This is a genomic window from Bradyrhizobium sp. USDA 4473, assembly GCF_054063335.1.
This window is the reverse complement of record NZ_JBSSGE010000001.1, coordinates 7493990-7550366: the sequence shown is the minus strand read 5'-3', so window position 1 is coordinate 7550366 and position 56377 is coordinate 7493990. Positions and strand designations below refer to the sequence as shown.

At 63.7% G+C, this 56377-nt stretch carries 50 protein-coding genes and 5 pseudogenes (1 of these 55 only partly in view); 23 read left to right on the top strand and 32 right to left on the bottom strand.

The genetic code is table 11. The annotated features are described in order from the left end of the window. Positions 1–148: 148 nt before the first annotated feature. A complete protein-coding gene (locus tag ACVW17_RS35365) occupies positions 149–373 on the top strand; it encodes a DUF3606 domain-containing protein (RefSeq protein WP_456798600.1) in 225 nt (74 codons plus the stop codon). 318 nt (positions 374–691) lie between these two features. Here ACVW17_RS35365 and ACVW17_RS35360 read toward each other — a convergent pair whose 3' ends face one another. Continuing rightward, positions 692–874, bottom strand: coding sequence for a hypothetical protein (locus ACVW17_RS35360; protein ID WP_456798599.1), 183 nt, complete (start codon positions 872–874; stop codon positions 692–694). 404 nt (positions 875–1278) lie between these two features. Between ACVW17_RS35360 and ACVW17_RS35355 the strand changes: the two genes are divergently transcribed. Both ACVW17_RS35355 and ACVW17_RS35350 read left to right on the top strand, forming a co-directional pair. Next, positions 1279–1479, top strand: a complete 201-nt coding sequence (locus ACVW17_RS35355; protein WP_456798598.1) for a hypothetical protein — start codon at positions 1279–1281, stop codon at positions 1477–1479. 315 nt (positions 1480–1794) lie between these two features. Further along, complete coding sequence (locus tag ACVW17_RS35350; RefSeq protein WP_137479178.1) at positions 1795–2364, top strand: peptidase S14; 570 nt, start codon at positions 1795–1797, stop codon at positions 2362–2364. Between the two features lie 1172 nt (positions 2365–3536). Here ACVW17_RS35350 and ACVW17_RS35345 read toward each other — a convergent pair. Beyond that, a complete protein-coding gene (locus ACVW17_RS35345) occupies positions 3537–4052 on the bottom strand; it encodes an inorganic diphosphatase (RefSeq protein WP_456798597.1) in 516 nt (171 codons plus the stop codon). A 105-nt stretch (positions 4053–4157) separates the two neighbouring features. Then, positions 4158–4925, bottom strand: a complete 768-nt coding sequence (locus ACVW17_RS35340) for an SDR family NAD(P)-dependent oxidoreductase (protein ID WP_456798596.1) — start codon at positions 4923–4925, stop codon at positions 4158–4160. A gap of 283 nt (positions 4926–5208) precedes the next feature. On the opposite strand from ACVW17_RS35340, the gene ACVW17_RS35335 reads away from it, so the two are divergent. After that, positions 5209–5358 carry a hypothetical protein gene (locus ACVW17_RS35335; protein ID WP_456798595.1) on the top strand — a complete coding sequence of 50 codons (150 nt, stop codon included), beginning with the start codon at positions 5209–5211 and terminating at the stop codon, positions 5356–5358. A 286-nt stretch (positions 5359–5644) separates the two neighbouring features. Here ACVW17_RS35335 and ACVW17_RS35330 read toward each other — a convergent pair. Next, positions 5645–6197: pseudogene (locus ACVW17_RS35330) on the bottom strand (YciE/YciF ferroxidase family protein). Positions 6198–6479: 282 nt separating this feature from the next. Between ACVW17_RS35330 and ACVW17_RS35325 the strand changes: the two are divergent. Beyond that, the gene (locus ACVW17_RS35325) at positions 6480–7115 is read left to right on the top strand and encodes a hypothetical protein (protein ID WP_456798594.1); all 636 of its coding nucleotides are present in this window, start codon (positions 6480–6482) and stop codon (positions 7113–7115) included. Positions 7116–7702: 587 nt separating this feature from the next. On the opposite strand, the gene ACVW17_RS35320 is transcribed toward ACVW17_RS35325, so the two are convergent. From ACVW17_RS35320 to ACVW17_RS35310, 3 genes and pseudogenes are all read right to left on the bottom strand, one after another. Next, the gene (locus tag ACVW17_RS35320; RefSeq protein WP_456798593.1) at positions 7703–8803 is read right to left on the bottom strand and encodes a DUF1236 domain-containing protein; all 1101 of its coding nucleotides are present in this window, start codon (positions 8801–8803) and stop codon (positions 7703–7705) included. Between the two features lie 300 nt (positions 8804–9103). Continuing rightward, a pseudogene (locus ACVW17_RS35315) lies at positions 9104–10133 on the bottom strand (glycosyltransferase family 4 protein). Positions 10134–10267: 134 nt separating this feature from the next. Then, positions 10268–10474, bottom strand: coding sequence for a hypothetical protein (locus tag ACVW17_RS35310; protein ID WP_456798592.1), 207 nt, complete (start codon positions 10472–10474; stop codon positions 10268–10270). Positions 10475–11433: 959 nt separating this feature from the next. Between ACVW17_RS35310 and ACVW17_RS35305 the strand changes: the two genes are divergently transcribed. Beyond that, positions 11434–11853, top strand: coding sequence for a hypothetical protein (locus ACVW17_RS35305; RefSeq protein WP_456798591.1), 420 nt, complete (start codon positions 11434–11436; stop codon positions 11851–11853). A gap of 376 nt (positions 11854–12229) precedes the next feature. Here ACVW17_RS35305 and ACVW17_RS35300 read toward each other — a convergent pair whose 3' ends face one another. Further along, positions 12230–12574 (bottom strand): DUF1236 domain-containing protein, encoded by a 345-nt coding sequence (locus ACVW17_RS35300; RefSeq protein WP_456798590.1) that lies wholly within the window; start codon positions 12572–12574, stop codon positions 12230–12232. A 152-nt stretch (positions 12575–12726) separates the two neighbouring features. On the opposite strand from ACVW17_RS35300, the gene ACVW17_RS35295 reads away from it, so the two are divergent. From ACVW17_RS35295 to ACVW17_RS35285, 3 genes and pseudogenes are all read left to right on the top strand, one after another. Further along, positions 12727–14130, top strand: coding sequence for a TAXI family TRAP transporter solute-binding subunit (locus ACVW17_RS35295; RefSeq protein ID WP_456798589.1), 1404 nt, complete (start codon positions 12727–12729; stop codon positions 14128–14130). A gap of 1107 nt (positions 14131–15237) precedes the next feature. Beyond that, positions 15238–15466: pseudogene (locus ACVW17_RS35290) on the top strand (DUF3606 domain-containing protein). Positions 15467–16170: 704 nt separating this feature from the next. After that, the gene (locus tag ACVW17_RS35285) at positions 16171–16479 is read left to right on the top strand and encodes a hypothetical protein (protein WP_456798588.1); all 309 of its coding nucleotides are present in this window, start codon (positions 16171–16173) and stop codon (positions 16477–16479) included. A gap of 429 nt (positions 16480–16908) precedes the next feature. Here ACVW17_RS35285 and ACVW17_RS35280 read toward each other — a convergent pair whose 3' ends face one another. The 5 genes and pseudogenes from ACVW17_RS35280 to ACVW17_RS35260 all read right to left on the bottom strand — a co-directional run bounded on the left by ACVW17_RS35280 (position 16909) and on the right by ACVW17_RS35260 (position 20006). After that, a complete protein-coding gene (locus ACVW17_RS35280) occupies positions 16909–17088 on the bottom strand; it encodes a hypothetical protein (RefSeq protein ID WP_456798587.1) in 180 nt (59 codons plus the stop codon). Positions 17089–17548: 460 nt separating this feature from the next. Further along, positions 17549–17779 (bottom strand): hypothetical protein, encoded by a 231-nt coding sequence (locus tag ACVW17_RS35275; RefSeq protein WP_456798586.1) that lies wholly within the window; start codon positions 17777–17779, stop codon positions 17549–17551. Positions 17780–17960: 181 nt separating this feature from the next. Then, a pseudogene (locus ACVW17_RS35270) lies at positions 17961–18718 on the bottom strand (IS5 family transposase). Positions 18719–18845: 127 nt separating this feature from the next. Beyond that, positions 18846–19484 carry a flavin reductase family protein gene (locus ACVW17_RS35265; RefSeq protein WP_456798585.1) on the bottom strand — a complete coding sequence of 213 codons (639 nt, stop codon included), beginning with the start codon at positions 19482–19484 and terminating at the stop codon, positions 18846–18848. Between the two features lie 297 nt (positions 19485–19781). Beyond that, positions 19782–20006 carry a hypothetical protein gene (locus ACVW17_RS35260; RefSeq protein WP_456798584.1) on the bottom strand — a complete coding sequence of 75 codons (225 nt, stop codon included), beginning with the start codon at positions 20004–20006 and terminating at the stop codon, positions 19782–19784. Here ACVW17_RS35260 and ACVW17_RS35255 point away from each other — a divergent pair, their 5' ends adjacent. The 4 genes from ACVW17_RS35255 to ACVW17_RS35240 all read left to right on the top strand — a co-directional run bounded on the left by ACVW17_RS35255 (position 20007) and on the right by ACVW17_RS35240 (position 27415). Continuing rightward, positions 20007–20384 (top strand): hypothetical protein, encoded by a 378-nt coding sequence (locus ACVW17_RS35255; protein ID WP_456798583.1) that lies wholly within the window; start codon positions 20007–20009, stop codon positions 20382–20384. Positions 20385–20639: 255 nt separating this feature from the next. Beyond that, positions 20640–20804, top strand: coding sequence for a hypothetical protein (locus tag ACVW17_RS35250; RefSeq protein ID WP_456798582.1), 165 nt, complete (start codon positions 20640–20642; stop codon positions 20802–20804). A 1237-nt stretch (positions 20805–22041) separates the two neighbouring features. Beyond that, the gene (locus tag ACVW17_RS35245) at positions 22042–25194 is read left to right on the top strand and encodes a DEAD/DEAH box helicase (RefSeq protein ID WP_456799009.1); all 3153 of its coding nucleotides are present in this window, start codon (positions 22042–22044) and stop codon (positions 25192–25194) included. Between the two features lie 667 nt (positions 25195–25861). Further along, positions 25862–27415, top strand: coding sequence for a porin (locus ACVW17_RS35240; protein ID WP_456798581.1), 1554 nt, complete (start codon positions 25862–25864; stop codon positions 27413–27415). Positions 27416–27619: 204 nt separating this feature from the next. On the opposite strand, the gene ACVW17_RS35235 is transcribed toward ACVW17_RS35240, so the two are convergent. The 4 genes from ACVW17_RS35235 to ACVW17_RS35220 form a co-directional block, all read right to left on the bottom strand. Then, entirely contained in the window at positions 27620–28669 is a 1050-nt protein-coding gene (locus ACVW17_RS35235; RefSeq protein ID WP_456798580.1) for an LLM class flavin-dependent oxidoreductase, read from the bottom strand. Between the two features lie 227 nt (positions 28670–28896). Then, on the bottom strand, positions 28897–29820 hold the full coding sequence (locus ACVW17_RS35230) for a glutathione S-transferase family protein (RefSeq protein ID WP_456798579.1): 924 nt from the start codon (positions 29818–29820) through the stop codon (positions 28897–28899). A gap of 111 nt (positions 29821–29931) precedes the next feature. After that, positions 29932–30690 carry an SDR family NAD(P)-dependent oxidoreductase gene (locus tag ACVW17_RS35225; RefSeq protein ID WP_456756174.1) on the bottom strand — a complete coding sequence of 253 codons (759 nt, stop codon included), beginning with the start codon at positions 30688–30690 and terminating at the stop codon, positions 29932–29934. 91 nt (positions 30691–30781) lie between these two features. Next, a complete protein-coding gene (locus ACVW17_RS35220) occupies positions 30782–31351 on the bottom strand; it encodes a TetR/AcrR family transcriptional regulator (protein WP_456798578.1) in 570 nt (189 codons plus the stop codon). Between the two features lie 104 nt (positions 31352–31455). Here ACVW17_RS35220 and ACVW17_RS35215 point away from each other — a divergent pair, with 104 nt between their 5' ends. Then, on the top strand, positions 31456–32244 hold the full coding sequence (locus ACVW17_RS35215; RefSeq protein ID WP_456798577.1) for a crotonase/enoyl-CoA hydratase family protein: 789 nt from the start codon (positions 31456–31458) through the stop codon (positions 32242–32244). Positions 32245–32361: 117 nt separating this feature from the next. Here the strand turns inward: ACVW17_RS35215 and ACVW17_RS35210 are convergent, their stop codons facing one another. Continuing rightward, on the bottom strand, positions 32362–32670 hold the full coding sequence (locus tag ACVW17_RS35210; protein ID WP_456798576.1) for a hypothetical protein: 309 nt from the start codon (positions 32668–32670) through the stop codon (positions 32362–32364). Here ACVW17_RS35210 and ACVW17_RS35205 point away from each other — a divergent pair. Beyond that, the gene (locus ACVW17_RS35205) at positions 32669–33454 is read left to right on the top strand and encodes a division plane positioning ATPase MipZ (protein ID WP_456798575.1); all 786 of its coding nucleotides are present in this window, start codon (positions 32669–32671) and stop codon (positions 33452–33454) included. The genes ACVW17_RS35210 and ACVW17_RS35205 overlap by 2 nt on opposite strands. A gap of 15 nt (positions 33455–33469) precedes the next feature. On the opposite strand, the gene ACVW17_RS35200 is transcribed toward ACVW17_RS35205, so the two are convergent. From ACVW17_RS35200 to ACVW17_RS35185, 4 genes are all read right to left on the bottom strand, one after another. Next, a complete protein-coding gene (locus ACVW17_RS35200) occupies positions 33470–34981 on the bottom strand; it encodes a hypothetical protein (RefSeq protein WP_456798574.1) in 1512 nt (503 codons plus the stop codon). 79 nt (positions 34982–35060) lie between these two features. Beyond that, positions 35061–35915, bottom strand: a complete 855-nt coding sequence (locus ACVW17_RS35195; protein WP_456798573.1) for a sugar phosphate isomerase/epimerase family protein — start codon at positions 35913–35915, stop codon at positions 35061–35063. Positions 35916–35918: 3 nt separating this feature from the next. Continuing rightward, positions 35919–37262, bottom strand: coding sequence for an MFS transporter (locus ACVW17_RS35190; RefSeq protein WP_456798572.1), 1344 nt, complete (start codon positions 37260–37262; stop codon positions 35919–35921). A 76-nt stretch (positions 37263–37338) separates the two neighbouring features. Beyond that, the gene (locus ACVW17_RS35185) at positions 37339–38211 is read right to left on the bottom strand and encodes a phytanoyl-CoA dioxygenase family protein (RefSeq protein ID WP_456798571.1); all 873 of its coding nucleotides are present in this window, start codon (positions 38209–38211) and stop codon (positions 37339–37341) included. A gap of 97 nt (positions 38212–38308) precedes the next feature. Here ACVW17_RS35185 and ACVW17_RS35180 point away from each other — a divergent pair, with 97 nt between their 5' ends. Continuing rightward, positions 38309–39331, top strand: a complete 1023-nt coding sequence (locus tag ACVW17_RS35180) for a LacI family DNA-binding transcriptional regulator (RefSeq protein ID WP_456798570.1) — start codon at positions 38309–38311, stop codon at positions 39329–39331. 35 nt (positions 39332–39366) lie between these two features. On the opposite strand, the pseudogene ACVW17_RS35175 reads toward ACVW17_RS35180, so the two are convergent. After that, positions 39367–40608 (bottom strand): annotated as a pseudogene (locus ACVW17_RS35175) (SulP family inorganic anion transporter); the annotation flags it as partial. Positions 40609–40707: 99 nt separating this feature from the next. Next, complete coding sequence (locus ACVW17_RS35170) at positions 40708–41535, bottom strand: CHAD domain-containing protein (protein WP_456798569.1); 828 nt, start codon at positions 41533–41535, stop codon at positions 40708–40710. A gap of 338 nt (positions 41536–41873) precedes the next feature. Between ACVW17_RS35170 and ACVW17_RS35165 the strand changes: the two genes are divergently transcribed. The 3 genes from ACVW17_RS35165 (at position 41874) to ACVW17_RS35155 (ending at position 44098) form a co-directional block, all read left to right on the top strand. Then, positions 41874–42302, top strand: a complete 429-nt coding sequence (locus tag ACVW17_RS35165) for a MarR family winged helix-turn-helix transcriptional regulator (protein ID WP_456756164.1) — start codon at positions 41874–41876, stop codon at positions 42300–42302. Positions 42303–42319: 17 nt separating this feature from the next. Then, positions 42320–43087: an enoyl-CoA hydratase-related protein gene (locus tag ACVW17_RS35160; protein WP_456798568.1), complete on the top strand. Its 768-nt coding sequence runs from the start codon at positions 42320–42322 to the stop codon at positions 43085–43087. 120 nt (positions 43088–43207) lie between these two features. After that, positions 43208–44098: an aldose 1-epimerase family protein gene (locus tag ACVW17_RS35155; protein WP_456798567.1), complete on the top strand. Its 891-nt coding sequence runs from the start codon at positions 43208–43210 to the stop codon at positions 44096–44098. A 23-nt stretch (positions 44099–44121) separates the two neighbouring features. On the opposite strand, the gene ACVW17_RS35150 is transcribed toward ACVW17_RS35155, so the two are convergent. Beyond that, positions 44122–44364: a hypothetical protein gene (locus tag ACVW17_RS35150; protein ID WP_456799008.1), complete on the bottom strand. Its 243-nt coding sequence runs from the start codon at positions 44362–44364 to the stop codon at positions 44122–44124. A 76-nt stretch (positions 44365–44440) separates the two neighbouring features. Continuing rightward, complete coding sequence (locus ACVW17_RS35145) at positions 44441–45175, bottom strand: SDR family NAD(P)-dependent oxidoreductase (protein WP_456756161.1); 735 nt, start codon at positions 45173–45175, stop codon at positions 44441–44443. Positions 45176–45375: 200 nt separating this feature from the next. On the opposite strand from ACVW17_RS35145, the gene ACVW17_RS35140 reads away from it, so the two are divergent. From ACVW17_RS35140 to ACVW17_RS35130, 3 genes are all read left to right on the top strand, one after another. Further along, positions 45376–45789 (top strand): DUF3830 family protein, encoded by a 414-nt coding sequence (locus ACVW17_RS35140; protein WP_021077459.1) that lies wholly within the window; start codon positions 45376–45378, stop codon positions 45787–45789. Position 45790: 1 nt separating this feature from the next. Continuing rightward, complete coding sequence (puuE, locus tag ACVW17_RS35135; protein WP_456798566.1) at positions 45791–46729, top strand: allantoinase PuuE; 939 nt, start codon at positions 45791–45793, stop codon at positions 46727–46729. A gap of 152 nt (positions 46730–46881) precedes the next feature. Beyond that, the gene (locus tag ACVW17_RS35130; protein WP_456798565.1) at positions 46882–48024 is read left to right on the top strand and encodes a mechanosensitive ion channel family protein; all 1143 of its coding nucleotides are present in this window, start codon (positions 46882–46884) and stop codon (positions 48022–48024) included. Between the two features lie 13 nt (positions 48025–48037). Here the strand turns inward: ACVW17_RS35130 and ACVW17_RS35125 are convergent, their stop codons facing one another. The 5 genes from ACVW17_RS35125 to ACVW17_RS35105 are packed head-to-tail and all read right to left on the bottom strand — an operon-like array spanning position 48038 to position 53419. Beyond that, complete coding sequence (locus tag ACVW17_RS35125) at positions 48038–49579, bottom strand: ABC transporter ATP-binding protein (RefSeq protein ID WP_456798564.1); 1542 nt, start codon at positions 49577–49579, stop codon at positions 48038–48040. Next, positions 49576–50259, bottom strand: coding sequence for a biuret amidohydrolase (biuH, locus tag ACVW17_RS35120; protein WP_456798563.1), 684 nt, complete (start codon positions 50257–50259; stop codon positions 49576–49578). Before biuH ends, ACVW17_RS35125 begins: the two co-directional genes overlap by 4 nt. 16 nt (positions 50260–50275) lie before the next feature. Further along, the gene (locus ACVW17_RS35115) at positions 50276–51202 is read right to left on the bottom strand and encodes an ABC transporter permease (RefSeq protein ID WP_050631205.1); all 927 of its coding nucleotides are present in this window, start codon (positions 51200–51202) and stop codon (positions 50276–50278) included. A gap of 1 nt (position 51203) precedes the next feature. Continuing rightward, on the bottom strand, positions 51204–52313 hold the full coding sequence (locus ACVW17_RS35110) for an ABC transporter permease (protein ID WP_456798562.1): 1110 nt from the start codon (positions 52311–52313) through the stop codon (positions 51204–51206). After that, on the bottom strand, positions 52310–53419 hold the full coding sequence (locus ACVW17_RS35105) for a BMP family ABC transporter substrate-binding protein (protein WP_456756155.1): 1110 nt from the start codon (positions 53417–53419) through the stop codon (positions 52310–52312). Before ACVW17_RS35105 ends, ACVW17_RS35110 begins: the two co-directional genes overlap by 4 nt. Positions 53420–53790: 371 nt before the next feature. Between ACVW17_RS35105 and ACVW17_RS35100 the strand changes: the two genes are divergently transcribed. After that, on the top strand, positions 53791–55062 hold the full coding sequence (locus ACVW17_RS35100; protein ID WP_456798561.1) for an allantoate amidohydrolase: 1272 nt from the start codon (positions 53791–53793) through the stop codon (positions 55060–55062). 163 nt (positions 55063–55225) lie between these two features. On the opposite strand, the gene ACVW17_RS35095 is transcribed toward ACVW17_RS35100, so the two are convergent. Continuing rightward, positions 55226–56377, bottom strand: the 3' portion of a protein-coding gene (locus tag ACVW17_RS35095) for an IS1182 family transposase (protein WP_456756347.1). 180 nt of this gene lie beyond the right edge of the window; the window shows 1152 of its 1332 coding nt (coding positions 181–1332); the start codon falls outside the window, past its right edge; the stop codon is at positions 55226–55228.

The window sequence follows — 56377 nt, the reverse complement described above, 5'->3', positions numbered from 1 at the left end:
CCGGCTCGCCCCACCAAGGCCTTGCTAGCAAGGGACGATCCGAACGTTGCCGAGCCAGGGTTATGCCCCTATGCAGGTTAGGAACTGAGTCCGGTGAGTCGCTGTTCTCGGATTTGCGCAAGAAATGCGGCGGATGAGGGATGCCAGAATGGCGAAGAAAGCGAAGAAGCAGACGGCGCGTGGCCGCAAGCAGGACAGGGCACGCGTCGCCAGTGGCCAGGACTATGAGGTCCGCTACGAGGCGCGGAAGGCCGGCAAGTCTGCGGGGTCCGTGAAGAAGGCGGTCAAGAAGGTCGGCAACAGCCGCAAGCGGGTTGAGCAGCGGCTGGGATCAACAATGAAGAAGTTGTTAGGAATGCGGCCATCGCGGTGAACGTTGGCAGCCAGCTCTCTGATCTTGGTGCGGAGCAGCCCTTCTGTTGATCAGTCGATTGAACGAAAATGGTTGAGAGGTCAGACCATATGTAGCCTTCGCGGTTGATGCGCAGGGCGTTGCTCGGGCCACCTGCGAGTTTACGAGCCATGGTGACGACGAGGCCACGAAGAGGGCCAAGGGCTATCTGGACGCCCAGGGCATCGTCGAACTCTGGATCGATCATCGGCTAGTCATTCGCCAAAGCGCATGCCCAATTGAATGTAACCTGGCTCCGAATCTTGTCTTGCCGCGTGACGTTCTGAGACGGATGCCGTTTCATGCTTCCCGTTTTTGCTCCGCTGCGCGTTCGGCGGAGAGTAATTCCAGCGCTCGCATCATTTCCGGTGTCCAGCAGTCGCCCAGGAGCAACAGGCCTTGCGTGAGCTCCTCACGCGTGCGCTCGCGCATCGCACGCAGCAACTCCTCGACGCGTTGATTGTTCGAAACCGATTTGGTCATGGGATTGCCTACGGGTCCTCAGCCGCAGGGGTAAAAACGACGATAGATGCCGGGCAGGCGGTATGGTTCCACGAAGGGAACAAAAAAGACTCCTCCACGAACTTGTTGAGAAAATCTGGAAGCAGATTCACACAGGTTATTTTTGCAGCGGCCGGGCTACGCGATGGTAGCCTTGGAGGGCAGGTGATTTTCATTTCGTATTTTTTCAGCCCTAAACGACGGCTGCTGCTACTACGTGACAGCGGTCAGCGATCCAGATTGACCCCAGCATGATCCGGATGCTGGGGTCGTTTTCTTTAGGGACCTGAACTGGCATCGACCGATCGCGCATAGGACAGAGACGGTTAGCGGGCGGTCCGCTAGGGCGGCGTCCCTCCCGGCGCTGTGGAACGCTCCGGACGCTGATGGATTTTCCGGTCATGAGCGCGGGCGATTACCTGGTGAGGGCGGAACACTACCGGCGGGCCAAAGAGATGGCCGACGACACGTTCACTCGCTATTTTCTCGAGCGGATGGAGCACAGTTATCGTGTCCTGGCTGCGAGCGAAGCAGCCCTCGCGGCTTCGCTAGAAGTGGAGGAGAAACTGAACAATCGGCACGACTAGCCGAACCCATCAGCGTCATAGGTCGCGTTACTCCGCCTTCGGATGATAGTCAGCCGGGCGCTGACCGCCGCCTCGGTAAGGCCGAGCTTCTGCGCGATCTCGCGCCGTGTCATCCCGGTCTCCCGGATCAATTGCAATAGCTCCGTTCTCTTCTTCAGCGGACCACGATCCTGCTGGCATGAACCTCTCCAATGATGAAATGCCAGTAGGAATTGCAGATTCTTGGAGCCGCGTCCGCCCGGTCCGTGGGCCGATCGGGAACCAGTTACGGCATCTGCGTGTAGTCCAGGACGAAAGCCGCCAAGGGATTGTTAGATGCAACTCGCAACGCTACCGGCCACAGCCTTCAAGTCGCCGGCCATTAGCCTCTCGGGCATTGTCGACTACAACATGTACACCGCCTTTCGAACGCAGTTCGACAACGCGGCCGATAAAGATCTTGTCGTGATCGAACTGTCGACCTTGGGCGGCGACCCCGAGGTCGCTCGAATGATGGGGGAGGACGTGCGGTTCGCGAGCGAGACGGAGCCGCAACGTCGCTTCGTGTTCCTCGGTAAGGCTGTGATCTATTCGGCGGGCGTTACGTTCATGAGCTTCTTTGCGCGGCCGAACAGGTACCTCGCGCGCGGCACGCGACTGATGATCCATGAACGCAAGCTTTCGAAGAGCTTGGTGATCGATGGCCCTTTAACAACATGCATTGCGGTTGTGAGAGCGACGCTCAACGAAATCGAATGCTCGATCGCCATACAGAACGAGGGCTTTCAAAATCTAATACTGGGCTCGAACGTAACGATCGATGAGGTCATGCAGAAGGCGCCGTCAAACTGGTATTTGGAGGCGCAGGAGGCGAAGACGTTGGGTCTGATCGAGACGGTTCTGTAACGCCGGAAAGGATGCAACAAGGCTTACTCAGCCTCAGACGAAGGGCTCGGTGGGGGAGCCCGTAGCGCTTGGCCCGATCGGCGGCCAACTTCCGATAGTCCTTTGCCTGCTGAATGAACTGCGCTTTCAGCCTGGGATCACTCTCCGCGGCGGCGAGGCGCTCAAATTGCAAATCGTGCTCAATATACTCTGTTAGTAGCTTCATGGTTGCCGAGCGCCAACGCCTTGCTTCGCCGCGCGCTCCGCTCGAAGAACCGGCTCGGGGTGTGGATGCGAGGCTCGGCGGTGAGCAGTCTGGACCGACCGGGAAATCCCCGCGATTACACAGAGCAAGTCGTCTTGCTGCCATGCATAAGTAAATGCGGGCGCACCATCCAACCTCAGACTGACCTGCATGTTCAAATTCGATCACATCGACGGTGTGGAGTACAGCCTCATTGGACTGGCGGCTGGTGCGTCGGCCGCGCTTGTCGTCAGCGTGATCTGTCTCTTCATCTGGTGACGCTGGCCACCCCTCAGGCGTTACACGGCCGCAGCTAGTGCCCCTCAAGTGGCAATTTGCGGCGTTGCAACGTCGGTCGCGCTGAGGAGTGGGACGACCATCGGCCTCAGTGCTCTCCCCGGGGCGATGGGCCGATCTTCGACTCCGACTCCTTCGCATATGTGAATGCGGGTACCGCAACCAGGGCGCAAAGTGGGGCTATGTACAGTGGATACGATCATCACACCAATGGCGTCGAGTACAGCTTCATAGCGCTGGCGGCGATCTCGTTCGTAGCGCTCATCGTAGGCGTGGGCGCTCTGTTGATCGGCTGAACATTCTTTCGACGTGGTGACGACGCGGCCTCAGCGATGCCTCTCGCTGCGGCCGTTTCTTGTCAGGCCAAGAGATCTGCCTGGCTGGAGCATGCTCACGAAGGTTCCGCTCTCGTGGTACTCGAACCAGCCGTCGCTCGGCGGGAGACGCTGGAAAAGAAATCGTGTCGCTCACAAATCGAATCGGACCGAGTACCGCTGCTTCAGCCGCAGTTCGGTGGCCTTTGCCGATACGCGCACCTGCTCAGAGTCAGCGCCGTCACGCACCACGGCCACTAGGGTCCAATCAGTAGCGGAGAGTTGATTTCGACGTGGCAGACATGCTCTCCGCCTGGGAGATTGCGGAGCTCGCGCCGCTACCTTGACAGCCGCTTGATGGTCTTGATGGTACGTCTCGGCCCCCGCCAGCCTAGGAATTTCAGCTGCTTGTTCTCCAGAGCGTTCGTGGCCTGAAAAAACTGTTCGAGTTCATCGCATGCGCGAGAGGGGAGATGGCGGATATCCATGAGCTCTGTTTCGGCCGGAGAGCGGTCCGGCACGGCGAAGATGCGGTCGTTACGCTCCTTCTTACCGTGGGCCTTCTGCTCGACCTCGAGGATGCCGACTGGCCTGCATTTGAGGACTACGCCGGGGTAAGTCTGTGCGTCATGGATGATCAGAACATCGAGCGGATCGCCGTCTGAAGCTCTCGTAGACGGGATAAAGACCCAATCGTAGGGATAGCTGAGCCCGGACATCAAAGGCTTGGAAAGGGTGAAGAAGCCGAGCTCTGGGTCGAAATCGATTTTGCAGGTACTCCCGCGCGGAGTCTCGACGATGGCATGGACACGTTCGTCGTCGGCCCACGCGGGCAGTGAAGGGAGTTTGTTCATTCCCAGAAAACGGGGGCGACACGAGGATTGTTCCTAGAAGCACGTCGGGCCCGGCCGTTTGGCTTCGAGGAGCCGGCAGGGGGCGGCTTGTGGTCCCAAGACCGGCTACTGCTGCGGTGGCTGACCGTTCGAGGCAGAAACGCCGCCATCGACGGCCACGTTGGCGCCGGTCATGAAGCTCGCATCGTCGCTTGCGAGGAAAGCGATCACGGAGGCGATCTCGTCTGGTTCGCATACGCGGCCGAGCGGAATCCGCTCGGCGAACTTGGTCAGCAGTTCCTGGTCATCCATCATGTCGGCGGTCATTCCCGTTCGCGTCAGGGATGGACAAACCGCATTGACGCGCACGCCTCTCTTACCCAGATCCATCGCGAGAGCGCGCGTTAGATTGACCACCGCGCCCTTTGCCGCGTTGTACGGACTCATACCCCAGTCACCCCCGGTCCCTGACACCGAGGCGGTGTTCACTACCGAGCCCTTGGTCTTCTCCAAATGGGGCAGCGCTGCGCGGCAGCCGAAAAACACACCGTCTACGTCGGTGGCCATGACCTTGCGCCACTGATTGTTCGTAATGGTGCCAGGGTCTCCGCCTTCGTGAACGCCCGCGTTATTGACCAGGACGTCGAGCCGGCCGAAGTGCTTGATCGTCGTCGCCACCATCTCCTCCACGGCGTCCGGGTCAGAGACGTCTGCCGTGTGAGCCAGGACGCGGCCGAACCCAAGTTCTTTCGCGACGTCCGCGAGTTTCATCTCCTCGCGGTCAACAAGCACGCCGCTCGCGCCTTCGGATACAAAGCGGCGCGCGGCCGCTGCCCCGATGCCGGACGCCGCGCCCGTCACGATCACGACCTTTCCTTCGAAACGGCCGGTCATTCGATCGTCCTTCCCGTCATCGGCTAGTCGTCATGGTTGAGATCCTTGCCTTCCAAGCCCAACCGTCCCGCCCTCGGCATGGACAAGATCGTGGTCCTGCCTTCCGGTCTTCCCAGTGTGCTCGATGATAACGCGTCGCTCGCTGCGTTTCTTCTTCAAAGGCTTCGGCGATGTCAGCGTCGGTTTTTCGGGTTTGATTGACATCTGTGTCTCATCGTCGGCGTGTTGCGGCCTACGCTAGTCGCGTCGGCTGGGGCGGGTGCGCCGTCCTCGGATGCCGATCATGCAGAAACGAGACAAGAGCATTTGCCATTTCTTCGTCGGCTGCCGCTGCTGCGAACAGGCGTTCCTGCGCGTCCCGCGGAAGGTCCGCCCAAACAGCCAGCGCGGCGTGGCCGAGCAAAGCGGTCAACCGGCTTTGATCCGGATGTAGCACCTCCGGTGGACCAGGCCGCTCATCGGGTTGCAGCATCGGCGTTTCCTCTGCCACATCGTCGGCAGCGTCGACTGTTTCCGGGCGCTACCCGGCCGCTTGACGCGAGCCCTCATTGGCAAGCCGTCCGTCACCTACGATCTCGGCGGTGAATCGCTTGGCAGCTCCTGCGAAGGTGTCCTTAACGCTCATTCCCGCTCAGCTCCGAATGATTGCGCACGACGCGCAGGCCGCATTGCTGGCCGGCCACCCATGATGGGTGTCCGATATGTGTGGCTGGGATGAATTAGGCGGCGCGTTGATTGACGCCGCTCACGGCCATATCGTTCAGCTTCTTGTCCGTTGCTTTTTCCTCGTCGAGGGCTTCCTGGAGAACAGAAGCGCAATCGCTGCGGCCCAGCTTCTTGGCCCACGCAATCAGCGATCCGTAGCGGGTGATCTCGTAGTGCTCGACCGCCTGGGCCGCAGCGATAGGTCCCGCATCCAGCACCGTCTTGTCGTCGACATCGCCGGTTACGTCACTGGCTTCTTCCAGAATGCCATCGATCGCAGGGCAGTTCACACTTTGGCCTCGACGCCTTGCATCTTGAAGACTCGTTCCAGGCGCATGATCTGGTTCTTCGTCTCGGCGAGATGAGTTTCAAATCCCTTCTTCAGAGATCGAGAGATCGGTCGCTTGCCTTCTCGATCATGTCTGGGAGGTTTTTGATGATCTGCTGCTCCGCACAAAAGATATCACGCAGGGTATGCACAAAAAGGTCGTTCAGCGTTTTGATGTCCTTTGAAGAATCCCATGCCGGGTGTGCCTGCGAATATTCGGAGTAGTAGAATAATGCCACTAATTGTCTGCGCCGGAGATACAGTGCGCTGCGCACCGGAAGCGCTGATCGTCACGGCTGCGAGACCACGGCGACATCCGATCGGCCCGCATGGACTTCCGAGGGGCCCCAAGGGGCTGATAAGGAGGGTTGCCAAAAGACCACAAGCGGACCGAAGTGCGCTCGTTTCCGCCGGTGACACCCCATTTCCGTCAATTTTGACCGCCATCTCAGGCATGGATATTTTTGCCGAAGCGTGGCCAAGTCACATTCTTTTCAGTCAAAGCGATTTGCGGAACGCCAATGAAAAACGCTGCGCTGTTTGCCCTTGGCTTGTTGGCCGCTGGTGTTTTGTTCCACGACAGCGCGAGATGTCAGACGTCGCTGGCCCCGCCGCTTTTGCTTGCTCCGCCGCCGTTGAGTGAACAGGGGACGGCACTTCCAGCCGCCCCCACCAACAGCGTTTGGCCGCCAATAGCCGCACCGAGCGTGTCGCCACCGAGAGCGGCGGGCAAACATGCGACGTCGTCGGCAAAGAGCAATGTTGGGTCGTCACCGGCGATGGATGACGTTCCGCCGGCCGAGACCGCCAAGGGCTCGGTTCCAGCCCGAGCCGCTAAAGATGTGCCGCCACTGGCATCCGCCCCATCTGCCACTGTCAAGGGCACGCCATCGGCGCCCGACGATGTTTCGCCAGCACCGGTGATCGACAGCCTGCAGCCGTTGGTCAAGCAGGCCACCGATTACGATGGCTTTAGCGTCGGCATCGTCGACGACAATGACGCGTCAAGCCGGACGACACGACCCGTTAGGTCGCGCGCGGCAAAGCAGTCCAAGCGCGGTCAAGAAGCGGATCGTGTCTCTGGGCAGCAGTCGGTCGATCCCAGGGAAGATCGCGAACTAAAGGGCAAGCTCACGATTTGCCGGGGCTGCAAGTAGCAGGTCGCCGCTCCGGTTGCGTTCGTCAATTGGCCCACTGGGCAGGCGATCCAAGCGCCGCTCCGAATACAGGCGCCGAAGCTTCCTGTAGTTTGCTGGAATGGCCGTTGTTTGTCTGTAGCTGTCAAACTTGCCCATGATGGATCGGACCGAGAGTTAAGTTTTAGAGCGCTCAGAGAGTGGCGTACCCACGGCGTGTGCACCGGGAGGTCAAGAAAATCCCAACACATCCAACAACCGAGGGCTTATGGCGCGTGTGCTGGATCTGAACGTCCGAGGGCAGGCGAGGCGAGTGCTCCGCGAAAGCAGCATAGAATCGAGGGGGCCGCTCGGAGAGCGGCCCCTCCTCAAGTTCACCAGCTTCGGGTGCCGAAGCTGAAAACGATGCTCGGGGGACCACCGCAACCGGGGCCGCCATAGTGGCAGTGGCCGTAACTTCGGCGGGGGCCGCGGGTTGCTTGGCGCCACCAACCTCGGTCGTCGCGATGGCCGGGTGCGAGTGGGCGGATCTCGCAGAGGCCGACAGGTGGCCCCGAGCGCTCCTAGACGAGAAGGACGGTCTTCATCATGTTTCTCCTTTGCGCGAGTCAGTCGATCTCTTCGATAATGCGACGTTCGTGGGGCTCCACGATGTACGTACGGCTGTCCCGGTTGATGTACCGGTACTCGCGAAGGCTCGGAGCATCCCGATAGACCTCGTCCGGGAAGGTCTCAATCTCAACGTCCTCCGGCACGCGCTCGCCGGTCCGCATCTCGGTTCGGACGGTACTGCCGGTCGTGCGGCTCTCGCGTTCGACCGGGCGCGCCTTGGCGTGCTTGCGGACGACCTCGCGATCGCGGTCGGTGAACGTTACCCTGCGCTGCTCGGTGCGCGCCGGCGCCGACGCGGTCGAGCGGCCGGAGTACGGCAGGACCGTCACGATCTTGTGGGTGGACGGCTCCACGATCACGATCTCGTCTTTCACCAGAACGAAGTCATAGCCCCGATACTGGGGCACGATCTCGACGACCTCGGCCGGCAGTGGCTGCAGGCGGACGTCCCGCGGCACGACGGTGCCCACCGACAGCGAGAAGTTCACGTTGGTGAGGGTCTGCACGTTCAGGTGAGAGATCGACGTGCTGATGCGCGTCCGCTGCTGGTCGTTGATGTTCGCCGAGGCATTCACGTTGGTGTTCGACGAACGGTCAGCAGTGTTCTGCTGATTGTTCGGCTGCTGCGCGGTGTTTGTCGATCCGCTACCCGTCGGCGACTGCGCCTGGTTGGTGTGCGAGGCGGGCGGATTGGCGCTCTGATTGTTCGTGCTTGATGGCGGATTGGTCTGCGCCTGGTTCGAGGGTGTTGTGCCCTGGTTGGAGGGATTGGTCTGAGCTTGGTTGGCCGAATTGTTTGAGGCAGGCGCTTGCGTCGTTTTCGTGCCGCTTGCGGAATTGGACGACTGGCCCGCCGCGGTCTGACCGTTCGTCGACGGAGCCTGCGTCTCGGCGGAATTTGACGAGGGATTCGCCTGTGCGGATCCGGATGAGGAGCCGGGTGACGTGGTCGATGTCGAGGGCGACGTGGTCGATGTATCCTGCTGATGCTGCGTCGTGGACGGACTGGAGCTTGACGTGTTTGGAGAAGACTGCGCAAATGCCGAAGTCGCGATGGCGACCGCAGCGGTCGTGGCCAAGAATAAACGCTTGTTCATCTGAATCTCCCTAATGTGGAAGCCGGTCAACCCTCGGCGTGGCGTTCGGTTCCGAATCGGGCAATTTCGGCAATTGCGCGAGGTCGATGCTAGGATTTTCTCCGGCGAGCCGGGGATGCTGCTTCGCGGAATGGCAAGCGCGCATTAACCTACAGAGCCCTCGTCCGCCCACTACCGCACCTGGAGTTCTGGCCTGGGCCGAACCGGCAAAGACCGCTGGCCATCCCCTCTTCCCACAGCGTCGGACTGACCGTCGGGGCTCCAACGCGGAGAGCAGCAGCATCAAGTTCTCGAGCGGCGTCAACTGCGAGCGACCAGCTCGCGATACCGGCTTTCGTATTCCCTCGCCATGCGACTGGCCACGAAACGATCCTCGAAGCGGGCGCGGACCGTTCTTCTGTCCAGCCGCACGGCTTCCTTGATGGCTTCGATCGCCTGCTCCTCGCTTTCCACAATAAAGCCGGTGACTCCGTCCTCCACTATTTCCGGCACCGATCCGGAGCGATAGGCGATCACGGGCGTCCCACAACGCCATGGCCTCGATCATCACCAGGCCGAAGGGCTCGGGCCAATTGATCGGGAACAGCAAGGCGGCGGCACCCGCGAGGAACGGTTGCTTGCGGACTTCGTCTACCTCGCCGATCAGCATGATATTCTCGCCGTCGATCTCATGCTCGAGCTTCTTTTTGAAGTAGACCGTCTCCGCACGAGGAATCTTGGCGGCAATCCGCAGCGGCATCCGGACGGCGCGGGCGATGCGTATTGCATCCTCCGGGCCTTTCTCCGCGGTAAGTCGCCCGAGAAAAGCCAGGTACGAACCCGATTCGTAGGAGGGCCAAAACAGATCCTTGGGTAGTCCGTGCGGAATCGTCGCGATCCAGTGCGCGCCCGGAAGGGGCTGGCGTTGATTGTCCGAAATGGAGACGAATGGGGCCTGCGGAAACGCGCCGACGACGTCGGACAAGCCGGGAAGGTCGAGCCGCCCGTGCATGGTCGTCAGAAACGGCACGCCCGCGCGAGTCAGGACCGGCAGAGGCAACCAGTCGACATGCGAGTGGATCACATCGAATTCGCGTGCGCGCTCGGCGATGGCCTCAATCAGCAGCGCGCAGGCGGCGTTTGAATCGACGCCCTTCCGTCCCAGCCGCAACGCGCGCGGCCAGACAGTATGGAGCTTCCCCGTCGTCCTCGAGTCTCCACTCGCGAACAGGGTGACGTCGTGCCCGAGTTCGACCAGCTGATCCACCAGCCAAGCGATCACCCGCTCCGTGCCACCATACAACCTTGGAGGAACACTCTCGGCCAAGGGGGCAAGCTGGGCGATCCGCATCGATCAGTCACCAAAGACGAACCGCAAGCCGATCACGACGACCGCGGAGATGAGAAAGGGGATCGCGAGCAGCGTCGCCAGGGGCCTTGTGCTCCCCCAAGCTACGCGTACGACGAGCATTTTCATGCTGGTCTTCATTCGTCTCCGGGGAGGCGGGGCAGGTAGGCAATCCCGAAGCCGGCGAGTTCTTCGGTATCGATCTCTCGCTCTTCCCCTCTCCTTTGCAGGTAGCGTTCGAGAAGGCAACGCCGGCTGTCCTGCGGACCAACGTCAGGGTGGCGCGCCCGGTAAACTGTCCAGGCGGTCTCCGCGGCATTCTTCAAGACGACACCGTCGACCATCGTTACGCTCCCGGCGACCGCTCCAGCTTCTGGTAAACTCAAGACGTCAGCAAAGTTTCCTATTTTTCCCGGTCACCCAAAATGAGCCGGAGAATACGTACCCAACACGCTTTGGCGGCCGTATCGCGTGCCGCACGGCCACGCTGCAGGCGCCGGCTTCGGCCAGAGCGCTTGGCGGAAAGAAGCGGGCACATCGCCGGGGGCTGAAGCCGGCGGCTTGCGGGGGGCGCGGCGCTCTCCGTCCGCATCTCGGCGGTCCCGCCTCCATGAACTCGAGCACAGCACGGCCCTTCTCAGTGATGTGCCATCCGTCTTTCAGAAGCTCGACCATGCGAGAGGATGTCGAGTTCGGGCGCGCGAGCGGCGAGGCGCTTAGTCGGTTCGGCCCAGTCGCCCCTTCGTCGCCAGAATCGCCATATCGCGCTTGAAGTCGGCCATGACCGCGAACCCCCTCAGGACACTCACCAGGATTCTTGAGCACAGTGACCTGGAAGCTCTCCCGCGCCTGCCTCTGCCTATCGCCCCCTGTCGGAACGTCGTTAGGGGCCTCGCGTCCCACCTGGTTCTAGCCTCTCGGGCGAGGTTTGGTAGCCGCTTCAGAATCCTTGAGGCCACGTGGGCGCACACTGTGGCTTCATAGCGCGAGACATCTTCGCAGACCTTGTCGATTACGGCGCGCGAGAGTGTGATCGTGGTCCGACTGAACATCGGAAACCGCAATGCAGGAAAAGCCGATTTCTTAAAACTCTCTCCGGTGAATTCAACAAAGTTAACGCGGCCGCATCGGGCAATGGCCATCGAGCGCTTCCGCGGCGCAGCATGAACTGAGCCCCACCTAGAACTTCCTGTTGTGGTGAAAACTCGATGCGCTCCAGTCAAGCTGCGTCGGCGCTGAGCGAAACCATTGCCATTTTTTCCCGTTATTCGCGGGGCGCTCGAACAATATGGAAGGATCCTCGATGAAAAAGATTGCAATATCGGCGCTGATGGTCGGCGCCCTTGGTCTGGCCTCTGTAGCCACGACGGCTCCTGCCGAAGCTCACTGGCGAGGCGGGTGGGGACCAGGGATCGCCGGTGGCTTGGTTGCCGGTGCCGTGATCGGCGGGCTCGCCTCTTCGGCTTACGGCTGGGGACCGGGTTACGGTTACTACAGCGGTCCCGGCTTCTACGGCGCCAGCTATTATGGCGGCCCATACGCCTACGACTACGGGTACGACGTGCCGTATCGCTGGGGCGGCGGCTACAGCACGACCTACTACACGGCGCCCGTCTCCTACGGTTATCGCTATCGCCGAGTCGTCCGCCCGGCCTACGCCTATCACCGCGGCTCTTATCCAGTCGTTCGACACCACTGGCATGGGCATTACCGGCACTGGTGAGAGCTATCGATCCGCACGCAGCGAGGCCGCGCTATGGAAGGCGCGGCCTATTCCTTTGCAGGATCACGGCCAGCATTCTGTCACCCCATCCACCAGCAAATGGCTCGGTCCGCTCGAAGGCGAGACGCCGATCGGAGGTGCCTTTTTGCAGCTTTGCCGAACGCTTCGGATGCGGGCGGGCCGCTCTGGAGCTTCAATCTCGACGCCCGATGCTGCAGGCATTGCGGCCATGGCTTAGCAGCATCCGCGGACGAAGATGAAATGATCGGCATGGACGGCCGCTCGCAGATAAGAAATCAGGTATCGGCGGAGCCTGGATTGGAGCGGCGGGCCGCTTCGTTCAGCGACCCGCCACTGGAGTGACTAGTCGGAGGGACTAGTCGATCTCCTGGACGACCTCTCGGGTCGACGGATCGACCAGCATCACGCGCTCGCCCGAGTAGACATAGCGGTACTTGGTGAGCGAGGGACCCCACTCGGCAGGGACCGCCTCGAGCTCGACTTCGCGCGGCACCGGCTGACCGACGACGATCTTCTCGCGGGTCTCCACGGGACGGACCTTGTGTTCGGTGACGTAAGAGCGGATCTTCGTGCGGTATTCCGGCTCGATCTGCACGGCGGCGGTATGTCCGGTGCCGGTGGTGGTGGTGACGGTGGACTGCGCCATCGCGCCCGTTGAAATCATCGCCACCATCGCAGCTGTCAGTAGAGGCTTGTTCATCTTTCTCTCTCCTCGCCGCCATATGCGGCAGGGTCGAGAACCCTCCAATGATGGCAAGGTTCCGGTTCGTCCGCATGCGTCTGACGGAACATTCAGGTTCGGCGACGGTTCGTCCCAAGTTCCCAGCAGGGACTTGCTTAGGGAGTCCGCTGATGCCACCGTCCGACGCAGTCAGGAGTGCCTCCGATCGACGGCAACGAAGGCTCCTGATCCTGCTGGCTTTGGGATTGATCGTTTTTGGCGCCGCTGCGGCCGCCCTTTTCTATGTCCTGCAGCCCGAGACCCTCCGGATCGCCGTCGGCCCCTCAGGGAGCGACGACCATCAGGTGGTCCAAGCGATGGCGGAGGCCTTCGAAGAGGAAAGCAGGACGGTTAGATTGTCCCCAATCACTACCGCCGGAGCGGCCGAATCCCTTACATTCCTGGGGGCCGGCAAAACCGACCTTGCAATCGGTCGTGGCGACCTCGCCATGCCGTCTGATGCGCAGACGGTGGCCATCCTGCGTAAGAACTACGTCGTCATATGGTCGCCGTCCGCACGCGCGGGCAAGAACTCCAAGAAGAAGGGCGCTGCAAAGATCGGTGAGATCGCCGATCTCGCGGGATACAAGGTCGGCATCATCGGACAGACCGGCGCCAACGTCGCGCTCCTGCGGACAATCCTGGAAGGTTCAGGCGTGCAGCCCGACAAGGTTGCCACGGCCCAATTCGGGACCCAAGAGATCGAAAAGCTTGCGCAGGACAACACGCTGGACGCGTATCTCGCCGTCGGGCCCCTCGACAGCAAGGTCACGGCCGCGGCCATCGCCGCGACGGCCCGATCGCGCGGAGCGCCGAAGTTTCTTCCGATCGAAGCGTCCGAGGCGATCGCCCTGCGGCGTCCACGCTACGAAGCCGAGGAAATCCCCGGCAGCGTCTTCAACGCCAACCCGGCCTGGCCCGAAGACAAGATCGACACCATCAGCGTCAACCATCTCATCCTGGCCAGAAAAGAACTGTCGGAAGCCAAGGCGGCGGCCTTCTATCGGCAGCTTTTCGCCGTTCGCGACACGATCACACAACGTGTCGCCGGTGCGGCGCACATCACAAAGCCGGAGACGGATAAGGAGGCCGAGCCCTCCGTGCACCGGGGCGCCGCAGCAGTCATCAACGGGACCGAGCGGACGTTTCTGGATAAGTACAGCGACTACTTCTGGTTCGCCCTGCTTCTTCTCTCCGGGATCGGTTCGGCCGCCGCCTGGCTCCGGCGCTATCTGAACCGGGACGAACGGGAGGATAACGCCAGTCATCGCAACCGCATTCTCGCCGCGGTTTCGGAAGTTCGCGATGCCAGCTCCGAGCAGGATCTACTGGCATCGCAGCGGGAGGTCGACGCGATCATTGGCGAAACCCTCAAGTGCCACGACGAAGGAGCCATCGAACAGGAGGACATGGTGGTGTTTGGCCTCGTGCTTGAGCTATTCGATCATGCGGTCGCGGAAAGGCGGGCGGCCCTGCAGAGCGGTCTCCCCGATCAAGCGCGGACACAAGGACCGAGTCTCGCCTCTCGCCGATAGCCGCACCTGGCAGGCCAAAACTCATCGTGCAACACCGTCGAAAGCGCCGAGCCGTCGTTCAAGATCGAGAAGACCTCCCGCGGAGGTAGATGCGCGGCGGCTCCCTCCAACATGTCACCCGCATCGACTTTGGCAGCGACCGCCAGGTTGGCATCGACCGTATCGGGCCTCTCGGGGCGAGGAGGCGGCGGAAGCGCCGCTCAGGGCCACCTGGGTGACGGGGTGATCCCCGAGTGTGCGGCTCGGAGTGAGCTGCTGAGCTGTTGAAACACACCGAGCGTGCGGCAAAACCTAAGATCGCTCGTGGCCATCAACCAGGGTCCTTGATCCGATCCCTTCGTTTCGGCGCGATGGCGACGGCCCGCCGATTTCGCTAAGAACTGATCGCCGAGTTCAGATCAGCGCCCAGCGCTCCACATCGTCCCGACCGTGCGCCATGCCGACTATCTCGGCTTCTTGCTTGAAGTCCTGCCGACGAATTGCCCGACGAAGTCGATCAGAGTCTTGGCAAAATCGAGTTCGCACTGGCGGCATTGGAAGACCGATCGATGCGTTCCGAACCGATGGAGATCGCCCGAGGCGCTGTCTTCACTAGTCGATTCAGAAGGATGCCTGTCCGTGGACCGGCGGCGAGAAGCCCGGCGGAGCTCGATCGGCGCAAGATCCGGGCGAGGTTCGAAGAGCACTTCACTTCGGACCGGATGCCAGGAGCCTACGAGAGCCACTACGGACCGCTCGTCGTGAAATCCGCATGGGTTGAGGGATCTCGCACAGACCTTGAGCCTGGACGCGGCCACGCTGGGGGGCGTGCGTAGTTGAGGGACGCGAAGCGCCTCTCGGAGCCAAAGTCAGGCGGACTGCCATGGGCGGCTTTTGACCGCCTCGCGGCATCTTGTCGATCGGTGTCCCAGCGCGGGCGCGATAAAGCCGGGGGACACCGCCTTCGCTCCAATCGCCTCGGGCTTCCTCCGCTGAAACGCCACAACGTAACTCCACAAACAATGAGCTGATCCAAACGGGCACGATCGCAATCGTTCCATCGATCGAGGTCCGCAATTGGAACTGGCGATCTTACTTTGCGTTTCGCTTTCTCAACAGGAGGCCAGAATGGCAAGAAAGGCGAAGAAGCAGACGGCACGTGGCCGCAAGCAGGACAGGGCACGGGTCGTTGGTGGGCAGGACTACGAGGTACGCTATGAGGCGAAAAGATTGGGAAGTCTGCCGCCTCTGTGAAGAAGGCGGTCAAGAAGGTCGCAATAGCCGGACTCGAGTTGAAAGGCGTCTCGGTTCAGCAATGAAAAAGTCTCTAGGCACGACGCGCTCGAGGTCACGCTAACCTGCGCGCGCGAGGGTGCCCATAGCTGTGACTCTGTTTTTTTGCCTACCTGGCATCGAAGCCGCTTTGTGAATCAAAGGCCCAATTAGCGAAAGCAAATGCGTCATCGACGATGGACATCTGAAGAAATCGAGAGACTAAAAGCTATGATTGCGTCTCGGGGGAGTGCTAATCGCATCGCGGTTGCGCTGAAGCGACCGATTAACTCTGTTTTCGAGCGCGCGCGTGCCGTTGGTATGCCACTTTCGACAAAGACCGAAGAACGGAGACGCGTGAGGATCTCGCTCAATCTGAGCGATCCTCGCAAGCGCTAGGCCGCTCAGTTCAATAGTAAACGCTTGGCCCGACACCGGGCATAGCTGGACCGACGTTGTGAACATCGGTTTTAGCCGGGCGGGCGCCCACGACGGGGCAGTCTACTAGGGCCAATCATTTTATCCGCCGCCGCCGTGGATGTAGCGAAGCGCTCCGCGCTAGACCAGCGCGGCAATTTGCAGCGCCGCGACGCCCGAAATGACGAGCACGCAGAGGCTGCTGACAATGAGCATGAGCCAGAATTGATCCATGTTCATCAAATCGGGAGAGAAGCGCATTGTTCCTGAGTAGGGAGCGCTAGGACAATCCGGAAAACACCGGACAGACGCGGCTCACGTAATCTGCAGTTCTGACTAGCATTTCATCACGAAGCAATTTGGGGCGTTCGCATGCCAGCAGGATCATGGTCCGCTAAGGAAGAGCAAAAGCTGTTGCAGTTGAACCGAGAGACCAGCCTGACGCAGCGGGAGATCGCGCAGAAGATCGGCCGTACCGAAGCGGCGGTCGTGGCAAGACTAAGCGGCCTTAGAAAGCGAGTGGCCGAAGAAAAACGAAGTGCCTGCGACGATCGTACTAGGAAAATGCAGAAGCTGATTCACGCATGTGATTTCTGGAACCGCGATGTGATACGATGCTCCGACGACTGGGCAGGCTTTTTCATTGAGATCAATTTTACTGGGTCCCAGAGAGACGCCTAATTATTGCATCGGCGGTTCGGCAAGCATGGGAATGAGAACGGCCCCAGTTAATCTCCTCGCTGGGGCCGCTTCTTGTCGGCTGGGTTAGTTTCGATTTGGCGACAAGCTCGCGCAATCTAGCTCTGGCGCGCCTAGTAGACGTATCGCTTCTTTGACCCTTAGTGGCGGCCATATCCGTGACAATCCCGCAGACGACGACAGCCATTCGGTCATGCTCGCGCCAGCCTCAGCCCTGGCGCGCCAGTTTCCGCAGCGATACCCGGGGCGAGCATCGCGGCCTGATCGCGTAGCTCTTTGGCCCGCTTGATAAGGCGTTTTTTAAGCAAATTGGTTTGCTTTACGCGACGGCGTACTTGCCCCATGCATTTCCCCTCCGAGCTAGGTTCCTGCGCGGAACGGGATGTAAGTTCGGTGTAAGCCGGAGGTTCCTCAATCTTTGGATCGAAACCCATTCATAGTGCGCTCGACCTCATGGGCCAACAGCCGATGATGTTCGGCCAGTTTGGCGAACAGCTCTTTCTTCGTGGGGTTGGTCGCCAGCCTGCTAATTAGCTCGCACTCTTCCGCTTCGACACGAAGCTTCTCCAAGTGCGCTCTCATATCCTGCATTGATCCCTCCCGCCCTTCGATCGTGGCGTGCGGAGCCAATCTTAGCGTGCACCCCGTGAGATCGGAACTCCGTTCACCCCCGGTGAACCCCCGGTGATCCCTTTTCACTGTGGAATGAGAACGAATCGGGGGTGATCACAATCTATGTGCCTAGAAGAATGAATATGCCGCTCGGTGATTCTATGCGCCGGCCAAGCTTCGGTGTCCGTTCACTCAACCGAGTTGGGACATTCGAAAATCAACTTAAGGCACGAGGGGCAGTACCCGAACGGCCCCTTTTATTCTGCGGGCGGGCGAACGGCTCTGCTGGACCGTTCCAGGATCCGGACAGCGCCACCGAGGCCCCGCGTGGGGTCCTCAAGGCCTCACCTTGCATTTGGGGCGCCCCGCAAACGTTCTGTTCTCGTGGTATTCGAGCCAGTCGGTGCTCCGCGGCAAACGCTGCAATGAATCCTGTCGCTCACCAATCGAATCGGACCGAGTACCGTTGCTTCAGCCTCAGTTCGGTGGTCTTTGCCGAGATGAGGACCTGCGCTTGATCAGCGCCATCACGCATGACGGGCACCAAAGTCCAATCAGTACCGGAGGGGATGATTTCGACGTGGCAGACATGCTCTCCGTCCGGCAGACTGCGCAGCTCGCGCAGAGCGATGAGCTCAAGATCTTTGGCGCATGCCATTGTGATGGGCACGGGAGTACTCCTGGCCTTTCATGCCGAATGAACTCGGGCTGCCCCGTGCTGTTCCTTTCGATACCCTGACGCAGGCGTCTGGCCAGCCGGATGGCGCTGCGATCCTGCAAAGGATCTGGCGGAGCAGGCCAAGGAATCCTATGCGAGCCAGCACACAATCTTGACGTCGGAGAACGTCGTTCTAGGACGCGGGCTCATAAAGACGCAACCATAGCCTGATTGACGCGAGCTGAACGAAGGCAAGGTAGTTGGCGGCCAGCCTGTCGTAGCGCGTAGCCACGCGACGACATTGTTTGATCCTGTTGAAGAACCGCTCGACCTGGTTGCGAGCACGATAGAGATAGGGGCTGAAGCAGATCGGATCGCCGCGATTGCTTTTCGGCGGGATGTTGGCCCACGCGCCCTTCCTCATGGCAAGTTCCCTGATCCAGTCCGCGTCATAGCCACGGTCGGCAAGCAGCATTGACCCGGATTTCAGACGAGACAGCAGTTTTCCGGCAAGTCGAACGTCATGGGCTTCACCCGGGCTCAGCGCCAGCCTTATTGGCAGACCATTGCCATCGACCACCGCATGGATTTTGCTCGTCAACCCGCCGCGGGACCTTCCCATCGATTGGCGCTGATTCCTAGTGATGCAGGCTCCATGCTGATGCACGCGGACAATGGAGGTGTCGATCATCTGAACAGCGGCATCATGAGCAGCGGCAAGCGCTTCTATGATGCGGCCCCAAACACCGGCCCGCCGCCACCTGACTGGTTGTAGCAAGTGGTGTATGGGCCAAACGCCGTTGGCAGATCACGCCAAGGTGCTCCTGATCGGAGGACCCAGAAGATGCCATTCAGGACCCGTCTGTCATTCACCCGACGAACGCCACGCGGCTTGTTCGGTAGCATCGGCTTGATGGCATTCCATTCATGGTCCGCGAGTTCGTAGCGCATAATTCGAGCCTCCAGTTCAGGAGTTTGAATCACGGCAGTCGGGCCAGGCGCAACGCTTCTGGCCCGGCCCGGTTCAACGCTCACGGGGTAGAAGCGGACATCAAATAACGGACTTCAAATGGCCCTCCTAAGCCTTGCCTTCCTTGATCCACTGCGCCCAAGTGGGACGCACCATCTCAAATCGATCCGCGGTCGAACAATACCATCGTGCCGCATGCATAGCCCCAAATAGGTCGAGCTTCGGTGCGTCGATGACGCCATGAGCCGCATCCAACACGAGATCATCGGAAACAAACGCGGTGACGACCTCTCCGAATAGAACTGCCTGATCGGAGTTGAATGACAACGAAGTCGACAGTCGGCACTCGAATGCCACGGGGCTCTTCGCAATCCGCGGCGGCTTTACCGATGTCGAACGCGTGGACTCAAGCTTGGCAAGCGCCAATTCGTTGGTCCCCGGAGGGGCATCAACGTTCGTGATGTTCATGGCCTTGGCCAATGACCGCGGCACCAAGTTTACAACAAACTCCCGTGTCGCGAAGACATTGGCGGCTGTGTCCTTGAGCCGTCGCTCTGGATGGGGCAATACGGCAATCATAATGACCGGTGGATCGTGGCTGACTACATTAAACAGGCTGTACGGCGCAGCATTGAGAGCGCCGTCGGTCGAAAGCGTCGTCACAATCGTGATAGGTCGCGGAAGCACCGTGCCAAGGAGAAGTTCGTAACGATCCATCGGCTTCATGGCTTGGAAGTCAAACTGCATCGCGACCGCTCCCATCTCACGTCATGCGCAGCCACAATCGCGAAGGTGCTATGGGCCACGGCGCCACTATATAGCATCTTGCCGCACTAACTTGGCCGCTGTCGGGGCATAGCGGACATTGCCTTCACCGCATCATGCCGCTGTGTTGATAGGTACACGGCCTAGAATACTGCCAGCGCGCCGTTTTTCTGCATCGATCTCGCGGACCTGGGATGAGGTCGAGAATCCGCCGGCATGTCTGCGACGGCCGCACGACGGCCGGTCTTCAGCCCTGATCCTCTCGACTTGGCCGGCGCCCTAATCGGCGTCGATTGTCTTCGCGTTCGATGAACGTGGAACGGGTGCCGCTTTTTTTCTTAGTGGTTTCTGTCCCGGTGGTCTCGGCTCCGTTTTTTCCAGCTCTGCCTCAAATCGCTTTTGCCGCGATCGGGCAATCAGGCCGGCAAGCACCATCACGAAACCTGTAGCGATCATCGCATAGGGGGCCAAGTTCTTCAGCGAGACCGCAACCAATTCGTTCACTTGAAGCTCCGCGCCATCGCGGATGCGACCCTGATCCAGTGCAGGAAGCGCTCGCCGCGGCAGAGGACGAGGTCGCCGGGCGACGCGAAGTCTGTTTCATTTTCCCTCGTGCCGGTGCTGCTGGAGGACGAGGTGCCCGTTAATGAATTCGGCCTGCCCCTTGGTAAGTTTCTCGGCGATATTGCCGTCCTTGAGAAGAGCGGGGCCCTTTCGTTCTCGGTCATCGACCATCCAGCCAGTAGTTCCCATTCGAACGAGGAACCGGGCCTGCATAGGCAGTTCAGCGAAATTCACTGGGTACATCAATTGACACACGCAATCTGCACATTGGAGCATTTGGCGAGCGCCGCGGTCATTTCACTATGTGAATCGCAGTAGTCGATTTTAAGCGAACTAATTACCCGTTACGGCAACAACGCTGACGTGCATACTTAAATGCGGTCGCCCGCCAAGCGGCGCAGGCTAAAGCGAATGTTCGATCAGATTGACGTTGTTGAATACGTAGGTGCTCGGCTTCGCGTTGATGGAATCGCCGTGAGCGCGGCCTTTTTCCTCCTCATGTCCTAAAGCCAGCCAAGGGGAGGCCGTTTCTTATCAGGCGAATTGGTCGCTCGTAGCGTGCAGGAAGACGCCATGGAAGACATGGTATCGAGCGTGAAGAAGCTTCGCGCTGAAGCCGATCTGGCGCACCAGATCGCTATGAGCGCTACAGCCGATAAAAAGCGCGAGCTATACGAACGCCTGGCGGCTCACTTCAGGCAAGTGGCTGTCGAGATTGAAAAGGCGATAAGCGACTAGGCAAGTGAATAGAAGAAAACCCCGACCTTGCTAAAGACGGGACGCAGCATGGTCCGTTGGGATTCGCCAGAGTTTTGTTGGTTGCCTGGCCGCAACAGCCGATGCCGGCCGCGGCACTGCAGCGGCGAGGGCCCGGGGTAGGGGACTTCGAGCCCTCGCCTTTCTGGTAGGGGCCCGGCCTTGGAGGAGCCGGGCAGGTGCTATCCCCAGCTTCTTCGGGCTCCCCGTCAAGAACTCGAAAGGATTACGCGAACAGGTCTTTCCCAGGCGGAAGCATCCTCACGAACGTGCCGCTCTCGTGATACTCGAGCCCACCTTGGCCGATCGCGTCCTGAAGCACAGCCCAACATTCAGCAGGCGTCGCCTTGTCTTGGTAGAGCATTGGGTGTTGATCCTCTCGATTTAGGTCGGGGTGATCTTGGGCTCGGCCATTGGCGGCGGCTTGCGAAACGGCGCCACGACGCCATCAGCGGGCGCGTATCACCGGTAGTCGGGCAAGGCCGCTGCCAATCGGGGCGGTGGATGACCGTGAGCCCTCAGGCGTCTTGCCGCAGACAGCGCGCGAAGCAAGGGGTGGCCCAATTGTGCAGTGCTCGTTCTATGGAGGTTGATGAATGTTGATAATCTCCGATTATCGGAACTGAAAACCGCAAGCGGCGAGATGGACACATGCCCGGCCTTGGAATCCAGGCTATTCCTGAGGAGACATGAATGGATATTGGCTGCTGTCTAGGACAGTCTAAGAATTGCTTGGGCAATTCTTAGACGGGGAGCATCTATGCCTTGACCATCCTGCTAATGGGGACATTCTGAACTACTGTCTAACCTATTGATCTGATTGGGGCCGAAAACTGCGCAGAATTCAGAATGGCCCTTGATATTTCAGCGAGTCCTGCCTGATTTTGATTCCGCCATTCGGAGGTTCGATCCCTCCCGCCCCAGCCAGCAAACAAGCTATTGATTCAGATGGAAGAATCGATTTCTCCCGATCTCGCCCCGGCGGGCATTTCGGGGGTCGGATCGGGCCTTCTGTCGGAAACCTGTGCCGCTTTGGTCTCCATGCCAGGGGCGGCAGGCCCCGAGTCGCCCCGAAATGCTTGTCATCAGGCACTCGGACTTTCGACATAACGATGGATGTGACGTGGCGAAGACCAGGAAGACTCGCGCTGCTGCTGGCGTGAGCAAGAAAAGCAGGGGAGCGGCGCGCTCCGGGATCTCATCGTCCTCGCCGCTCGGCATGCTGGCGCTGCATCTGCTGGAGCAATGGAAGAAGTCCGGCCGTGACGGCATCGTGTTCCTTGCGGACAGCGAGAACAGGGCGGAACGTCTCGGCAGCGTGCTGCATTCGCTCGATCCTTCGCTCGAGGTGCTGGTATTCCCGCGGCTGAACACCCTGCCGTTCGATGGGCTGGAACCGTCGCGCGAGATCGCCGGCAGACGAAGTTCGGTGTTGCGGCGTCTTGCGAAGAGCAGGAAGCCGGTGTTCCTGGTGTCGACGGCGGAAGCGATCATGGAGCGGCTGCCGCTGCCGGCGAGCTGGGCCCGCCTCAGCATCAGCCTGAAGGTCGGCGCCGTTTATTCCGAGCAGGATCTCAAGGATCGCCTGGAAGCGCTCGGATACGATCTCGACGAAGAGGCGGATTATCCGGGAAGTGTCCTGTTTCACGGCATGACGTTCGAGGTGTTTCCCGCCGGCGCGCTGGGGCCGTTCAGGATCGAGCATTCCGCCGGCGTGATCCGCCGCATCGCCGGCGTCGATCCGGACGAGCACGACGTCGTCTTCGACACGCAGGAGCTGCTGATCGATCCGATGTCCGAACGGATCGCGCTGGGCGGCAAGCGGATACAGCGCGCGGCGCTGCCGGATTATTGTCAGCGCGCGCGCTGGATCGCGGATGCCGCGGTGTCGGGTCATGCCGATAGCTGGCTCGGCACGATCAAGGAGGCGGCCGGCCGCCGCGACGTCGAACGCGAATATCTCGGGCTTGCCGACTGGAAGCGGCTCGCCAAACGCATGAGCGTGCTGCCGCGAAAGGCGGCGTTCACGGCGACGCCCGATTTCTCGAAGCTCGCCTCGTCGCGGAAGGCGCTCCGCGTCTTCGTTGCCGACACCGAGCGCGCCGGGTCGCGGCTGCTGTTCGTCGCGGCGGTCGAGGACGACCTGCGCGCGATGGAGCGCATGAGCGGGATCAAGGCGGAACGCTGCGCCGACTGGAACGAGGCGGCGAAGGGACGGGGCGGCGAAGCGGCCTTGCTGGCCGACTTCGACACCGGCTTCATCGGTTCCGGCCGCAAGCCGCTGGTCGTCGTGACGGCGACCGACGTGCTCGGCAGCCGGGCGCATCATCCGCAGCCGATGGCCAAGGCCTGGGCTGCAGCCTTCGATCATCCCGACGTGCCGGAGCGCGGCGCGGTCGTGGTTCATTTGCAGCGCGGGCTCGCCGTGCTCGACGGCTTGCAGACCTTCGACATGGGCGAGGAATCGGGCAAAGAATCGGGCAAGGGATCATCGCGCGAGATGGTCAGGCTGGCATTCGCGGGCGATGACGCCGTGCTGGTCCCGCCGGCCGATCTTGCGCTGATCTGGCCGTATGCCGCGGAGCTCGGCAGGCTGACATTGGACAAGGCCGATGGCAGCACGTGGTGGGCGCGGCGGACCAAGGCGGAGCAGGAAATCCAGATTGCCGCCAAGGCGCTCGCCAGGCACATCGCGCAGCGGCGCCGCCGTCGCGCGCAGAGGCTGGTCGCTCCCGGCCCCGCCTATGAGCGGTTCGTCGCGCGCTTTCCGTATTTCACGACAGTCGATCAGGCGAAGGCGATTCGCGACGTGCTCGATGATCTCGCCTCGGGGCATCCGATGGATCGGGTGGTCTGCGGCGACGTCGGATTTGGCAAGACCGAGGTTGCGTTGCGCGCGGCGGCGGCCGTTGCGCTGTCGGGCAAGCAGGTTGCCATCGTCGTGCCGACCACCGTGCTTGCCAGGCAGCACGTCGCAACGTTCCGCAAACGGTTCGCGCCGCTTGGCATCGAGGTCGGAAGCCTGTCGCGCGCGACCTCCGCGCAGGACATGCGAGAGACCAAGGAGGGCCTGCGCAGCGGCAAGATGAAGGTCGTGGTCGGCACCCAGGCGATCGCGTCGAAGGACGTGAAGTTCGCCAAGCTCAGTCTGGTCATTGTCGACGAAGAGCAGCATTTCGGCGCCGCGGAGAAGGCGAAGCTGTCGGGCCTCGCAAAGGGCGTCCATACGCTCTGGATGAGCGCCACGCCGATCCCGCGCACGCTTGCGGCGGGGCTTGCGGGATTCAGGGAGCTCAGCGTGATCGCATCGCCGCCGGTTCATCGGCTGCCGGTCGTGACCAAGATCGCGCCGCTCTCGGACGCTGCCATTGCAGCCGCTTTGCTGCGCGAGCAGCGGCGTCACGGGCAAAGCTTCCTGATCTGTCCGCGCATCCAGGATCTGGAGCCGATGCTGGCGCGCGTGCAGGCGACAGCTCCGGAGCTCCGCATCGTTTGCCTGCACGGCAAGCTGCCCGCCGACGAACTCGACGACCGCATGATGAGCTTCGTCGAAGGCGAGGCGGACGTCCTGCTCGCAACCAACATCGTCGAAAGCGGTCTCGACATCCCCCGGGCGAACACCATCGTGGTGTGCTGGCCGGAGAAGTTTGGCCTGGCGCAACTGCACCAGCTCAGAGGGCGGGTGGGCCGCGGCGGCACGCGTGCCTTCGCCTATATGCTGACCGAATCCAGTTCGGAGCAATCCGGCAAGCGCCTCGCGGTTCTGGAGGAGTTCAGCAGACCGGGCGCAGGCTTCGCCATCAGCGAGCGCGATCTGGATCTCAGAGGTGCCGGCGATCTGCTGTCCGAGCGGCAGTCCGGCCATGTGCAGGTGTTCGGGCCGGTGCTCTACAGCCACCTTCTCAAACAGGCCTCGGAGAAGACCAGCGACCGGGCCGCCGATCTATGGGTGCCCGATCTCAACCTTCCGCTCGCCGATCTCCTGCCCCGGAGCTACGTGCAATCGGAAGCCATGCGGCTTGAAATCTACGGCCGCGCCGCCAGGTGCCGGAACGAAGACGACCTGGAGGATCTGGAGGAAGAGACCTCGCGCCGGTTCGGCAAGCTGCCCGCCGCCGGCCGGGACTTCTTCGCGGCGGCCAGACTCAGGATCGATTGCAAGCGGCGCGGGATCGTGCGGCTCGACGTCGGGCCTGAGGCTGTCGCCGCGACGTTCCTGCCGGGAAGGCTGCCGAAATCCAAGGCACGATCCAAGGCACATTCCAAGGCACGTTCGCTCCAGCGGGACGGCGATCGCGTCTTCTACTCGGGCAACACGAATGAGCCGCCTTTCGAGCGGATCGAAGATCTGCTGGATATTCTGGACGACTGATACGCCCGGCGCCTTCGTCCGACTCACGCGGGCTGACATCTCACTGACATCGAGCTTCGCTACTGGACAGCTCGCGTGATCCGTCCGCCCTCGTTTGGCCTGCTCCGAGCAATCGGAATGCCCCCTTCCAGGTCCGAGTCGGCGGTATCCGAGGCAGGTTATCTCGTTCAGATGCCGGCTATTTTTGAGCCAAAATAATGAGCAAGGCGGCGGAATCAGCCGTCTCCAAATCGGTGCTAGCCGCCGCTTGCTCCGTAGGATTACGCGTTTTGCACACCGTTCCGCCCGGTGTTGCCCAAACTTGTGCCCGCCAACGGTAACTTAAATATTCCTTTTTGGAATCAGCCGCTTGTCCGGACGCCGCTGTTCAAATGCCCGTGATATTTGTGCAACATTTGCCCGAAAACAGCCGCAACTCATCCCAAACTCAGCGGTCTTTTGTTGCGTGATCGGGGGCCTTCTGTCTCATATGGAACTGCGACGGAGGGGGGCATCCCAAGGTCGTCCCGTTTTAGGTGGTTCGCTTAAGTCCCTCGCGTTCATGCGGGTGTGTCCGAAGGCGCGAAGCGACTGAGCGGGGTTTAAGGGACAAAGGGAACCAACCTGAGGGTGTTTTACCCGGCGGATCCGGAACCTTCCCTGAGATAGAGCAACTTGGAGGTTTAACATGAAGATGGTTAAGAGCCTTATCCTCGGCTCGGCGGCGGCTCTCGTCGCGGTCGGCGGAGCTCAGGCGGCCGATCTTCCCGTCAAGGCCAAAGCGGTCGAGTACGTGAAGGTTTGCTCCCTGTATGGTCCCGGTTTCTACTACATCCCGGGCACCGATACCTGTATCAAGCTGGGCGGCTACCTGCGTGTCGACGTCGTGGCGAACACCAACTCGGACCACACCGGTAACTACGGTGGTGCGGGCGGTGCGGGCAACCGTTTCACCAACGGCTACACCTGGCGCTCCCGTGAAGACCTGAACATCGATACGCGCACCGCGACCGAATACGGCGTGGTCCGCACCTTCTTCGATGCGACCTTCAACTGGACCTCGGACAGCTACGCGGGTCAGGGCAACGGTTCGTCCGTCTACTCGGCGATCGGCACCGTCTCGGCTCCGAACAACGCCAACGGCGCTGCGGTTGCGGCCGGTACGGTCGGCGTCTACTACGCCTTCATCCAGTTCGCCGGCTTCACCATCGGTAAGGCGGTCTCGCAGTTCGCTGCTCCGTGGACCAACTACCCGGCCGGCAACACCTTCGACGGTCTCGTCGGCGGCAACAGCACGGTCACCGGTGTGAACCAGTTCAGCTACACCGCGCAGTTCGGCAACGGCGTGTCGCTGTCTCTGTCGGCTCAGGACCAGGTTGCCTACACCCAGGCTGGCGTGCTCAACCTCGGTGCGGCTCCGGGCGCACTCGGTCCGTACGGCACCAGCGACTATGCCGGCACGATCGCTCCGGACCTGATCGCGGCTCTCCGCGTCGACCAGGCTTGGGGTCTGTTCCAGGCGTCGTTCGCGGCGCATGACAACCACGCGGCCTACTACGGCGGCACCGAGTTGACCGGCCATCCCGACGACAAGTGGGGCTGGGCTGGTGCGTTGGCCCTGTCGATCAAGAACATCCCGACCGGACCCGGCGACACCATCAACATCCAGGGCGTCTACACCAACGGTGCGACCCGGTATAACCTGCAAGAGCTCTCGGGCACTTCCGCCTTTACCGCGTTCAGCGGCACCGGCGTTCCCGGCGCCTACCAGAGCATCGGCTTCGGCTTTGCGCCCGACTCGGTGTTCATCAACGGTGGCTCGCAGCAGCTGATTACGACCTACGGCTTCCGTGGTGCGTACATCCACAACTGGAACCCCTACTGGAACACCAGCATCTACGGTGCTTGGGCCCAGGTTAACTACAACAGCACTGCCAAGAGCTACATCTGCGGCCCGACCGGCAATGGTGTTGGCGGCTCGTTCGGCGCCACCTTCGGCACCGCCGGCCTGACCTCGTGCAACCCGAACTACAGCGTTGCGCAGCTCGGTACCCAGACCCAGTGGACCCCGGTGAAGAACCTGACCTTCTCGGCAGATTTCACCTACACCCGCCTGGATCAGAGCTATGCCGGCACGATCACCTATCCCGGCAGCGCCGCGATCGGCAAGCCGGCCGGCGTGTACGAGCTGAAGGATCAGAACACCTACCTGTTCGCCCTCCGCGCTCAGCGCAACTGGTAATACCGGTTGATCCGACTGTGATCTAACAGAGCCCCCGGCGCCAAAACGCCGGGGGTTTTGCTTTGTGCGGCCAGAGCGTTTTCGAGCGAAGCTTGTCCCGGACTTGATCCGGGATGGACACCGGTTCGCGTGAAGAAAACGCGTCAAGCAGGAATCCAGAGCTTCGGCTCTGATTCAATCGGGACCGAAGCTCTCTCGCTGTGTTTACGCCGCGAGCATGTCGCGGACCATCGGCACCACCTTGCTGCCGTAAAGCTCGATGCTCTTCATCAGCTTCTCGTGCGGCAGCGGGCCGGCCGAGTATTTCAGCTGGAAGCGCGCCGCGCCGAGCGCCTTCACGGTCGCCGCGATCTTGCGGGCGACGGTTTCCGGCGCGCCGACATAGAGCGAGCCGTGCTCGGCCTCGGAGACGAACTCGTCACGGCCCATCGGCGGCCAGCCGCGCTCCTTGCCGATCCGGTCGCGCATCACCTTGTAGTCCGGCCACAGCTCCTCGCGCGCCTGCGCGTCGGTCTCGGCGACGTAGCCCGGCGAATGCACGCCGATCGGCTGCGGCGTCCGGCCGAACTGCTGGTAGGCACGCTGGTGCAGATCGACATAGGGCGCGAAGCGCTTGGGATCGCCGCCGATGATGGCGAGCATCAGCGGCAGATCGTAATGCGCCGCGCGCACCACCGATTCGGGGCTGCCGCCGACGCCGATCCAGGTCTTCAGCCGGCCGTGCTCGATCGGCGGATAGACCGACTGGCCCTTCAGCGGCGGCCGCAGCTTGCCCTGCCATGTCACCGGCTCCTGCTTCAACAGCGCGGTGAACAGGTCGAGCTTCTCCTCGAACAGCTCGTTGTACTGCTTGAGGTCGAAGCCGAACAGCGGGAACGATTCGGTGAAGGAGCCGCGGCCGAGGATCACTTCGGCACGGCCGTTCGAGACCGCATCGACGGTCGCGAAGCGCTGGAAGACGCGGATCGGATCGTCCGAGCTCAGCACCGTCACCGCGGAGCCAAGCCGGATGTTTTCGGTGCGCGCGGCGATGGCCGCCAGCACGGTCTCGGGAGAGGAGATCGCAAAGTCCGCCCGGTGGTGCTCGCCGAGCCCGATGAAATCGATTCCGAGCTGATCGGCCAGCACCGCCTCGTCGACGACGTTGCGGATCACCTGGGCATGCGACAGCGGCACGCCGGCCAAATCCTTGCTGGCCAAGTCCTTAGTGACGTCGCCGAACGTGTCGAGCCCGAATTCGAGAGAGGTCGTCATCACAGAGTCCAGTTGTCGGCATGGCGGAGCATCCGCCACGGGCCACCCATCGCACGCAGGCCGGGAGGTCGTGTTGCTGCGGAGCATGTCCGCAAGCCTGCGCTGTGGAGCCTTCGGTTGGAGATGGTGTGGAGGTATGGCTTGTTCGCCGGCCGGCAAGGTCACGCCGCGAAACGCAGCGTTTCCAGCTCGCCCGTATTCCCCAGCCGTGGCGGCGACTGCGACGGTCAGCCCGGGACGACCAGGAAGCCGGCCCGCGGGAAATGCACCACGACCTCGCCGGCGCGCTCGTCGGAGCGGCGGATCGCGATGTGCTGCGCCGACAGCGAGACGATCTCGCCGCGGACCGGGACCTTGCCGTAGTCGTCCGGCATCACGCTGACGATGTCGCCGGGCTTGCGGCCGTTCGGATCCGCGGGGTCGCCGAACACAGGCGATTCCGGCTGCGCTTTCGCCGCGATCTCGAGCGCGTCGGCTGACGACATCTCGGTGCGCGTGCCGTGGCCGATGCCGCGGATGCGCTCTTCCCACGCTGCAACGCGCGGAAAGGCTTTCATGATCTCGTCCATCGTGGCGAGGCTCTGCCGCGCGTACCACACGTTCATGGAGGCGCTGACATCGGCAAGGCTGAACTCGCCGAACAGCCATGGCCTGTTATCGCCGAGCTGCGCCTCGATCCAGTCGAGGTTGGCGCGGAACTGGTCGCGCATCTGCGGCAGCGCTGCGGTCATCGCGGCGACGTCGAACTTGGCGCCGCGCAGCTTCTCGCGATCCGCGATGAAATCCTGCGGGACCTTGTCGCCAATGAAGCCGAACACCAGGTTCACCGTGTTCTGGAAGAACGGCCGGTCGGCCCACATGCCGAGCGCCCAGGGCATCCCGGCATTGCCCGCGGGAAACAGCGTCGGCGCCGGATAGCGCCGCTCCAATTCGCGGATGATGATCTGGGTGTCGCAATAGATGTCGGCGCCGATCTGCATCGTCGGGGTGCGGCGATAACCGCCGGTCATCGGCATCAAATCCGGCCGCGGCATGATCCGGGAAATCCGCACCGAGTTCCAGGCAAGCTTCTTGAATCCGAAGATGATGCGGATCTTCTCGGAGAACGGCGACTGATCGAAATGATGCAGGATCGGTGTCGGCTGCGACATGGCCTTCTCCCGGGATATGGTGCGATCTCGACGAACCTTGTCGCCTAGCCTGACAAGATTTCGGCCGATCGCAACCGATTTTCCCGGGTGAAGGGCGGCGACGCTCGGCCGTCAGAACTGTTCCGCCCAGGGCCGCAGGTCGAGCTCCAGCGTCCAGGCGCTGCGATGCTGGTGATGCAGCACCCAATAGGCGTCGGCGATCGCCGCGATGTTGAGCAGGCCATCCGGCCCGCGCTCGTCCTTCAATTGCGGACGCAGGCTCAGCAGCCGGTCGCCGCCGATGCCGCCATCGACCACGACGTGGCCGACGTGAATGCCCTGCGGCCCGAACTCCCGTGCCACGCTCTGCGCCAGCGCGCGCAGCGCGGCCTTGGCGGCGGCGAAGGGCGCGTAATTGGCCTTGCCGCGCAGCGAGCCGCTGGCGCCGGTGAACACCAGCGTGCCGCCGCCGCGCGCCAGCAGGGCGGGGATCGCGGCTTGCGCGAGCTGGAAACCGCCGAGCGCGTGTTCGCGCCAGTGCTCCTCGAAGCGCTGCTCGCTGACCTTGAGGAACGGCGCGGGCCGGTTCGAGCCCGCATTGTGCACGGCCATCGCCAGCGGCGCGAGCTGTTGGGCCGCCTCGACGAAGCGGGCGACATCGGCCGCGGTGGATGCATCGCCGACGACATGAGTGACGTTGGCTCCGCTTGCTGCGAGTTCGGCCGCCGTCGCGGCGAGCTTCTCGGCGTTGCGCCCGGCGATCGCCACGGGATAGCCACCGGCGGCAAAGCGTCGGGCGATCGCAGCGCCAAGGCCGTTGGATGCGCCGACGCCGGCAATCAGCACGCTTCCCTGCACGGCGGTCGGCTCGAGGACGGATCGGTCGTTCATGGCTTGCTCCATCAAGAGCATGATCCGGAAAAGTGGAACCGGTTTTCCGAAAAGATCATGCTTAAACAAGGTGCCCGCGGCGCGGGCAAAATCATTCATCGGACGCCATCGCTACGACGCTGTCGCGCACCGTGCGCAGAACGGCATCGGATCGCTTCGGATCGGTGAGGACGCGCGAGATCGCGAGCGCACCGACCATCGCACTGACAGCGACGATCGCACGGCTATCGTCATTGTCACCGAGCGCCTCGGCGATCTTGGCGATGAAGGCTTCGATGTGCGGCTCCATCACCGCGCGACACTGCGCGTCGGCGCGGCCGACATCGGAGATCAGCGCGCCGATCGCGCAGCCCGACGTGGGCTGGTCGCGATGGCTGCGGCTGAGATAGCTTCGCGCCAGCGTGTTGACGCTGACCGGCTTGTCGGGATCGCGCGCGGCGTGCGCTGACGCTTCGCCTGAAGTCAGCGCCTGTTGCAGCGCGGCGGCGATCAGCTCGGAACGCGAGGCGAAGTGCCCATAGAAGCCGCCATGGGTCAGCTTCACCTGCTGCATCAGGCTGCCGATGCTGAGCGCGTCGAGCCCCTTGTCGCGGATCTGCGCCGCCGCCTCGTTCAGAATCCGCTCACGGCTCCTGGCCTTGTCGGCCTGGGAATGGCCCATCTCGCATCGCCCCTGTTTGACTCTCCTTCTGGATTATGACCATCATGCATCTGGATGACAAGCATCATCCAGAAAATGTTCAGTCACAAGGCAGGGAGGAACAGATGTCCGACGGCGCGAGCGAGGGGCGGGTCCGCCACGAGCGGCATGACCACATCCTGAAGATCGTCATCGACAATCCTGCCAAGAAGAATGCCTTCAGCCCGGAGATGATGGCCGAGCTGTCAGACGCGCTGACCTTGCTCGATAATGACGACGGCCTCTGGGTCGGCGTGCTCTGTGCCGCCGGCGGCAGCTTCACCGCGGGCCTCGACATGCCGAAATTCTTCGGCCCGACGGCGACCCGCAAGCCGCTGCCGGAGGGTAACGTCGACCCCTTCGGGCTGTCGAAACGATGCCGCAAGCCGATCGTCACGGCGGTGCAGGGCATCGTGTTCACCGTCGGCATCGAGATGATGCTGGCCGGCGATATCGTCGTCGCCGCGGACGACAGCCGCTTCTGCCAGATGGAGGCCAAGCGCGGCATCGCGCCGCTGGCCGGCGCGCATTTCCGTTACATCAGCCGCGCCGGGTGGGGCGATGCGATGTATCACCTGTTGCTGTGCGACGAGTTCTCCGCGACTGAAGCGCATCGGATCGGTCTGGTGCAGGAAGTGGTGCCGGCCGGTCAGCAGATCGAACGCGCAATGGCGCTTGCCGCGATCATCGCGCGCAACGCACCGCTCGGAATCCAGGTGACGAAGGAAGCGGGCCGCAGGTTCATCGAAGCCGGCGAACAGGCGGCAATTGCGATCATCCCGCAAATCCGCGAACGCGTGCTCAACACCGCGGATGCGGCCGAGGGCATCAAGTCCTTCGTGGAACGCCGCGCGGCCGTGTTCCAGGGACGCTAGGCCAGTCAGATTAGGTTGGGCTGGAGCGCCGTCGAACGTTCACCTCTCCGTTGGGAGAGGTCGATTTGCGCAGCAAATCGGGTGAGGGGTTTCGGTCTATCGAGAGAGCAAGAGCCCTCACCCGGATTGCACCGGACGATGTTTCGCATCGCCAGGCGCAATCCGACCTCTAACGGAGAGAGGTGAAGCGAGACCGCCAAGCCGATTCAGGTTGTGACAATGTTGTCGCAACCGCTGGATTTCGATCGCAACGATGTTGCGACGACTCTTGTCGAGATTCGTCAAATCAGGGAGATTCCAACCATTCATTACATTCCATTTCGTCCTGCTTTGACTCAAGCGTCCGGTAGGGATTCCCATGACAAACGCGCGCGTCATCGTTGTCGGAAACAACAAGGGCGGCTCTGGCAAATCGACAATTGCCATGCACATCGCCATCGCGCTGATCAAGGCGGGTCAGCGTGTCGCCACCATCGATCTCGACAACAAGCAGAAGTCGCTGACGCATTACGTCGATAACCGGCGGGACTGGGCGCGGGAGACCTCGCTGGATCTCGGCATCCCCGCGCATATGTGCTTCGAAACGGTCAACGGCAGGAGCAGCGAGGTCGAGACGCTCGGCCGCAGCGCGCTCGCCGAGATCGTCGAACGGCTGAGCCGGTCGCACGATTTCATCGTGATCGATTGCCCCGGCCACGATACCTATCTGACGACGTTCACGCATTCGCTGGCCAACACGCTGATCACGCCGCTGAACGACAGTTTCGTCGATTTCGACGTGCTCGGCACTGTCGATCCGAACGACTTCAAGGTGACCGGCATCAGCCACTATGCGAACATGGTGGAGGAGGCGCGGCGCCAGCGCAGCGCGCACGATCAGCCGGCCTTCGAATGGGTGGTGTTGCGCAACCGCCTGTCCACGATCGGGTCGCGCAACAAGCGCCTGGTCGGCGAGGCTCTCACCGAGCTGTCGAAGACGTTGAATTTCCGCCTGGTCGACGGCCTGGCCGAGCGCGTGATCTTCCGCGAATTCTATCCGCGCGGATTGACTGCGGTCGACGACGTCAATCAGCTCACGCTCGGTGGCCGGCCGACCATGTCGCATGTCACTGCGTGGCTCGAGATGGAGCGGCTGATGACCGCGATCATGCTCGGCCATCTGGTGGCGCGCCCGCCGGCGTCCGCCGACGCCAGCCGCGACGCCGCATAAGCCGACGACGGACCGCTACCGGCAATTGCTGTTGCCCGTATCGGCAACGATCAGGAACGTGATCGTCGCAGGCGCGAACACAATCGAGCCTGCTGCGGTTAAGACACCGTTCAGATCGGGAATTTCGTCGGAAGTCCCGAGTGCAAGCGTGCTGCCGTTGAGCTGAACGTTGCCGTCGGCAGGCGTTGTGCTCGCCAATGTGTAGCGTTGCGAGGCGACTGGCAGCGTCAGCCCGCGCTGTCTCCGCCGATCGTTGTTGATGACGAGCAAGGTTACCCCGTCTGGCATGTCGCGCGCGCAATGCACATAGACATGGAAGCCGGGTTGCTCGGCGACGCTGGCATCGAGCACGGTGGTGCCCATCAGCCGTCGCCACAGCAATGCGGCCCAGTAGTTCGGCCGCGGCAGATGGGTTCGCTCGTCGAGCAGCCCGTAGTCGCTCGCGGCAAGCGTGTTGTGCATCACCACCTGGACGCCGGCCTTGGCCAGCCGCCCGAGCTGATCGAGGTAGCGGAACGTGTCGATGAAGGTCGCCGCCCAACGGTTGCCGCCGCACGCCGTCTCGGCGGTCTCGGTCAGCCAGATCGGCTTATTCGGTGCGAGCCGGTCGCGCAGCGTCCGGTCGACGGCGAATGTCCTGCCGGTTCGTGCCAGCCATTCGTCCGACAGGGCTTGCGTCGCCGTGCGATCGCCACCGCATCGCGCCGAGAGCGCGCCATAGTGATGGTAGGAGACCGTGTCGATGCCGGCTGCCGAGACGGCGAAGCGCGCGCGCGCATCCGCTCCGGTGCCGATCGTGCCGGGACCGAGGATGGTCACATCGGGCGCGGTGTCCTTCATGAAGGCGCGGAAGGTCGCAAAATCGCGGCCGTAGGCCGCGGCATCGTAGCGGTCAGGGGCGCCGCCGATCGCCGGCAGGTCCGGCTCGTTCATGAACTCGGCTGCCGCGATCTGCCCGCCGCTCGATTGCGTGAAGGCGAGCAGCTGCCGCGCCTGTTCGGAGGTCCATCGCCCCGCAGCGTCACGCGTGCCGGCGCTGATCGCAAAGGAGGTGACGATGGGCGCATCGACCGCGTGCGAGAAGTCGATCACGTTCCGCCACTGCTGTCGCGTCAGCACGCCTTTGAAGCCGGCCGGCGATGCCGCCGGTGGCGTCTCGGAATCCGCAAAGAACGTGCTATTGGCCCAGGTCCCGCTGACGCGCAGATACGCCGGCGAGAGCGCTGCGGCGATCTTGCGCAGCCTGTCCTCGTGCAGATCGATCGGATCGCGCGCCGCGAACAGCTCCGCCCTTGCATTCGCGCGTGCGCCGGCGTCCGCATAGGGCTTCCAGAATCGCCCGCCGGTCACCTCGACCATCTCGATATTGTAGGACTGGAAGCGCGGATCGATGCTCGCGACGCGCGGCATGGTCGCGACGTCGAGCGTCGGTTCGGCCGCGATCGCCTTGGCGCAAATGAGGGCGGCAACCGCCGGGATGGCGATGCGCGTGAGACGTCGAAATGCGGCCCGGCAATGGTTGCGCACGGCTCCTCGCGGCGTTCTGAACTGCAAGTTACGTTAGCAAGCCTTGTCAGAATGCCGCCGCAGCCTGTTTGAATCAACGCTACGGCGCGTCCTTCGGCTCGTTCGCGATGCGATCCCACAGCGCGCGGATTATGTCCTTCATATCAAGCGCGTCCTGCCAGCGGTCGGACAATTCCCTGCCGTCAGGTCCAGTGATCGCATAGGGCGGCGGGCCGAGCTCGCACAGAAAGGTCAGGGTCGCATCGGGCCCGGCGCGCTTGCGCCAGGAGCGGATGCCGTAGTCCCACCAAGCCGTGAACAGCGACACCCAGCCCTGGTGCTGCGGAAAGCCGAGCGAGATCTGCACCTGCTCGCGGCTGGCGATGCGGCCGTGGATGCCCCAGGCATGGTCGAGGATGCGATGGATCATCGCATGGTTGACCTCGTCGACCGGCCAGGCGAATTCGCGGCCGACCAGGTAATGCGAGAGATCGGCGGTCAGCCGCAGGTCGGGACAGTGATCGAGCAAATCGAGCATGAAGAACAGATCGGTCGTCATGCGGTCGCGATGGGTCTCGACATGCACGGCAACGCCGGCGTCGGCGGCAAGTCGCCGCCAGCCGTCGAGCAGGGGAATGCAATCGGAAAGCCGGCGTGGCCGGACGTCCGGTTGCAGGTTGACGTGATCGGCGCCGAGCCGGGCGACCAGCTCGAGCACCGGCTTCAGATCGTCGACGCTCTTCGGGTAACATTGCGCCTGCCAGATCATGCCATGCGCGCGAAGGAAGCTCGTCACCTCGCGCGCGAAGGCCGGATCGATGAAGCGCACGCCGGCGCCGTCAAACCCGGCATCGCGGATCATCGCGAGCTGGGTTTGCAGCGGCCATTCGGCCTCATTGGCCAGCCGCCGCTCCATCGCCCAGAGCGATTGCAGGACCCGCAGTTGCTGCGCCACCGATCAGGCCCGCGCCGGAACCGCGGTGGGCAGCTCGGCCTGCTCAGTCGCATCGGCTGCGATGTTCTCCTGATAGGTCTCCGGCCCGATCCAGATCGCAACCACGGTGCAGGCCGACAGGAACATCGCGTAGCAGGCGACCGGCCACCAGGTGCCGTAGGCCGCCACCAGCGCAGTGGCGACGAACGGTGCCGGGCCGCCCGATAGCAGCGAGCCGAGCTCGCGCGCGAAGGCGAAGCCGGCGAAGCGGCGCTGCGGCGGGAACAGCTCGGCGAAATACGCCGCCTGCGGCCCGAACATCGCCGCCGTCACCACGGCGCGGGCCAGGATGAAGGCGAGCGCGATCATGATCCATTCCTTGGTGCCGACCATCCAGAAGAACGGGAAGGCGAGCGCCACGCCGGCGAGCGCGCCGAACATGTAGACCGGCCGCCGTCCGACCCGGTCCGACAAGGCGGCGAAGCCGAGGATCGCGAACAGCTCGACCGTGAAGGCCAGCATCAGCGCGCTGAGCGCGTCCGCTTTCGGCACGCCGAGCGTGGTGATCACGTAACTGAGGCCAAATACCGGGAAGAAATAGCCGAGCCCGTTCTCGGCCATGCGGGCGCCGAGCACAACCAAGAAGTTGCGCGGGTGCCGGCGCAACGCCTCCATCGCCGGGTTGCTCTCGATCTTGCCGCGCGCGACCACCGCCTCGGTATAAACAGGCGTCTCGGCGATGCGCATGCGGACGAAGATGCCGACCACGATCAGGAGGAAGCTTGCCAGGAAGGGCAGGCGCCAACCCCAGCCCATCAGCTGCTCGCGCGGCAGCATCGTCACCAGCGCGAAAGCGCCGGCGGCGAGCAGATTGCCGACGGAGACGCCGAGCGGCGCGAAGCCGCCCCAGAAGCCGCGATGCTTCGGCGGCGCATTCTCGACCAGATAGATCACCGCGCCGCCATACTCGGCACCGGCGCCGAGGCCCTGGATGACGCGCATCGCGACCAGCAGCACCGGCGCCCAGATGCCGATCTGCCCATAGGTCGGCAGCACGCCGATCGCGGTGGTGCCGATGCCGATCATCAGGAGCGTGGCGACCAGCACCGGCTTGCGACCATAGCGATCGCCGAGGATGCCGAACAACAGGCCGCCGAACGGCCGCACCACGAAGCCGACGCCGAAGGTCAGGAACGACAGCAGCGTGCCGACCACCGGATCGCTCTTCGGAAAGAACAATTCGCCGAACACCAGCGCGGCGGCGGTGCCGTAGAGGAAGAAGTCGTACCATTCGAGCGCGGAGCCGATGCTGGCGGCAAGAATCACACGCAGGCGCGATTTGCTGGCGCCATCTGCCATCTTGGTCATTCGTTTCCCCGTTGTCTGTTTTTATGTCTTGAAAGCAGCAATGCCCGCGGCTCGGCCGCGGGCATTGTCTCAGGTCCTAAGCGGCGCGCGTGAAGTAGGATTTCTTCGACGCCGACTGGGTCTCGTAGATCGATCCCTGCCGCTTGGCCGGCGGCAGCGGCATCCGCACCGGGACGTCGGCGAGCCGCGGTGCGACCACCGGCGGACCCGCCAGCAGGCGGCTGTTGAACTCGTCGAAATCCTTCACGCCCATCAGCGGCCAGGCATCGCTGGCGGCGACTTCGTAGAGCAAGAGGTTGCGCGGCCGGTTCGACGTGTTGGTCGCCGAGCCGTGCAGCGCGCGCACGTGGTGGAACGACATGCTGCCGGCCTTGCCCATGCAGGGCACCGCGCGCTTGATCTCGTCCCCGATCTGGTCCGGATCGATCAGGCCTGCGAAGTGGCCGTCCTCGCCGTGATGATCCCACATCGTAGCGCCCGTGTGGGTGCCCGGCGTCACCAGCATCGGGCCGTTCTCGATATCGCAATCATCGAGCAGCACGCCGATCGCGAGGATGTCGTCATTGGTGTGCGGATAGAACGCCCAGTCCTGGTGCCACTCGACCGGCGAGCCGTATTGCGCCGACTTCATGTTGAGCTTGGCGCCGTGCAGGCGAAGGCCGGGGCCGATCAGTTTGGTCAGGATCGAGATCACGGCGGGGCTGCGGACGATCTCGTCGAAGATCGGGTGCACCTTGTGCGGCGCCTTGATGCGGCGGACGCGCGGGTTTTCCGGGGTGTGGCCCGGCTCGAGGTCGTAAACATCGGTGTGCTCGGTCACCGCGGCGGCCCCGGCCACCAGCTCCGCGAGCACCGTGCGCACCTTGCCGAGGGTCTCCTGGTTGAGCACCTCGGGGACCACGATCACCCCGTCGCGCTTGTAGGCTTGGGCCTGTTCGTCCGAAATCATGCCGTTTCTCCCTTCCTGTTCAATGTTAGCGCTAACATGCGGCGATGCTAGCGCTAACATCATGGCTTGGCAACCCGGAATCGTGCAGGGTCGGGCTATGAGCTCCGAACTGACCGACCCCAGGGCCGTTCCGAAGACCGGCCCGGCCGGTGCCGCGCCCACCCTGTCAGAGGTGGCCAAGCGTGCCGGCGTCTCCTCGATCACGGTCAGCCGGGTGGTGCGGATGCCCGATCTGGTCGCCCCGGAGACAAGGGCGCGGGTCGAGCAGGCGATGCGCGATCTCGGCTATGTGCCGAACCTGGTGGCCGGCGCGCTGGCGAGCGCGCGGACCAATTCGGTCGGCGTGCTGGTGCCGACCATCGCCAACTCGATCTTCGCCGACACGGTGCAGGGCCTGTCCGACAAGCTCGAGCCGCTCGGCTTCTCCGTGATCCTGGCGCAGTCGCGTTACGACGCGGCGCGCGAGGACCGCATGCTGGCGGCGCTGCTGTCGCGGCGGCCCGAGGCGATCATCATGGTCGGCTCACCGGCCACGGAGGACGGCAGCCGCCTGCTGCGCAATGCGCGGATTCCGATCGTCGAGACCTGGGATCTGCCGGCAAGCCCGATCGATGCGGTCGCGGGCTTCGACAATTACAGGGCCGGTGTCGCCGTCGCCAGGCATCTGGTCGCGCAGGGCCGCAAGCAGCTCGCCTTCATCGGCGGCGACGATCCGCGCGGCACGCGCCGCTGGCTCGGCTTCAGGGACGAGGCGCTGGCGAGCGGGCTCGCCGAGCCGCGCCGGCTGATCCTGGACCGCAAGGACTCCGGCAGCGTGGCCGCGCATGCACGGCTGCCCGGTGTCGATGCGGTATTCGCCGCCAACGATGCCCATGCGATCGGCTTCATGTCCGGGCTGCGCAAGGCCGGCGTGCTGCGTGACGGGCCCGCATCGGCGCAGCCGGTCGCCGTGATCGGGCTCGGCGATCTCGAGATGGGCCGGCTGATCTCGCCGACGCTCAGCACGATCAGCGTGCATGGTGACGCGATCGGCCGCACCGCGGCGACGCTGACGCTGGAGCGCGGCGGCGAGCGCCGCATCGATCTCGGTTTCGAGCTGGTGCTGCGCGACAGCGGCTAGTCGCTTGCGCGTCTTTGCCACCGCTCGACGCCGGCGAGCAGCGCGGCGATTACGCACCCCGAGATGATGCCGAACGTCAGGTCCTCGAACACCGTCAGGCCGAAGGTCGGGATCAGCACCACGGCACCGCGCCAGCGCCGGATCAGGTGCAGGAAGTCTTCCTTCTCGGCCATGTACCAGCACACGACGACGAGCACGCCGGCCAGCGCCGAGAGCGGGATGTAGCTCGCAAGCGGCGCCGCCACGACCATGAACCCCAGCAGGAACGCCGAATGCATCATGCCGGACAACGGGCTGCGCGCGCCGGCCCGGATGTTGGTTGCGGTGCGCGCGATCGTGCCGGTGACGCTGATGCCGCCAAAGAACGCCGAGGCGATGTTGGCGATGCCCTGCGCCACCAGCTCCATGTTGGAGCGGTGCTTGCGGCCGGTCATGCCGTCGGCGACCTTGGCCGAGAGCAGGCTCTCGACGCCGCCGAGCAGCGTGAAGGACAGCGACGCCGGCAGGATCTGCAGCAGCAGCGCCCAGGAGAATTGCGGCAGATGCGGCACCGGCAGGCCGCGCGGAATTTCGCCGAACCGGCTGCCGATGGTCTCGACCGGCAGATGCAGCAGCAGCGCCGCGACCGATGCGATTGCGATCGCGATCAACATCGCCGGCCAGGAAGGCCTAGCCGCGCGCAGCACGAAGATCACGGCCGCCGAGCCGATGCCGACGGCAAGCGCGGACCAGTTCAGCGTCGGCAAAGCATGGCTAAGCGCCGCGAGCTTGGGAAGGAACGGGCCGGGCTCGGCGCCTGATAGTGTCAGCCCGCCAAGATCGCGCAACTGGCTGGCCAGAATGGTGACCGCGATTCCGCAGGTGAAGCCGACGGTGACGGGATGCGGGATGTAGCGGATCAGCGAGCCGAGTCCCGACGCGCCGATCAGCGTCAGCATCAGGCCCGACACCAGCACCGTGAGCAGCAGCCCTTCGACGCCGAATTTCGCGGTCGTTGCCGCGACGAGGACGATGAAGGCGCCGGCCGGGCCGCCGATCTGAAACCGGCTGCCGCCGAGCGCCGAGACCAGGAAGCCGCCGACGATGGCCGTGAACAGCCCACGCTCCGGCGTCACGCCGGAGGCCACCGCGATCGCCATCGACAACGGCAGCGCCACCACGGCCACCGTCAGCCCTGCCATCACGTCGTGGCGGAATGCGTCGAGACCGTAACCTTCGGTCAGCGTGGTGACGAGCTTGGGACGATAGAGATGCGTTGTGGAGGAACCGTCAGGCATGGTGATGACCTAGGGAACAGGGTGAAAAAATCCGGCAGAAAAGCTGGATGCTGAAAACATGCTTCGGATTGCCGGCGCGGCCGGGGCGAGGCAGTGCGCTCATTCGGCGATCTTCCGGTAGACCGCCGCGGCGCGGCGCAGCAAGTGGTTCTTGCGCTTCCGCGCATGCACGCGCTGGTGCTTGGCCTTGCGCTCCTCGGCGCAGTGCGCGGCCGCGTCGGCGGTCTCGACCAGCTTGCGACGGACCTCGTGATCGTTCAACTCGCCGAGCAATTGCTGGCCCTTGCGCAGATGCTTCAGCACATTGCGCCATGATGCGTAGTCGTCGGGGGGCAGGCCGCCTTCGGAGAATTCGATGGCGTAGCGCAGCCGCTTGCTGGCAAGCCGGACGCGGTGGCGCTTGTTCTTGCCCATGCCCTGCAGCCCGCGGCTCTTCTGGCACAGTTTGCCATGCCACCGCGCCAGCCGGCGCGCGTGGAACACCGCGACCGGCACGGCGCGCCCCTGCGCGGCCCGGCGATCCTGCCGCGCGGTCCAGGGGCCGCTGCCGACCCAGTCCCACATGCCGTCGAACCATTGCCAGTAACGGTCGCTTTGCAGCGCCTCCTTGAGGGCTTCGAACGCGTCGGTTCGCGCGGTCTGGAGCATCTGCTGCTCGGGCAAGCCCTCGCTGGTTTCGATCGCGACGTCGAGGTCGCGCGTGGCGCCGAGATGGGCGCTCAGCCATTTCAGCTCGGATTTGAGTCGCTTCCATTCGGCGTCCGCCACCATCGGGCCATAGAAGGCCACCGCGGCCTTCAGCCGCGTCAGTGCAATACGGGTCTGATGCAGGGCGGTCGGATCTCCGGAGCTCACGGCTTCATGGTTGGTCGCGACGTCTTCGAGGCATTCGGACAGGATCAGGCGAAACGCGGTCTCACAACGCATGGATTCGCTGAGATGGCGCGGCCGCTTCGGGCGGATAGCACGCTCCCGGTCCGGACTGGCCGCTGACGTCATGACACTCCCGTGGCGCCGCCGAAGCCGCGAAGCAGTGACACGGCTCACGGGAGAGAAGATTTCCCATTTGGTTGATGTCGATCAAGGGTTTTCTGCGTGGCCGCCGTGAAACGATCCGCCGGGGCGTTCAAAATGTCGCAATTGCCTGCGGAGCTGGCTTATTTCGGGGTCATACGTGGGGCTCGCTCCGATCAGGGCGCCCTGTTGCGCTTTATTTCGCGCGCGAAATATCTTGATATTTCGCATACGAAACATATAACGAGGATATGAAAGCGGAACACCGGCTGATCTTCCTTCTGACCGTGGCCTACCGGCGGCTGCAACGCGCCATCGATCAGGAGACGGCCGCGCATGACCTGACGTCGGCGCAGGCCGGCGTGCTGTTTTTTCTCGGGCGCAACGACGGCGCGCTGATCGGCGACGTCTCTCAGGCGCTCGACATCGTGCCGTCGGCGATGACCGGGCTCGCCGACCGGATGGAACGCGCGGGCCTCGTCAAGCGCCGCCGCGATGGCGAGGACGGGCGCAGCCAGCGGCTCCATCTCACCGTGGCGGGGCAGGAGCTCGGCAAGCGCGCGGCGACGCGGACCAGGGTGATCAACAACCGCCTGATGGACGGATTTTCGGAAGCCGAGATCGACGTGGTGTCGCGCTGGCTGACCAGCCTGCAAGAAAAATTTCCGAAAGATGTCTAGCAATCAAGGAGTGAGACATGAGTGAAGTGACCGTGGCGCTGGACAATGGCGTGCTCACCGTGACGATGGCGCGTCCGGACAAGAAGAATGCGATCACCAACGCGATGTATGGCGCGATGGCCGACGCGCTCGAACGCGCGGAAAGCGATCCTGCAATCCGCGCCGTCGTGATCCAGGGCGATGGCGACAGCTTCACCGCAGGCAACGACCTTGCCGATTTCGCGGCGGTGTCGCGCGGTGTGCAGGGCGAGCGTCACGTCTCGCGCTTCCTTAGCTGTCTTGCCAAGGCGACGCGGCCGCTGGTTGCCGCGGTGCAGGGCAATGCGGTCGGCATCGGCACCACCATGCTGCTGCATTGCGACCTCGTCTATCTGGCGCCGACCGCGCGGCTGATCACGCCGTTCGTCAATCTCGCGCTGGTGCCGGAGGCGGCGTCGACCTATCTGCTGCCGCAGCGCATCGGCTACGCGCGGGCCTATGCGATGTTCGCGCTCGGCGAGCCGGTCGAGGCGGAGACCGCGGTCTCGATCGGCCTCGCCAATGCGGTGGTGCCGCTTGAGGATCTCCGCGCCAGGGCACGCGCGGCGGCGGACGCATTGGCGAAGCGGCCGTTCGGCTCGCTTCAGCACACCAAGGCGCTGATGCGCGATCCCGCGGGGATCAGCGCGCAAATGGCCCGCGAGGGCAAAATCTTCCAGGAGCGGCTGATGAGTGCGGAGGCGCGCGAAGCGTTTGCCGCCTTTGCCGAGCGCCGTCCGCCGGATTTCTCCAAGATCGTCGGGTAAAAGATCGTCGGGTAAGCCGGGATGGGGACGTCGCGTGCGGCCCCATCGCTTTGGGGTTGACGGCGTCGCCGGCATCGAACATCTCGTGTCCGGGGCACAGCGAACCCGGCGAGGCGAGGCATGAGCGACAGTCACACCCTGCGCGGCGAGGGAATCGCCGTGACCATTCAGGCCGAGGGCGCCGAACTGTCGTCGCTGAGGAATGCCGAAGGGACGGAGCTGTTGTGGCAGGCCGGCCCGCAATGGCCGCGCCATGCGCCGATCCTGTTCCCGATCGTCGGCCGGTTGAAGAACGACACGCTGCGTCACAACGGCAAGACCTATCCGATGACGCAGCACGGCTTTGCGCGGGACTGCCGCTTTGCCTGGGTGGAGCAGGGAGCTCGGTCGTGCAAGCTCGCGCTGTCAGACGATGCCCAGACGCGGGCGCGCTACCCTTTCACGTTCCGGCTGGAGGTCACCTACACGGTCGACGGCGCCGATCTCGACGTCGCCTTCGACATCATCAACACCGACGACGAGGTGCTGCCGGCCTCGCTCGGCGGTCATCCCGCCTTCAACTGGCCGCTGGTGCCGGGGCTGCCGAAGGAGGCTTACACATTGACCTTCGGCAAGGCCGAACCCGCGCCGATCCGACGGTTGAAGGATGGATTGATGCGGCGGCAGCCTGAACCCAATCCGGTCAAGGGCAGAACGCTTGCGCTGTCGGAGGAGTTGTTCGATGACGACGCGATGATCTTCGATCAGGTCGCAAGTCCGTCGATCGTCTTCGCGGCGACACGAGGTCCCGCAGCAGCCACCCAGGGCCCGGCGGTGGAAATGTCATGGCGTGGCTTTCGCGAACTCGGCATCTGGTCGAAACCCGGCGGTGCACCGTTCCTGTGCATCGAGCCGTGGCATGGTTTTGCTAGTCCAGTGGAGTTCGACGGCGAGTTCGCCGACAAGCCCGGCCTGATGCATATCGCGCCGGGCGCCCGTCAGTCGCTCGGCTATCGCATTCGCGTGAACTGATCGGCAATAAACTGTGCCGCAACTCAATGCGCGCGGCTGCCGAGCGCGTTGGTGAGTGCGCCGACGGACGGCGGGTTTTCGTGCGCCCAGGCCTCGTGCGCGGCGAGATCGCGATAGTGCTCGGCCATCCGCAGCAGCCGCTCGCGGATGGCGCTATCTTCCTCGCCGTCGGCCTGGTCGGCGAGCTGCGCGGCGCGTTCGAGAAGCGTTTTCGGATCGATCACGACGGGCTCCAAATCCGGTTTCGCCTGGCGGATAACGGTCACAGCCAAGCACAGTTCCTGCCATGGTTTGATGACAGCTGTGCCGAACCGATCGATGCCGTCGGACTGCGTTGGAACCCTAGTTGAACGCCATGCCGCCGCTCATCGCGATGGTCTGCCCGGTCATATAGGGATTGTTGACCAAGAGCATCACCGCCTGCGCGACTTCCTCGGCGGTACCGAAGCGGCCGATCGGTATCCGGCTGACGAGGCCGCTCTGTCCCTTCATCATGTCAGTCTCGATCAGCGACGGCGCGACGGCGTTGACGGTGATGCCTTCCTTGACCAGGCGCGCGGCATAGCCGCGGGTCATGCCCTCCATCGCCGCCTTGGACGCGTTGTAGTGCGGCCCAATCGCGCCGGCGCCACGCGCCGCGCCGGAGGAGATGTTGACGATGCGGCCCCACGTCCGGGTGCGCATCATCGGCAGCACCGCTTGCGTGCAGAGGAACGCCGATTTGAGATTGACTGCGATGGTGCGGTCGAAATCCTCTTCGGTGAGGTCGTCGACACCCTTGACGATCGCAATGCCGGCATTGTTGACGAGGATGTCGATCGGGCCGAGCTCGGACTTGGCGCGCTCGACCAGCCTCGCGACGGCGGCTGCGTCCGAGACGTCGGCGGCGACCGCGACGGCCCGGCCGCCCGCGGCAATGATGCCCTTCGCCAGCGTCTCCGCCTCGGCCGAGCGCTCGCGGTAATTGATCGCGACGGCGGCGCCGGCCTCCGCCAGCATCTTGACGATGGCCGCACCGATGCCGCGCGAACCGCCGGTCACCAGCGCCACATGTCCGTGCAGACTGTTGGTCGTCATTGGCCGTCCTCCTGTGCGCGTGCGGTCAGGTTCGCAAAGCGGGCGGCGCGGCGCAACGCAGCCCTGCTCAAATCTGCGTTGCGGCAGCCGCCCTTGCGGCCAAAAAACCGGCGTCCCGGGCCGGAATCGGCCTTGCGTCCGGCGCGGGCGGGCGGCAATGGTTGGGACGTCACTCCTTCCCGCCTACCCACGAGAGCCCGATGAGCAAACTGATTGTCCGCGCCGGCGATTTCACCTTTGACGCCCGTTTCGAGGAACAGCTCGCGCCGAAGACGGTCGCCGCGTTCCGCAAGGCGATGCCGTTCGAGAGCCAGGCGATCCATGTGCGCTGGAGCGGCGAGGGCGTCTGGATGCCGCTCGGCGATCTCGATTTCGGCGTCTCCTACGAGAACCACACCAGCTATCCGGCGCCGGGCCAGATCATCCTCTATCCCGGCGGCATCAGCGAGACCGAGATCCTGCTCGCCTATGGCGGCGTGCACTTCGCCAGCAAGATGGGCCAGCTCGCCGGCAATCATTTCATCACGCTGACCTCGGGGCTGGAGAACCTCACCGCCTTCGGCAAGACCGTGCTGTGGAAGGGCGCGCAGAACATCCGCTTCGAGGAAATCTGATGTGACCGAGGCCCGCTATCCGCGCGACCTCCGCGGCTACGGCCGCAATCCGCCCGATCCGAAATGGCCCGACGCCGCGCGCATCGCGGTGCAGTTCGTGGTCAATTTCGAGGAGGGCGGCGAGAACAACATCCTGCACGGCGATCGGGCCTCGGAAGCGTTTCTGTCCGACGTGCTGGGCGCACAGCCCTGGGTCGGCCAGCGCCACGCCAACATCGAGACCATGTTCGAATATGGCTCACGCGCCGGCTTCTGGCGGCTGTGGCGGGTGTTCACCGAGCGGAAGCTGCCTGTGACCGTGTTCGGCGTCGCGATGGCGCTGAAGCGCAATCCGGATGTTGTCGCCGCGATGCAGGAGGCGGGCTGGGATATCGCCAGCCACAGCCTGCGCTGGGTCGAACACAAGGACATGTCGGAGGACGAGGAGCGTGCGGAGATCGCGCGCGCGATTGCCGTGCACACCGAGGCGACCGGCGCGCGGCCGCTCGGCTGGTACACCGGCCGCTCCTCGATCAACACGCTGCGGCTTCTGATGGAAGCGGGCGGCCTGCGCTATCTCTGCGATTCCTATGCCGACGATCTGCCGTACTGGATCAAGGCTGATAGCACCGAGCCGCATCTCGTGATCCCCTACACGCTCGATGCCAATGACATGCGCTTCATCAATCCGCAGGGTTTTGGCGGCGGCGACGAGTTCTACACCTATCTGAAGGACAGTTTTGACGTGCTCTACGCCGAGGGCGCCACGCGGCCTGCAATGATGTCGGTCGGCCTGCATTGCCGCGTCGTCGGCCGCCCCGGCCGCGCCGCTGCGCTGATGCGCTTCCTCGATTACATCCAGAAGCACGAGCACGTCTGGGTGCCGACCCGGCTTCAGATCGCCGAGCATTGGCACGCCAATCTGAAGCATCTCGCCGCGGACGCGTTCGAGATCGCCTAGTGGTTCCACTACCGTCGACGTGACGAGGGTAGAGCATCTCGCGCATCCGGGCTGCGCGAGATGAATTGCTGCGTTGCGTCAGAGGCAGCAGCCATCTCGATTGCCGTGCGTTAGCGCCGCATCCGCGTGGGGAACGAGAGCGTCAAGGTTCCATGGAAGACATCGTCGGCAGGGTGGAGCGCCTCTTCGACTGGGTGCCACAATGGGTTGTCGGTCTTGGCCTTGTTGCGGGCGCAATCTTGCTTGCGCTCGTAGCCCATTCGATCGCGCTGCATCTGCTCTGCCGCATTCTGAACACGAGGTATCCGGTCGCCACCGTGATGCTCAACCGGACGGCGGGCCCGACGCGATTGGCGGCGTGCCTGGCCGCGGTCGCTCTCGTGCTTCCGCTGGCGCCGCTCAACGATCTGCTGCGTCAGGCGCTCAGTCACTTCTTCGGCGTCGCGGTGATCGCGCTGGTGGCCTGGATCTCGATCAGGGTCGTCGACATGGCGTCGGCCAGGTACCTGGACCGCTTTCGCCTCGAGGTCGCCGAGAATTTCCTGGCGCGCAAGCACGTCACCCAGGTTCGTGTCTTCAAGCGGGTCACTGACACCCTGATCATCATCATCGCGGTCTCGACCGCGCTGATGACATTCGATTCCGTCCGGCAATATGGCGTCAGCCTGTTCGCCTCTGCGGGCGCCGCCGGCGTGATCGTCGGCCTTGCGGCGAGGCCGCTGCTCAGCAATCTGATTGCCGGCGTGCAGATCGCCGTCACCCAGCCGATCCGGATCGAGGACGCCGTCATCATCGAGAACGAGTGGGGCTGGGTCGAGGACATCGCCTCGACCTATGTCGTGATCCGGCTGTGGGACTGGCGGCGCATGGTGGTGCCGCTGTCCTACTTCATCGAGCGACCGTTCCAGAACTGGACGCGCGACGCGCAGTCGCTGATCGGAGCGATCATTCTGCACGTGGACTACAGCGCGGACGTGCCGCGGATCAGGAAGCGGCTGGAGCAGATCGCGAAGGAGTCGCGGCTCTGGGACGGCGCGGTGGTCAATCTGCAGGTGATCGACACCCACCCACGCACCATCGAGCTGCGCGCGCTGGTCAGCGCGCGGAATGCGCCGCAATCCTGGGATCTGCGCTGCGAGATCCGCGAGAAGCTGCTGGCCTATATCCGCGACGAGATGCCGGAGGCGTTGCCGCGCGATCGCGCGATCCTCGCGCCTGCCGTCGACGATTTCGGCCGGGCGTTCCTGCGCGGCGCGCCTGCACGGCAGCGCGCAGCGCCGCCGTCGCGCAATTAGTCCGCGGCTTGCCTTAATGGCCGGCCATGTGCCGGCCGATCTCGGTGAGATCGGCCTCGCTGGCACGGGCCTCGTGCACGAACGCGCCATGGAACATCACGACCAGCCGGTCCGACAGTTCCAGCAGCTCGTCGAGGTCTTCGCTGACCAAGAGCACCGCCGCGCCACGGTTGCGGGCGGCCATGATCTCGGCGTGGATCTGCGCCACTGCCGCGAAATCGAGCCCGAAGCACGGATTGGCGGCGATCAGCACCTCGACGTCGCCCGAGAGCTCGCGCGCCAGCACCGCGCGCTGCACATTGCCGCCGGACAGCGCCGCGATCGGCGTCTCCGGCGTGCGGGTCTTGATCTTGTAGCGGTTGATCTTACGGGTCGCGTCGTCGCGGAACGCCGAGCGGTTCAGCCACCAGCCGCCGCGCGCGAACGGGGCGCGGTCGAATTCGCGGAACGCGATGTTGTCGGCGACGCTCATGCCGCCGACGCAGGCGTTCTTCAGCGGCTCTTCCGGCAGCAGCGACATCCGGTGGCGGCGCATCTCCTCGCGGCTTGCGGAATATGCTTCGCCCTGGACGCGGATCACGCCGCTCTCGGCCTCGCGCTGACCGGCCAGCACCTCGACGAGCTGGCGCTGGCCGTTGCCGGAGACGCCGGCGATGCCGACGATCTCGCCGCTCTTCACCGTCAGCGACACGCCGTGCACGGCAATCGCGCCGGCGTCATCGAGCGCGGTGAGCTTGTCGAGCTCGAGCCTGGCCGCGCCGGTCTCGCCGGTCTCGCCGGTGCGCGGCGGCTGCACGGTCAGCTGCTCGGCGCCGATCATGGTGCGCGCCATTTCGTCGGGCGTCAGCTCCGAGACCTTGCCGGTGCCGGCGAGCTTGCCGCGGCGCAGGATGGTCACCTCGTCGGCGAACGCCATCACCTCGCGGAACTTGTGCGTGATCATCAGGATTGTCAGTTCGCCCGCGACCACCATGGCGCGCAGCATGCCGAGCACCTCGTCGGCTTCGCCTGGTGTCAGCACCGAGGTCGGCTCGTCCAGGATCAGGAAGCGGCGCTTCAGATAGAGCTGCTTGAGGATCTCGCCCTTCTGCCGCTCGCCGGCGGAGATGTCGGAGACCTTGGCATCGAGCGGCACCTTGAACGGCATCCGCGCCAGGAACGCTTCGAGCGCGGTCTTCTCCTTGCGCCAGTCGAGCACGGCGGGCACGTCGTCGCGCGCCAGCACCAAATTCTCGGCAACCGTCATCGCCGGCACCAGGGTAAAATGCTGATAGACCATGCCGAGCCCGAGCGCATGCGCATCCCTGGGATTGGCGATCGCCTGCTGGCGGCCGCCGACCAGGATGTCGCCTTCGGTGGCGTGGTAATAGCCCATGATGCATTTGACGAGCGTGCTCTTGCCGGCGCCGTTCTCGCCGAGCAAAGCGTGGAACGAGCCGGGGCGTACCTTGAGCTCGACATTGTCGAGCGCCGTGAAGTCGCCGAACCGCATCGTCACGGATATGGCGTCGACGCCGAACGCGCCTGAGGGTGCGGGCGGCTCGCCGATGATCACGACAGCGCCCCGATCAGGTCGGCGGATCTCGTCACCGCGCCGAACACGCCGCCCTGCATCTTGATCATCTTCAGCGCGTGGTCGTGGTTGCTCCTGTCGGTGGCGCCGCAGCAATCCTCGACCAGCACGCATTCGAAGCCGCGGTCGTTGGCCTCGCGCATCGTGGTGTGGACGCAGACATCGGTGGTGATGCCGGTCAGCACGATGTTCTCGATGCCGCGCAGCCGCAGCATCAGCTCCAGATCGGTGGCGCAGAACGAGCCTTTGCCCGGCTTGTCGATGATCGGTTCGCCGGGCAGCGGCGCCAGATCGGGGATGATGTCCCAGCCGGGCTCGCCGCGCACCAGGATGCGGCCGCAGGGGCCGGGATCACCGATGCCGGCGCCGATCTGGCGCGAGCGCCAGCGCTTGTTGGCGGGCAGGTCGGCGAGGTCAGGCCGGTGGCCTTCGCGGGTGTGGATGATATGGAAACCCTGCGCCCGCATCACCGCGAGCAGCTTCTTGATCGGCTCGATCGGCGCCCGGGTGAGCGAGAGATCGTAGCCCATCTTGTCGACATAGCCGCCGACGCCGCAGAAATCGGTCTGCATGTCGATGATGATGAGCGCCGTGTTCTCCGGCCGCAGATCGCCGTTATAAGGCCAGGCATAGGGTTCGGATTTGACATAGCGCTCGGGCATGTTGAACTCACTAGTTCTATCGGGTGATCGACAATTCGGCCGGCGCGCCGGTCAGCGTGCGCTTCGGCGAGCAGGTGATGATCATGATCGCCAAGGTCAGGATGTAGGGCGCGGCGTTGAACAGATGATAGCCGGAGGTGATGCCGACCGATTGCAGCGCCGGCCCGAGCGCTGCGGCGCCGCCGAAGGCGAGCGAGGCCCACAGGCACAGCATCGGGTCCCAGCGCGCGAAGATCACCAGCGCCACGGCGGTGATGCCTTGGCCTGACGAGAGGCCCTCGTTCCAGCTGCCGGGATAGAACAGCGACAGGAACGAGCCGCCGATGCCGGCGAGGAAGCCGCCGACCATGGTGGCGCGCAACCTTATCAGCAGCACGGAATGGCCCATCGCGCGCGCCGCATCCGCGCTCTCGCCGGCGGTGCGGATCAACAGGCCCCACCGCGTGGTCCTGAACGCCCAATAGAGCAGCGGCGCGATCGCGACGCCGATCAGGAACAGCACGTTGATGCGCAGCGCCGCGCGGAGCTGCGGCACGTCGCTCCACCAGCCGAAATCGATCGCCGGCAGCCTCGCCGCCGTCGGCTCGATCAGCGGCTTGCCGAGGAAGAAGGCGAGACCCGTCCCGAGCAGCATCAGCGCGATGCCGACCGCGATGTCGTTGACGCGCGGCAAGGAGCAGATGCCGGCATGCAGCGCACCGAACAGCGCGCCGGTGATCCCTGCGGCGAGCACGCCGAGCCACGGCGAGCCGGACAGGTAGGAGATGCCGTAGGCGCTCATCGCGCCCATCACCAGCGTGCCTTCGAGGCCGAGATTGATGCGGCCAGATCGCTCGGTGATGCATTCGCCGAGGCTGACGAACAAAAACGGCGTCGAGACGCGGATGGCGCCGCCGAACACGGCGAGCGGAACGGTCCAGAGCCCGAGCGATGCATCGGCCATGTCAGGACTTTCCCTTCAAGAAACCGATCCGCCCGTAGAGCGCATCGCTTGCCAGCACGAACACGAAGATGATGCCTTGCAGTACCAGCACCGAGGCGTCGGGCAGACCGAGCCGCCGCTGCAACAGGCCGCCGGAGGCCGAGATGCCGCCGAGCAGGATCGCGACCGGAATGATCGCGAGCGGATTCTGCCGCGCCAGGAATGCGACCAGGATGCCGGTGAAGCCGTAGCCTGCGGCGAGGTTGGCGTTGGTGCGGCCCTGCACGGCCGCGACCTCGATCATGCCGGCAAGCCCGGCGCAGCTGCCGGCGAGGAAGCACACGGTCATGATCAGTTTGCCGACCGAAAGCCCGACGATCTTGGCGGCGCGGATGTTGCCGCCGGCCACCCGCGCGGCGAACCCGAAGGTGGTGTGATAGATCAGGATGTAGGCGGCAACGGCCGCGACGAGGCCGAACACCAGTCCCCAATGCACGTCGGTGCCGGGAATGCTGCCGATCATGTTGGCGGCGCCGATCTCGCGCGTCGACGGCTTGTTGAGGCTCGCCGGATCGCGCATCGGTCCCTCGACCAGATGGTTGAGGATCGCAAGCGCGATATAGACCAGCAGCAGGCTCGAGATCGTCTCGTTGACCCCGCGATACTGCCGCAGGCCGCCCGACAGCGCGATCCACAGCCCGCCGCCGATCATCCCGGCGATCACCATCGCGATCTGCACCACGATCGGCGCGGCGCCCTGCAGGGCCAGCGCCGCTGATGTCGCCGACAATGCGCCGATCAGCAGCGCGCCTTCGCCGCCGATGATCACCATGCCGAGCTGCGCCGGCAGCGCCGTGCACAGCGCGGTCAGGATCAAGGGCGCGGCGCGGGTCAGCGTATTCTGCCAGGAGAAGGCGGTGCCGAATGCGCCGTAATACATGTAGAAATAGAGATCGAGCGGGTTCTTGCCGTAGAGCGCAATGAAGCCGCCGAACACCGCGAGCGCGCCGATCAGCGCAGCAGCCGGGATCAGGATGTATTCGATGCTTGCGCCATGGCGCTGGAGGAATCCGGCATCGGCGGCCGGAGCAACGCCGGCCGCCTCCACCGATTCCGCCGCCTCGGTCGTCACGCGGTGGCTCCGATCACGCCCTCGACGAGATAGTCCATCTTCTCGAGTTCGGGATCCTGCTGGCCGCGATCGGTGCCGCCGGCAATCACGGTCTTGCCCTTGTTGTCGGCGATCGGACCCTTGAAGATCGTATACTCGCCCGATATGAACTTGGCCTTGACGTCGTCGGCATGCTTGCGCGCTTCCGCCGAGACCATCTCGCCATAGGGCGAGACCTTGACGATCTCTTCCTTCAGGCCGCCGCGATAGAAGTTCGGGATCGCTTCTCCAGCCACGATCATCTTGACGAATTTCGGATAGAGCGCTTCCCAATTCCATTCGGCTCCGGTGAGATAGGCTTTCGGCGCCAGCGGCGACTGGTTGACGTGATAGCCGCACACCATCGCGCCGCGGCGCGCGGCGTTCTCGACCATCGTCTTCGGTCCGTCGACGTGACAGGTCAGCACGTCGACGCCCTGGTCGATCAGGCTGTTGGTCGCCTCGGCCTCCTTGACCGGCATCGACCAGTCGCCGGTGAAGATCACCTGCGTGGTCGCCTTCGGATTGGCAAGCCGCGCGCCGAGCGTGAACGCGTTGATGTTGCGCAGCACCTGCGGGATCGGCTTGGCGGCGACGAAGCCGAGCTTGCCGCTCTTGGTCGAATAGCCGGCGACGATGCCGGAGATGTATTGCGCCTCGTCGATGTAGCCGAAATAGCTGCCGGCGTTCTTCGGGTCCTTCTCGGACCACAGGCCGCCGCAATGCTCGAAGTGCATCTTCGGAAACTTGGCCGCCATCTTGAGAACGTGCGGGTTGTAGTAGCCGAACGAGGTCGGAAACAGCAGCGAGGCGCCGTCGAGATTGATCATGGACTCGATCGTCTTCTCGACCGCATCGGTTTCCGGCACCTTTTCTTCCTCGACCACCTTGATGCCGGGCAGCTTCTTCAGCGCCGCCGCGCCTTGCGCGTGCGCCTGGTTGTAGCCGTAATCGTCGCGCGACCCGACATAGATGAAGCCGACCGTGGTTTCCGCCGCCGCCGCGCCGCGAACACCGAGCGTGCTGCCGAGCGCCAATGCCGCGCTTCCCTGCAATAAATGCCTTCGTGAAATCCTGCCAAAATCCATCGCCTGCTCCCTCCGGCGGGCCGGCCCGCCTGTCCTTGTCGCGGCCGCCGTAACGGCGACGCTTGACGGAATGTCGCAAGCTTCGTGCCAGAGCACGTTTGGTAATCATGGTTCCATAAGTAATTGAATATGAAAGAGAACGGATATTCACCTGCGGCTGCCTGCAAGCTGATCAAGATCGGATTGCCTATTTTGTGAGCGATCAATCGTTGTTGTATGCAATGCCGTTAAGCAGTCGCTAACCGGCCGGCGGCCGATGCGAGCCCGCTTGGCACCAGCTCACGGCGCACGATTTGCCGGCTGGTGAATCGGACTGGGCCTGCTACGAGTGAAGCGGGCTGCGGCGCCGGATTGGACTGATGGGAAACAGTATGAGCGAGACAAAACCGTCCTCGAAATCGTCCCCTCTTGGTGACGAGATCGTGGGCCGGATCAATCAGCTCGCGACAATCTCGGAAACGCCGGAGCATCTGGCGCGAATCTTCCTCACGCCCGAGCATCGCAAGGCGGCCGATCTCATCCTGTCCTGGATGCGCGAGGCCGGCATGCGCGCGCATCTCGATGCGATCGGCAATGTCTGCGGCCGCTACGAGGGCGAGCGGCCGGGCCTGCCGGCGCTGATGCTCGGCTCGCATTACGACACCGTGCGCGACGCCGGCCGGTGGGACGGCCCGCTCGGCGTCATCACCGCGATCGCCTGCGTCGCCGAGCTGAACCGGCGCGGCAAGCGGCTGCCGTTCGCGATCGAGATCGTGGGCTTCGCCGACGAGGAGGGCGTGCGCTTCGCCTCGACTTTGCTCGGCAGCCGCGCGGTGGCCGGCACCTTCGACGAGAGCGTGCTCAACACAAGCGATCGCGCCGGAACGACGATGCGCGATGCGCTGATCGCCTTCGGGCTCGACCCCGATCACATCGGCAGAGCGGCGCGCGCCCGCCGCGAATTGCTCGGCTATGTCGAGCTGCACATCGAGCAGGGCCCCGTGCTGGAGGAGAAGGCGCTGCCGGTCGGCGTCGTCAGCGCGATTTCAGGCGCGACGCGGCTCGCCGCCAGTCTCACTGGCATGGCCGGGCACGCCGGCACCGTGCCGATGCCGCTGCGGCGCGATGCGCTTGCGGGCGCGGCCGAATGCATCGTTGCGATCGAGCAATTCTGCAAGTCCGACGAACAGGGCCTGGTCGGCACCGTCGGCTACATCAATGCCATGCCCGGCGCCACCAATGTGATTCCGGGCAAGGTGTCGTTCACCATGGACATCCGCTCGCAGAGCGACATGCACCGCAAGCGTGCCGTCGCCGACATCGTGCGGCAGATCGAGGCGATCGCCAAGCGCCGCGAGCTCGCTCTGCAGATCGACATCACCCACGAGAACCGCAGCGTGCCCTGCGCGCCGTGGCTGAAAGCGCATATCGCCGAGGCGGTCGCCGCCGAGGGCCATGCCGTGTTCGAGCTGCCGAGCGGCGCCGGCCATGACGGGATGGCGATGGTCGACATCGCCGACATCGGCATGATCTTCGTGCGCTGCCGCGGCGGCATCAGCCACAATCCGGCGGAGCATGTCGAGCTCGCCGACGCCGACACCGGCGCGCGGGTGCTGCTGCGCGTGATCGAGAATTTCCGAGCGCACGGTGCCGTGAATAGCTGAAGCTGCGGCGCCGCGTTGGAATGCACCGCGAGCACATCGAGACGTCAAATCCAACACCGTCACCCTGAGAGCTTGTGACGGATTCGGCTCCTGCGGAGTTTTTGGCGGCTGTTCGTCGCAGCAATTGGCAGGTTTGAGTTCGAGTTCGGCGATGACCCGTTGTTTAGGCTCTGGAGAGGCGGTTGCCTTGCAGGATGTTGTTGACGAGGGCGTACCAGAGCACGACGGCACGGACCTTTTCGATGCCGCGCACGGTCAATTGCCGCAGGTCCCAATTGCGCCAGCGGGCATGGATGCACTCGCAGATCGACCGGGACCTGTATCGGGCCTTGCCCTCTTTGCTCGCCATTCGCGCACGCCAGGCCAACACCCCCGGACCGTCGCCGCGCCGCGGTAGATAGGGATCGGTACCGTGCTTGGATTGAGTGGGCGGACAAAAGATATCGATGCCCTCGGCATAGGCCCATTCGATGTCCTCGGCACTGCCAAAGCCGCCATCGACGAGATGGTCCTTGGGCAACCCTCCGGGCCGCGCACGCTGCCGCTCCAGCATGGGACGCATCAGGCCGCGATCGGATCCGATGTTGCAAATTCTGGTGTCGACGACGATCTGCTCGCCGGCCACGCTCGTCACCTGCACGTTGTAGGCGGGGCGGAAGCCGCCGTTCGCCATCTTCATGACCCGTGCATAGGCGTCCGTCGTGGAGGCCCGCGGCTCCTTCGGCGTCTTGCCGTTGCCGCGACTTTCTTCGCGCTCCTTGCGCTGCTGCTTGATCTCGGCGAGCGCCGTCTGCGCCGCCTTCACCCGCGCGCTGCGTTCCCGCGCGGCCCGCTCCTTGGCTGCCCGGGCACGCTTATTGCTGGCGTCCGAGCGTGTGTCGACCTCGCGCTTGAGGTCTTCCACCACGGCCTCAGCCTGCGCCAAATGCTTATCCAGCGTCGCCTCGCGCCGGAACGAGGCCGCCCCGGCGCTGGCCCGGACCCGCATGCCATCCTGCGCCAAGGTCTCCAGATCGACGAGACCGGCCTTTGCCAACGCTGCCAGATGCTCACTGAGCAGTCGGTCAAGCAGATCGGCGTTGCCGACCCGGAAGTCCGCCAGCAGGTGATAGTTCACCGACACCCCGCCGCACAGCCAGCGATAGGCATCGTGGCTCTCGCACAGCCGCTCCAACGCCCGCGCGCTGCCAACGCCTTCGCTGGCGGCATAGAGCCACAGCGCCAGCAAAAGCCGGGGCGAGGTCGCGGGGTGACCGGGACGATCGCCGCGAGCCTTGATCCGGTCCTCCAACTCACTCAGATCAAGCTCTTCGAC

What these genes read in the sequence shown, in the direction of transcription:
- ACVW17_RS35365 (WP_456798600.1), top strand. Translation starts at nt 149, where the DNA reads ATGGCGAAGAAAGCGAAGAAGCAGACGGCGCGTGGCCGCAAGCAGGAC.
- ACVW17_RS35360 (WP_456798599.1), bottom strand. Translation starts at nt 874, where the DNA reads ATGACCAAATCGGTTTCGAACAATCAACGCGTCGAGGAGTTGCTGCGT.
- ACVW17_RS35355 (WP_456798598.1), top strand. Translation starts at nt 1,279, where the DNA reads ATGGATTTTCCGGTCATGAGCGCGGGCGATTACCTGGTGAGGGCGGAA.
- ACVW17_RS35350 (WP_137479178.1), top strand. Translation starts at nt 1,795, where the DNA reads ATGCAACTCGCAACGCTACCGGCCACAGCCTTCAAGTCGCCGGCCATT.
- ACVW17_RS35345 (WP_456798597.1), bottom strand. Translation starts at nt 4,052, where the DNA reads ATGAACAAACTCCCTTCACTGCCCGCGTGGGCCGACGACGAACGTGTC.
- ACVW17_RS35340 (WP_456798596.1), bottom strand. Translation starts at nt 4,925, where the DNA reads ATGACCGGCCGTTTCGAAGGAAAGGTCGTGATCGTGACGGGCGCGGCG.
- ACVW17_RS35335 (WP_456798595.1), top strand. Translation starts at nt 5,209, where the DNA reads ATGCAGAAACGAGACAAGAGCATTTGCCATTTCTTCGTCGGCTGCCGC.
- ACVW17_RS35325 (WP_456798594.1), top strand. Translation starts at nt 6,480, where the DNA reads ATGAAAAACGCTGCGCTGTTTGCCCTTGGCTTGTTGGCCGCTGGTGTT.
- ACVW17_RS35320 (WP_456798593.1), bottom strand. Translation starts at nt 8,803, where the DNA reads ATGAACAAGCGTTTATTCTTGGCCACGACCGCTGCGGTCGCCATCGCG.
- ACVW17_RS35310 (WP_456798592.1), bottom strand. Translation starts at nt 10,474, where the DNA reads ATGGTCGACGGTGTCGTCTTGAAGAATGCCGCGGAGACCGCCTGGACA.
- ACVW17_RS35305 (WP_456798591.1), top strand. Translation starts at nt 11,434, where the DNA reads ATGAAAAAGATTGCAATATCGGCGCTGATGGTCGGCGCCCTTGGTCTG.
- ACVW17_RS35300 (WP_456798590.1), bottom strand. Translation starts at nt 12,574, where the DNA reads ATGAACAAGCCTCTACTGACAGCTGCGATGGTGGCGATGATTTCAACG.
- ACVW17_RS35295 (WP_456798589.1), top strand. Translation starts at nt 12,727, where the DNA reads ATGCCACCGTCCGACGCAGTCAGGAGTGCCTCCGATCGACGGCAACGA.
- ACVW17_RS35285 (WP_456798588.1), top strand. Translation starts at nt 16,171, where the DNA reads ATGCCAGCAGGATCATGGTCCGCTAAGGAAGAGCAAAAGCTGTTGCAG.
- ACVW17_RS35280 (WP_456798587.1), bottom strand. Translation starts at nt 17,088, where the DNA reads ATGCAGGATATGAGAGCGCACTTGGAGAAGCTTCGTGTCGAAGCGGAA.
- ACVW17_RS35265 (WP_456798585.1), bottom strand. Translation starts at nt 19,484, where the DNA reads ATGCAGTTTGACTTCCAAGCCATGAAGCCGATGGATCGTTACGAACTT.
- ACVW17_RS35250 (WP_456798582.1), top strand. Translation starts at nt 20,640, where the DNA reads ATGGAAGACATGGTATCGAGCGTGAAGAAGCTTCGCGCTGAAGCCGAT.
- ACVW17_RS35245 (WP_456799009.1), top strand. Translation starts at nt 22,042, where the DNA reads ATGCTGGCGCTGCATCTGCTGGAGCAATGGAAGAAGTCCGGCCGTGAC.
- ACVW17_RS35240 (WP_456798581.1), top strand. Translation starts at nt 25,862, where the DNA reads ATGAAGATGGTTAAGAGCCTTATCCTCGGCTCGGCGGCGGCTCTCGTC.
- ACVW17_RS35235 (WP_456798580.1), bottom strand. Translation starts at nt 28,669, where the DNA reads ATGACGACCTCTCTCGAATTCGGGCTCGACACGTTCGGCGACGTCACT.
- ACVW17_RS35230 (WP_456798579.1), bottom strand. Translation starts at nt 29,820, where the DNA reads ATGTCGCAGCCGACACCGATCCTGCATCATTTCGATCAGTCGCCGTTC.
- ACVW17_RS35225 (WP_456756174.1), bottom strand. Translation starts at nt 30,690, where the DNA reads ATGAACGACCGATCCGTCCTCGAGCCGACCGCCGTGCAGGGAAGCGTG.
- ACVW17_RS35220 (WP_456798578.1), bottom strand. Translation starts at nt 31,351, where the DNA reads ATGGGCCATTCCCAGGCCGACAAGGCCAGGAGCCGTGAGCGGATTCTG.
- ACVW17_RS35215 (WP_456798577.1), top strand. Translation starts at nt 31,456, where the DNA reads ATGTCCGACGGCGCGAGCGAGGGGCGGGTCCGCCACGAGCGGCATGAC.
- ACVW17_RS35205 (WP_456798575.1), top strand. Translation starts at nt 32,669, where the DNA reads ATGCACATCGCCATCGCGCTGATCAAGGCGGGTCAGCGTGTCGCCACC.
- ACVW17_RS35210 (WP_456798576.1), bottom strand. Translation starts at nt 32,670, where the DNA reads ATGGCAATTGTCGATTTGCCAGAGCCGCCCTTGTTGTTTCCGACAACG.
- ACVW17_RS35190 (WP_456798572.1), bottom strand. Translation starts at nt 37,262, where the DNA reads ATGACCAAGATGGCAGATGGCGCCAGCAAATCGCGCCTGCGTGTGATT.
- ACVW17_RS35185 (WP_456798571.1), bottom strand. Translation starts at nt 38,211, where the DNA reads ATGATTTCGGACGAACAGGCCCAAGCCTACAAGCGCGACGGGGTGATC.
- ACVW17_RS35180 (WP_456798570.1), top strand. Translation starts at nt 38,309, where the DNA reads ATGAGCTCCGAACTGACCGACCCCAGGGCCGTTCCGAAGACCGGCCCG.
- ACVW17_RS35170 (WP_456798569.1), bottom strand. Translation starts at nt 41,535, where the DNA reads ATGCGTTGTGAGACCGCGTTTCGCCTGATCCTGTCCGAATGCCTCGAA.
- ACVW17_RS35165 (WP_456756164.1), top strand. Translation starts at nt 41,874, where the DNA reads ATGAAAGCGGAACACCGGCTGATCTTCCTTCTGACCGTGGCCTACCGG.
- ACVW17_RS35160 (WP_456798568.1), top strand. Translation starts at nt 42,320, where the DNA reads ATGAGTGAAGTGACCGTGGCGCTGGACAATGGCGTGCTCACCGTGACG.
- ACVW17_RS35155 (WP_456798567.1), top strand. Translation starts at nt 43,208, where the DNA reads ATGAGCGACAGTCACACCCTGCGCGGCGAGGGAATCGCCGTGACCATT.
- ACVW17_RS35145 (WP_456756161.1), bottom strand. Translation starts at nt 45,175, where the DNA reads ATGACGACCAACAGTCTGCACGGACATGTGGCGCTGGTGACCGGCGGT.
- ACVW17_RS35140 (WP_021077459.1), top strand. Translation starts at nt 45,376, where the DNA reads ATGAGCAAACTGATTGTCCGCGCCGGCGATTTCACCTTTGACGCCCGT.
- ACVW17_RS35130 (WP_456798565.1), top strand. Translation starts at nt 46,882, where the DNA reads ATGGAAGACATCGTCGGCAGGGTGGAGCGCCTCTTCGACTGGGTGCCA.
- biuH (WP_456798563.1), bottom strand. Translation starts at nt 50,259, where the DNA reads ATGCCCGAGCGCTATGTCAAATCCGAACCCTATGCCTGGCCTTATAAC.
- ACVW17_RS35115 (WP_050631205.1), bottom strand. Translation starts at nt 51,202, where the DNA reads ATGGCCGATGCATCGCTCGGGCTCTGGACCGTTCCGCTCGCCGTGTTC.
- ACVW17_RS35105 (WP_456756155.1), bottom strand. Translation starts at nt 53,419, where the DNA reads ATGGATTTTGGCAGGATTTCACGAAGGCATTTATTGCAGGGAAGCGCG.
- ACVW17_RS35100 (WP_456798561.1), top strand. Translation starts at nt 53,791, where the DNA reads ATGAGCGAGACAAAACCGTCCTCGAAATCGTCCCCTCTTGGTGACGAG.